This is a genomic window from Chloroflexota bacterium (genome assembly GCA_026389585.1).
In the GTDB taxonomy this organism is placed as follows: Bacteria; Chloroflexota; Dehalococcoidia; order UBA2247; family RBG-13-53-26; genus JAPLHP01.
The window spans coordinates 1-40,902 of the sequence record JAPLHP010000087.1 but is presented as its reverse complement, the minus strand read 5'-3'; the positions used below and the strand labels follow the sequence as shown (position 1 = coordinate 40,902).

Genomic DNA, 40,902 nt, shown 5'->3' with positions numbered 1-40,902 from the left:
AATCAAAGGTATGAAGGTTCGCGGGGCCCCCATGATCGGCGTCACCGCTGCCTACGGGATCGCCTTGGGAGCTCAGGCCATCGAGGCCAACAGCAAGAATAGATTTCTCGCCGAATTAAGGCACATCACTGAAGTATTAGCCTCCACCAGACCGACCGCAGTCAATCTTTTCCGCGCCATCGAGCGAATGACGGCGGCAGCTCAGGTACAGAAGGACATTACCAGCATGAAGGCAGCCCTCATTGCTGAGGCAAAAAAAATTCACACCGGTGAAAAACAAGCCACAAGGCAAATCTCTCGGTTCGGCGCCGAAATCATAGGCGATGGATTCACTATCCTAACGCACTGTAATGCAGGTGCACTGGCTACAGCAGGATATGGCACAGCACTCGGCGTAATCAAGGCGGCAAAAGCACAAGGGAAAAGAATCAATGTTATCGCTACTGAGACCCGCCCCCTTCTTCAGGGGGCACGCCTCACTGTCTGGGAGCTAATGCATGAGGATATCTCGGTTACCCTCATCACCGACTCTATGGCAGGCCATTTCATGAGCAGAGGAGACGTAAGCTGCGTCATAGTAGGCGCTGACAGGATTGCCGCTAATGGGGATGTAGCCAATAAAATAGGTACCTATACTCTGGCAGTTCTAGCCAAGGAGAATACCATCCCCTTCTATGTTGCTGCTCCCACCACAACCATCGACATACGGTTACGCTCTGGTGCAGAAATCCCTATCGAGAATCGAGGGCCAGAGGAGATTACCCATATCCAGGGCGTGTTGGTGGCCCCGGATGGAGTGCAGGTGGCCAATCCGGCCTTTGATGTAACACCACACCGCTATGTTTCGGCAATAATCACCGAAAAGGGCATTGTGAAGAAGCCTTACCAAGTCAGTCTATCGAAACTCTTCGGCAACTAGATATTTCCGGACCAACTTTGGACGTAGAAGGAGGAACCTGTGGCCAAAGCTAAGATTGGCGTCATCGGAGGCAGCGGGCTCTACCAGATGGAAGGGATGAGCAATATCGAAGAAACCAGAGTGAAAACCCCCTTTGGTGAACCAAGCGATATCATTACCATAGGTACTTTGCACGAAGTGAGGATCGCCTTTCTTCCCAGGCACGGCAAGGGACATCGCATCAGCCCAACTGATCTCCCGGTAAGAGCCAATATATATGCCCTGAAATCTCTGGGCGTCGAGCAGATAATCTCCATCAGCGCAGTAGGAAGCCTGAAAGAGAATATTCATCCGCTGGACCTGGTTATTCCCGACCAGCTCGTTGACCGCACCAAGAGCAGGGTGAATACCTTCTTTGGGCAGGGGTTGGTGGCTCACGTTGGCTTCGCCGATCCATTCTGCCCACACCTAAGCCATGTTCTCTACGAAACAGCTCAAAAAACAGGGGCCAAAGTTCACAAAGGAGGCACCTGCATCGTCATCGAAGGCCCTCTCTTCTCCACCAGGGCAGAATCATTCCTCTACCGTTCGTGGGGAGCTAGCATTGTCGGCATGACCACCCTTCCTGAGGCTAAACTGGCCCGAGAAGCTGAAATCTGTTACGCCACCCTTGCCTTCGTCACCGATTACGACAACTGGCATCAAAGCGAAGAGTCTGTAACCGTAGAGATGGTGGTAGCCAATTTACAACGAAGCGTAGAAATGGCCAAGAATATTCTGGAAATGGCTATCAGCCGCGTTCCTGACAAGCGAGAATGTCAATGCGCTAACGCCCTGAAGGATGCTATAATCACCGCACCCGAGCATATTCCGGTTCACATGAAGAAGGAACTGGCCCTGCTCATAGGGAAATATGTAAAGTAGCAGAGATCTGATGTCAGCAAAGCTTGAGTTCGGTTGTTTACCCACCGTTATCGGCAGTATGCCCCATACTGATCCGCAGAAGGCATGTCGCCTGATCCACCGGTACCTCACTGCTATTCCCGCTTGGCCACAACTGCCCAAGCGCTCCCCCAAAGAAAACATGTATGCCCAGTTCAGTGAAGGTTTTCCAGGAATAACCGTAGGCGATACACGTATCTATATCGACCAATCCCAGGATCTGGACCTGGGCTTGGGACAACTATACACAGCTTATCTCAACAATGACATAACACACTATGCCATCAGCTCTGATTACGCGGCAGGCCTTCACGCCTTCCTCGCTTCAGGCACAGGGACTCCCCTTGCCATTAAGGGCCAGGTGACCGGCCCTATAAGCCAGGGACTCTCCGTTACCGACGGGACACGCCCTGTCATCTATGACGAGACCCTGGCAGAGGCTATAGCCAGACACTTGCGGCTCAAAGCCTCCTGGCAGGAAAGAGCCCTGCGCCAGATTTCGCCCAACACCATTGTTTTTGTTGACGAACCCTATCTGACCTCTCTTGGCTCTGCCTTTGTTTCTCTGCCATCAGAGAAAGTGCTCAGCCTGCTGGAGGAAACACTGGCTGGTATCAGCGGCCTCAAGGGGATACACTGTTGCGGTAACACAGACTGGCCTCTGGTGCTTAGTCTTCCTATCAATGTCCTGAGCTTTGATGCTTACAACTACCCCAATGCCCTCAGCACATACCCCGCTGAAGTACACTCTTTCCTAAGACGGGGAGGCAGTATCTCCTGGGGCATTGTCCCCAACGATGAAGAAACCTTGGCTAAGGAGAGCATAGCCAGCATCAAGGACCGTCTGGAAGAGGCAATGTCACCCCTTGCCACAAAAGACATCCAGTTCAGACAACTGGTGGAACAGGGCCTGATCACCCCATCATGTGGTCTGGCATCCCTCCTACCGGAAGCAGCCGAGCAGGCCTTGGAATACCTGGTGCAGCTCTCCAACAAAGTGCGGCAACGCTATATAATATAGCGGGGCAATCGAAGAACCAGGTATCTCCCATAAACCTGATCCGGTTTTACGAAGGAAACTATCAATATGGATTGCAGCATTGACGTAAACAAAGCAGCATGTACCTGCACTTACTATCCTTGTACCAGAAAAGGCAAATGCTGTGAGTGTATATCCTACCACCGTGCTCTTGATGAATTGCCGGGATGTCTTTCCCCACCTGAACTCGAGAGAACCTATGACCGCTCTATCGCCCGATTCATAAGAGCCTTCACCAAGAAGTCGAAGAAAGAATCAACCTCGTGAGGCAGGCCCTCTTTCTCAGTGGCGCTCCTGGCACAGGCAAAACCACCATCATCAGGCAGGCAATCGCCATGGTGAAGGAAAGAGCCGGAGGTTTTTACACTCAGGAAATACGCCATCAGGGGATACGGCAGGGTTTTGAAATAGTCACCTTAGATGGATCAAGCGCAGTTCTCGCTCATGTTAACATTCGTAGCCCACAACGAGTGGGCAAGTACGGGGTTGACACCAGTAACCTCAATAAGGTTGGCGTTCGTGCTCTGCGACAGGCAATTGATAACTGCGAGATAATAGTCGTCGATGAGATCGGGAAGATGGAGCTATTCTCTCCTGCCTTCCGAGAGGCAATACTGGAAGCTCTGGATAGCGGGAAGAGACTGCTGGGCACCATTATGCTTCAATCTCACCCCTGGGCCGACCAGATCAAGCAGGATTCCAGGGTTAAGATACTTCAGGTATCAAGAGCAAACCGCCCGCAAATCACGGAAGAATTACTAGAGTGGCTACGGGAGGGCTTGATTGACTCATAGTCCGTACTTGCATATGACAAGATTTGAAGCATCGAAGCATTTATACCCCAATCTTGATATAATCCACCATGATTGTTGATACCAAAAAAAGACTCACCCCGAAGATTGCCCCCTCACAACTATAGAAAAGAGATAAATTCAAAATTGGTACAACAGAGAAAGGAGAATTACATGAACCGAAAAGCAGTCAGCCAGGGCGATGTAAGAGACCATTCCCTCGCCCCACAAGGCAAGCTGCGCATTGAATGGGCAGCACGAGAGATGCCAGTGCTGCAGTTGATAAGGGAGAGATTCGCCAGGGAGAAACCCCTTAAAGGAGCCAGAATCTCTGGCTGCTTGCACATCACCACCGAGACCGCCAACCTGGCTCTGACCCTTAAGGCTGGTGGCGCTGACCTGGCATTTTGTGCCTCCAATCCCCTGAGCACTCAAGATGATGTAGCTGCTGCTATGCTTGAGTATGGAATACCGGTCTACGCCATAAAAGGGGAGGACAGCAAAACTTACTACAGACACATTAACGCCGCTCTAGCCCAAAAACCTCACATCACCATCGACGATGGTGCTGATTTAGTGACTGCCTTACACAAAGGCAAAAGCACCATGGCTGTGAATATCATCGGAGGTATGGAGGAGACCACTACTGGCCTCGTTAGGCTGCGCAGCATGGCAGAACATGGAAAGCTAAAGTATCCGATTATTGCTGTAAATGATGCGGAGACCAAGCACTTCTTTGATAATCGCTACGGCACCGGCCAGAGCACCATTGACGGCATCACCAGAGCCACCAATATTCTTTGGGCCGGGAAGAATGTGGTGGTCTGTGGATATGGATGGTGCGGACGGGGAATAGCCATGCGCGCCCGGGGCTTGGGGGCACAGGTGATAGTGACTGAGGTCAACTCTATCCCTGCCCTTGAAGCCGTTATGGATGGATACCAGGTGATGCCGCTTCTCAAGGCAGCTAAAATCGGCGATATTTTCATCACCATTACCGGTGGGCTGAAAGCTATAGATAAACCTCACCTCCTGGCTATGAAAGACGGCGCCATCCTGGCAAATAGCGGCCATTTCAATGTGGAGATCAATATTCCTGCGCTAGAAAGCCTATCAACCAAGAAAAGAGTATTACGCCCCTTTGTTGAGGAGTACACCTTACAAGACGGAAGACACCTTTTTCTTTTGGCCGAAGGCAGGTTAATTAATCTCGCCGCGGCCGAGGGACATCCGGCCAGTGTAATGGACATGAGCTTCGCAAATCAGGCATTCTGCGCCGAGTATATGTTCAACCTCAAGAAGCAAAACTCCCCCGGGGTTTACCCCGTGCCCAAGGAGATAGACCAAGAGGTAGGTAGACTAAAACTCCGCTCAATGGGAACCGCAATTGACAAACTAACACTCGAACAGAGACAATACCTAGAGAGTTGGGAAATGGGAACTTGAATTCCATCCGCCTGTTCAATTAAAGGAGAAAAAGAATAATGACGTTGAACTTCACGAAGTCCCCTTCATACCTGCTCACATCCGAGTCGGTTACGGAAGGACACCCGGACAAGATTTGCGACCTGATATCTGATGCCGTTCTGGATGCTATTCTGGCTAAAGACCCTATGGCCCGAGTGGCCTGTGAGGTTATGACTACCACCGGACTGATTATTGTAACAGGGGAGATCACGACTAACTGCTATGTTGAGATACCCCGGATCGCCAGGGATACTGTTTTGGAAATAGGCTACACCCGCGCCAAATATGGGTTCGATGGCGAAACCTGTGGCGTCATCACCTCCGTCAAGGAGCAATCTTCAGACATCGCGATGGGAGTGAACCACTCGATAGAAGCACGAGAGAAGGCAAACAATATAAACGAGAAAGAAACACTGGGTGCGGGCGACCAAGGGATGATGATAGGCTTCGCCTGCAACGAAACCCCTGAGCTCATGCCACTGCCTATCTCGCTGGCTCATAAACTCTGCAAACGCTTGGCTGAAGTAAGAAAGGATGGGACACTCTCCTATCTACGCCCTGACGGAAAGTCCCAAGTAACCATCGAGTACAGCCACGGTGTTCCTAAACGAGTAGAAGCTGTGATTATCGCTGCTCAGCACAGCGAGACAGTTAGCAACGATGTCATCCATCGAGACATTCAAGAGGCGGTAATAAGAAAGGTAATACCTCACCACCTTCTGGATAAGAAGACCAAATACTACATCAATGCCACTGGGCGATTTGTGATTGGAGGCCCGATGGGAGACACCGGCCTCACGGGACGTAAGATATTGGTTGATACCTACGGAGGTATTGCCAGGCATGGTGGTGGCTCTTTCTCAGGGAAAGACCCCACTAAAGTAGACCGTTCGGCAGCTTATGCCGCCCGCTATGCAGCAAAGAACGTTGTTGCCGCCGGGCTTGCTGACCGCCTCGAACTTCAAATTTCCTATGCCATCGGAATAGCCCACCCAATATCCATATCCATCGAAACCTTCGGTACCGCCAAGATAGATGAGGAAATTATCATCAGCCTGATAAGGAAGCACTTTGATTTTCGCCCCGGCGGCATTATCGAATCACTAAGGCTACGCCGCCCAATATACAAGCAAACAGCCGCCTATGGGCACTTTGGTCGCGATGACCTCGATCTCCCCTGGGAGAAAACAGACAAGGTAGCACTGCTTCAGGCCGATGCTGAACTAGCCAACGCAACCAGCCCACTCCAGAAACAACCAAAGGAGCTAGCCTGACAAGCAAGCCCGATGGTGTTCGGTAAGCTCTGAATACTATATGAGACCTGTAATCAAGTTCGGCACCGATGGTTGGCGCGGTATCATCGCCGAAGACTTCACTTTTGATAACGTTAGACGCTGTGCCCAGAGTCTAGCTGAATACCTCCAGGATGAAGGGCTGGCCTCCAGAGGCTTGGTCATAGGCTATGATACCCGCTTTGCTTCTGAAAACTTCGCTGCAGCAGCCGCTGAGGTGGTGGCTGCTAACAATATCAAGGTATACCTTTGTCCCCAAGCTACTCCCACGCCGATAGTAAGCCACGGCATTCGAGACCATAAAGCCGCCGGCGCAATAATCATCACCGCCAGTCATAATCCAGCCCAGTGGAACGGTTTTAAAATAAAGTCCGAGGACGGAGCTAGCGCACCAACTGACGTCGAAGCTAACATAGAATCCCGTCTGCCACAAATCATCGCCCAAGACAAGGTCAAACGCTTAGCCTTAGACGATGGAATTGCAAAGGGGCTCATCGAGTATTCTGATCTAGCGCCAGCCTATTATGACCACGTGGCTCAGCTTATTGATCTGCAAAATCTACGCCAAGCTGGCCTGAAGATAGTGGTAGACTCCATGTTTGGAGCAGGAACCGGCTGCTTCAGAAAATTTCTTCAGGGTGACAAAACCGTACTAACCGAGATTAACGGGGAACGGAACCCTATCTTCCCCGGCATTCAACCCGAACCCATTGCCAGACATCTAACAAAACTCTCCACTCTAGTGAGGGAGAGTGCAGCAGATGTGGGATTGGCCACAGATGGTGATGCTGACCGCATCGGTGTTGTGGACGAGAAAGGAAACCCGCTCACCCCTTTACAAATATTTGCCCTTCTTGCTCTCTACCTATTGGAGGTACGTGGTGAGCGCGGCCCCATCATCAAGACACTGACCACTAGCAGCATGCTGTATAAATTGGGCAAGATTTATAACGTGCCAGTTTACGAAACGCGGGTAGGCTTCAAATATGTAGCCCCAAAGATGATCAGCGTCAATGCCCTTATTGGAGGTGAAGAAAGCAGCGGCTTTGGTTTCAGAGGCCACTTACCTGAGCGCGATGGCATCCTTGCTGGCCTCTACTTTCTCGACCTGATGAGTAAGCTTAAGAAGACGCCATCACAACTCATAGAGTATCTGTACAGCAAAGTCGGACCGCATCACTATCAGCGTACCGACCTGGAGTTTCCCCCTGCCGAGCGTGAGAGAATCATCGACAGCCTCAAAAGCAAGATACCATCACAGATTGCCCACAGCGAAGTAGTTAAAGTCAATACTATTGATGGGTTCCACTTCTCGCTGGCAGACGGCTCCTGGCTACTGATCCGCCTCTCTGGAACAGAGCCTATTCTCCGCATCTATGCCGAGGCCGGCAGCCTGGAAAGAGCAAAGCAATTGGTCACTGAAGGAAGGAATATGTTGGGGGTATAGGACATGAGTGAACTGGATAGCCCCCATATCTACAAACAACTCGACCCCTCAGGTATGCTTCAACACCTTCATGAATTTCCCGAACAATGTCAGCGAGCATGGTACAACTCACTAAAACTAAAACTACCTCAAGACTACAACAAGGTTGATAGAGTCATTATCTCAGGCATGGGTGGCTCGGCCATAGGCGGCGAGTTGATACGCCGTCTCGCTATCCTGGAAAATCATCTGCCAGTTTGGGTACACCGGGATTATGGTTTACCCCCATTTGTGAATAGGAACACTCTCCTCATTTTCTCAAGCTACTCGGGGAATACTGAGGAAACCCTTTCTTCCTTTGCCGAATCCCTGCAAACTCCGTCTAAGAAAGTTGTGATCACCACTGGTGGGAAGCTGGGAGTGTTAGCCGAAAGGAGTGGGATACCTATCTTATTTATCGACTACAAAGCCCCTCCCCGAGCCGCTTTTCCTAATAGTTTCGTTTCCCTGCTGGGCATCTTTCACACTCTCGGTTTAATCAAAGATAAGTCAAACGATTTTGAGGAAGCACTGCAGGTCTTGGAAGAGCTCTCTACAAGAATTGCCGAGAAGGTGCCCTCCGTCTCCAATGAGGCCAAACAACTGGCGAAAGACCTCTATGGTCGATTGGCAGTGATCTACGGGGCTGAGCTACTCGCAGAAGTCGCTCAGCGTTGGAAGAGTCAGCTTAACGAGAATAGCAAAACCTGGGCCTTTCACGAGATCTTCCCAGAGCTAAATCATAATGCTGTAGTAGGATATCAATTACCTCCCGAATTGAGAGATAGAATTCTGGTAGTACTACTACACTCATCATTGCTTCATCCGCGTGTCTCAATTCGTTACCAACTCACCACTGAAATCCTCAACAAGGCATCAGTCAGATACAAGGTGTTGGAAGCAACAGGGAAAAGCCGCCTGGCTCAAATGATGAGTCTGGTTCTTTATGGAGATTATGTTAGCTTCTACCTGGCCATGTTGAATGGTGTTGACCCTACACAGGTAGTCTCCATAGACTACCTGAAATCCCGCCTTGCCGACTTTTGAGAGGGTTACCCAACGCCTTCGCAGACTTAAATAGGGCCAGCCACACAGTTTCCCCACCCGCAAAACCCGCTACGCAAGATCAAGATAGCGGGAAAACATAATACCTCCCTATAGCTTATTCTTTGGCTATAGGGAGGTATTATCTACTGTACTAAAGAGAATCTTTAGATGGCCTATAAGCTACCCAAGAGAAACATCATTCAAGGGAGAGCCTATCTCTTGGTATACTGAGGAGCCTTACGGGCACGCTTCAGTCCGTACTTCTTGCGCTCCTTTATCCTTGCATCCCTAGTAAGCAATCCATGCTGGCGCAACACCGTCCTCAGTGCCTCATCAGATTTTAATAGAGCACGGGCAATACCATGGCGAATGGCTGCAGCCTGTCCTGAAATTCCCCCTCCCTCGACCTTTGCTATCACATTGAACTTACCCACAGTGCCTGTAGCCTTAAAGGGTTGTTGCATCACAGTCTGAAGAGCAGTATCTGGGAACAGTTCCTGCAAAGGCCTACTGTTGATGACGATATTGCCATTTCCAGCTACCAACTTTACCCGAGCGATAGCGGTCTTTCTTTTGCCTGTTCCGTAGAAATAAGCTGGGTCAGCCACTTTGCCCCTCCTCCCTCTGAGCTTTCACTTGAGCCTGGTGTGGGTGAGTATCTCCAGCATAGACTTTGAGCCTTCTTGCCATAGCACGACCATAGCTGTTATGGGGAAGCATCCCCCTTACTGCATGCTCAACAGGACGGGTAGGATGCGCATCTATCATCTTGGCAAACGTAGAGCTACGCAGTCCTCCAGGATAGTGAGTATGCCAATAATAGACCTTCTTCTCAGCCTTCTTGCCCGTTACACGAACTTTAGCTGCATTTATGACTACCACAAAATCCCCATTATCAAGGTAGCGGGAATACATGGGTTTTTCTTTTCCCTGAAGCAAACGAGCAACCTCGGTAGCCAGTCTGCCCAAGGTTCTTCCCGAGGCATCAACAACCCACCACCGACGCTTGACATCAGAACTCTTTACACTATAAGTCATCATCATAAGTCATCATCTCTCCTCAACAGGGGGGAAAGTTATCATACTTGACTTCCAGCAGACACAAACCCCGGGCTGGCGCGGTGGGGCCTATGACCCCTGCCTGCTTGGAGCAAGCCATCTCCCTAAATGAGTTAACTGTCATCCTCCCCAAACCCACATTGGCTAGCCCTCCCACTGTATTGCGCACCTGATGCGGCAAGAAGGAGTTTGCTTCGATGTCAAACATCACCAGGTCTTCCTTCTTACTCACCTCAGCCTTGGACACGCGGCGATGGGTTTGACGGCCATCCGTCACCTGAGCAAAGGGGGCAAAATCATGCTCTCCAATGAGTGCCTGACAGGCATCATTCATAGCCTCAATGTCCAGTGGTCGAGCAATAAGGTAACTGAAACCTCGCCAAAATGGAGATGGAGTAGATCTATTCAGAATAGAATAGCGATAATTGCGGCATATTGCATCGCGCCGAACATCAAAATCAACACCTGCCTCATAAGCAGCTCTAATAGAAATATCCTTAGGGAGATGAAAATTTAGCGCTTCGACCCAAGTCTTATGAGGGAAGTTCGACCTGGTCTTAAAGCTTGCCACCTGTCCTCTGGCATGAACGCCGGCATCGGTGCGACTGGCAAAAGAAATGCGAATTTCCTCACCAGTGATTCTACGCAACGCATCTTCCGCCTCTCCTTGAATAGTGAGGGCGTTAACCTGATACTGGGAACCATGGTATCTGGTGCCTTCGTATTCCATAATCAATACAATTCTTGTTGCAGTTTCTGGACCCTGAATATACGACTCCCCAATCGATCCTACTTCACTAGTTCAAGTATTGCCATGGGTGCGCAATCACCTGGGCGGGGTCCCAACTTGAGGACACGAGTGTACCCGCCACTACGACTAGCGTATCTCGAAGCAAGCTCATCAAAAACCTTATCCACCACTTTCCTATCGCTCACCACAGTCAACGCCTGTCGCCGAGCATGAAGGCTCCCTGCTTTACCCAGGCTAATAACCTTATCCGCCATACCTCGAACTTCTTTCGCCTTTGCCTCAGTAGTAACGATCCTCTCATGCCGCAATAGCTCAGAGATCAAGTTATGGAACAACGCCATTCTAGGGCCGCTGCGCCTGGAAAACCTTCGCCCAGCTACTCTATGCCTCATCTTCCTCTTCCAATCTCAGAGCCAAGCCCCTTCCCTCAAGATCCTGTTTCAATTCATCCAGAGACTTTCGCCCAAACTTCTTTAGTTGGAGAAGATCCCGCTCACTCTTCTCCAACAATTCTCCTAATTTGCTAATCTTGTTTCTTCTCAAACAATTGAAGACACGAGGTGACAGCCCAAGTCGCTCCAATGGTAGCTCATATTCCTCAGATGACACGCCAACCGCAGCCTGCTCCATCGCCCCAGTGGAAGCCAGGACGAGAGGAGTGAAGGGAGATAGTTGCTCCCTCAGTATCTGGGCACTCTGACTGAGAGCCTCTACCGCTGTAATAGTGCCATCAGTCCACACATCAATGATGAGTTTCTCGTATCCAGTATTTTCGCCGGTACGAACTGGCTCAACAAGATAATTGACTTTTTGGACTGGAGTAAAGATAGCATCCACAGGGATCGTACCTATAGGCAGACCAGTCCCATGAGTAGTCGCTGACACATAACCCTTTCCCTGCTTCACATTGAATTCAACAGAAAGACTAGCCTCAGCCGAATCTAAAGTGGCTAGGTAAAGCTCTGGGTTTGTAACCTCAAAATCCGCGGATGGTCTGATGTCTGCAGCATGAATAGTCCTTTCACCATTCACTTCAAGCAACAGCTTCCCATCTTGCTTGGTCATAGAACGCAGACGTAGAGTCTTGACGTTCAGCAGGAATTCGGTAACATCCTCTTTTACATGAGGAATAGTGGAGAATTCATGCTCTATTCCCTCTATTTTTACCCAAGTTACTGCTGCACCCAAGAGAGAACCGAGCAAAACCCGCCGCAAAGTATTGCCCAAAGTAGTGCCAAAGCCCCTTTCCAATGGCTCCGCGGCAAAACGCCCATAATTACCCTTACTTTCCACGCACTCTACTTTAGGAGTCACAAGGTGAGACAAAGCTACAGGCCTCCTTCCAAAGCTATCGAGAGTAATGCTCGACAATCATCTTCAGATCAAATTTGGCAGCAATTTCATCATTGGAGGGAAGACTCAATACTCGACAAGAAAGGTCTTTCTTATCTACACTTAGCCAACTCGGAATAACTTTGGAATCGATTCCCTGCATAGCCCTGTTGTAGGGATCTTTATTAATAGTCTTCTCTCTCCAAGTGATAACATCACCCGGTTTTACCACGAATGACGGGATATCCACTTTACGTCCATTAACCTTTATGTGACCATGCTGCACCAACTGCCGAGCCTGATTTCGAGATTCGCCCAGGCCCAAACGGTAGACCGTATTATCCAAGCGCCTTTCCAGCAATTGTACTAAGGTCTCACCAGTCATTCCTGGGGCTCTTTCGGCATCAGCAAACATCCGACGAAACTGCCGTTCGAGCACTCCATAAGTATATCTGGCTTTTTGTTTCTCCTTGAGTCTAACTCCATACTCCGACAGTTTGCGGGGGCGACCCCCGGTATGTTGTCCAGGGGTACCTGGATTTCTCTCTATAGAGCACTTAGGAGTACCACATCGCTCGCCTTTCAGCATCAGTTTCTCACCTACTCGACGACATAGCCGACAGGAAGACCCGGTATACCGCGCCATTATCCTCTAAACCCTCCTTCTTTTCGGGGGTCGACAACCATTATGTGGAATAGGGGTCACATCCCTAATCCCAGTGACATTAAGTCCAGCAATCTGAAGGGAACGAATAGCAGCCTCACGGCCACCACCTGGCCCTCTCACATAAACCTCGACCTGACGCAATCCATGCTCCTTAGCCCGCTTTGCCGCCCCTTCAGCCGCCAACTGTGCAGCAAAAGGAGTGCCTTTGCGGGACCCTTTAAAACCAGCAGTACCTGCGCTTCCCCACGAAATGACATTCCCTGCGGGGTCAGTAAGCGTGACAATAACATTATTGAACGTCGAATGAATATAAGCTCTCCCTTGAGGGATAGACTTCTTTTCCTTCTTCTTAGCCATAAACAACTCCTCTTCGTTCCACGATCTCGTGTTTCAAGTCCTATTTCTTCGCAGTGCCACGGCGTCTGCCTCTGCCAGCTACAGTCTGGCGAGGTCCACGCTTAGTTCGCGCATTGGTCTTGGTACGCTGTCCCCGAACAGGTAGCCTACGACGGTGTCTGAGACCCCGATAGCAACCAATCTCTGTGAGTCGGCCAATATTAAGACTTACCTCTTTCTTTAATTCCCCCTCCACCTTTTGTTTCTTCTCAATATTATCACGAAGGCGGGCAATTTCTTCTTCAGCCAAATCTTTTGCCTTCCTATCAGGACTAACACCAGTTTGAGCAAGAATCTTCTTGCTCAAAGCTTTGCCAATTCCGTAGATGTAGCACAGCCCAATCTCTATTCTCTTGTCATTGGGGATATCAACACCTGCTATACGTGCCACTCAAACCTCCGCTCTATCCTTGCCTCTGTTTATGCTTGGGGTTGGAGCAAATAATTCTTACCGCACCCTTACGTTTTACCACTTTACATTTACTGCAGCGACACTTAACTGAAGCACTGACTTTCATGTAACTATCTCCAAGACAACTTACTTAAAACGGTAGATAACCCTGCCCCGAGTCAAATCATAGGGTGAAAGCTCTACCCGCACAGTATCACCTGGCAGAATCTTGATAAAGTGTTTCCTCATCTTACCAGAGATGTGAGCCAGTACTCTGTGTCCCCCGGCTAGCTCAACACGAAACATAGCATTGGGCAAAACCTCCATAACCTTGCCTTCAACCTCTATCCTTTCCTTCTTAGGCATGATTCCTATCTAAACCGCGGTGAGAATCTCCGGAGCGCCGTTAGTAATAGCAATAGTATGCTCAAAGTGCGCTGAAAGCCTGCCATCAGCAGTAACAACTGTCCACTGGTCATCACTGACCCGAGTACCCCATCCACCAGCATTGACCATTGGTTCAATAGCTAATGTCATCCCTTCTCGAAGCAAGGGGCCTTGACCTGCCTCCCCAAAGTTGGGTATTTGAGGTTCCTCATGCATTGCTCGACCAATACCGTGTCCAGTATATTCTCTTACCACTGAAAATCCTCTAGTTTCTACATAATGCTGAATGGCTGTAGATACATCTCCCAAGCGTGCCTTGTTCCTGGCTGCAGCAATGCCAGCCAGGAGAGCACTCTGAGTGACATCCAAAAGCCTCCTAGCCTCTTCACTAATCTCGCCTACGCCAACGGTAATGGCAGCATCTCCCTGGAAACCCTTGAAGATCACGCCAGCATCCAGAGATATTATGTCTCCTTCACAGAGTATTCGATCTCCAGGGATGCCATGAACCACCTCATTATTGACTGACGTACATATATGAGCAGGGAAACCCCGATATCCCTTGAAAGAAGACCGGGCTTCGTACCTGGCTAACTCTTTAGCACAAGTATGATCCAACTCCCTGGTTCTCACTCCCGGTCTAACCTCACTAGCCAGTTTTTGTAGTACTTTAGCCACAATTTCCCCAGCTTCTCTCATAATGGAAATTTCATCAGAAGACTTAACGATTATGCCCATCCCCTCTCCAGCCGAGCTCGGTCAACAAATCCTTGCTCACTTCTTCTATGGGCCTCTCCCCCTCTACTTGCAGTAACTTCTTCTTGTTGCGGTAGTAACCAACAAGGGGTGCAGTCTGCTTAACGTACACCTCCAACCTTTTCTCCGCCGTTTCCCTGGTGTCATCAGGGCGCTGATAAAGCTCACCACCACAGACATCACACTTGCCGACCACCTTCGGTGGCGAAGATACCAGGTGGTATGGCTTCTGGCACTTGCGGCAAAGCCACCGTCCGCTGAGACGCCTGAGAAGCTCATCTCGGGAAACCTCAATGTAGATTGCCTTGTCTACGCCATCCTTTCCCAATGCCTTGTCTAACGCCTCTGCCTGCTCAATTGTTCTAGGGAAACCATCCAGGATGAAACCCTTCTTGTTTCCAGAGATGCGCTCCAATACCATCTTTATGACCACCTCATCAGGAACAAGCAAGCCTTTCTCCATATATGATTTGGCCAATTTCCCAAGTTCCGTACCTTCCTTTTCAGCCTGGCGGAAGAGATCACCTGAAGATACATGCGCTATCCCGGTAAATTGGCAAAGTTTCTCTGCCTGAGTCCCCTTGCCTGAACCTGGAGCGCCTAAGAGAATAAGTCGCATCTTTCCCCCTTGAATCACTTTAGAAAACCTTCGTAGCGGCGCATCAGGAGTTGCGCCTCTAGTTGCTTCATCGTGTCCAGAGCCACTCCAACCATAATCAGCAAGCCAGTGCTGGAAAGTGCCACCACCTGAATACCAGTCGCCTTTCCGGCAATAAATGGCAACACTGCCACCAGAGCCAGAAAGAGTGCCCCCGCCCATGTAAGGCGGTTCATCACCTGGCTCAAATAGGTTGAAGTAGCCTGGCCAGGTCGAATCCCGGGTACAAAACCACCCTGTTTCTGTAAGGTTTCGGCCAGGTTCATCTGTTCAAATACGACCATAGTATAGAAGAAGGAGAAGGCAATGACAAGCAAGCCATAAACTAACCAGTAACTCCAATGGCTAGCCCAGTTCTGAAGGAATGTGGCTGCACCACCGTGAAAATAGGAGGCTACGGTTGCAGGCAAAATCACCAAAGACATGGCAAAAATGAGAGGTATCATCCCTGCCGAGTTCACCCGCAAGGGGATGTGGGTAGAACCAGACTGTCGATACATCCTTCTACCCCGAAAGACACTCCGGGAGTAATGCACGGGTATACGGCGAGCTGCTTCGGTGAACATGACAATCATTACCACGGCAGCCAGCCACAGGACAAAAAAGGCGATGATTCCTGGTATATTATCACGCCACACCAACCCACCTTGAGCAAACATGTTTGGCAAACCAGCCACAATACCAGCAAAGATTATTATGGAAACGCCATTCCCTATGCCCCGTTCGGTAATGAGCTCACCTAACCATACCAAGAACATAGTGCCCGCCATCATAGACAGGATTATCGCAGCTATACTCAGGGTACTTGTCTGAGCAATACTGCCATTTCGGCTTAACAGCACAAACTGACTGTAGCCCTGCAGACCGGCCAGAGGCACTGCCAACCAATGGGTATACGTGTTTATCTTATTTCTTCCCGATTCCCCCTCCATGGCAAGATTCCGTAACTGCGGGATAACTGGCTGCAAAAGCTGCATAACAATAGTTGCGGTGATGTAGGGATAGACTCCCATGGCAACAATGCTGAAGTTGCGCATTGCCCCGCCGCTGAATAGGTCAAGCATCCCTAGAAGCTGGTTACTCTCGAAAGCCTTATCCAGAGCTGCCTGGTCAACCCCAGGAACCGGAATATGGGCCAAGAAACGGAAGACTATCAGAACACCCAAGGTAAAGAGAAGCCTACGCCTCAGGTCAGGCAAGCTGAAAGCGTCTATCATTGCCTGGATGAGACGCGGTCTAGCCTGCCTCTGTTGCACTTCCTGCCTCCACTCTCCCACCTGCTGCCTCAATCTTCTCTTTTGCAGCAGTCGAGACCCTATCAGCCCTTACCACAAGAGCACGATCCAGATCACCACCACCCAAGATCTTTAGTGGTCTGTTGGCCGATTTGATCAGTCTAGCTCTTACCAATTCAAGACGCCCTACCACACTCTCAGGCTCAAAAATGTTGAGCTTGCCTACATTAACAACAGAGTATTCAGTCTTAAATATATTGGTGAAACCACGCTTACCAGGTAAACGCTTCACTAAAGGGAGTTGCCCACCTTCAAAGTATGGGTGGATACCAGGCCCACTGCGCGCTTTCTGTCCCTTTGCGCCTTTCCCTGAATATCTACCGTGGCCACTGCCCAATCCGCGGCCAACACGCTTTCTCTTACGTCTTGAACCAGGTGAAGGTGCTAGCTCATTCTGCCTAACCACTACTCCTCCACCTCTTCCACTTTAACCAGATGTTTTACTTTGGTAACCATACCACGCATCGAGGGAGAATCATCGTGTTTTACACTCTGATGCAAACGATGGAACCCCAGGGCTTTGAGAGTCGCCCTTTGATCCCTGGGGTAGCCAATATCACTCTTGAACCAGGTAATATGTAGTTTACCCACCGTCATCTTTACCCTTTCGCACTCGATGCCTTCCGCTCTGCCAACACTTTCCCGGGCTCCCTCAATCGACTCAGGGCAATCATTGTTGCCTTCACTACATTGATTGAGTTGGAGCTACCTAAAGACTTTGCCAAGATGTCCTTCACTCCAGCCACCTCGATCACTGCACGCATGCTGCCGCCCGCAATAACACCTGCCCCTGGTCTCGCTGGTTTGAGTAGGACATCGGCAGCTCCATACTTAACCCTGATCTCATGCGGAATCGTTGTCCCTGCCAGTGGAATGGTAACCATATTCTTCCTAGCAACAGTGCCAGCCTTCTGAATCGCCTGGGCGACCTCATTCGCTTTGCCTAAGCCAATACCTACCCGCCCATTGCCATCACCAGCCGCTACCAGAGCCCTAAACCTCAGATGCTTCCCTCCCTTAACCACCTTGGCAACGCGGTTTACGGAGACCACCCTCTCGCTTAATTCTTCTCTGACTTCTACCTGTTCTTTTATCATATTTTCCTTAGATTCAGAATTTCAATCCCGACGATCTAGCTGCCTCAGCCAAGGCTTTGACACGGCCATGATACTTGTATCCACATCGATCAAATACGACCTGAGTCACACCCTTTTCTACAGCTCGTTTTCCCACAAGGGCCCCCACTAATGCAGCACTTTCCGTCTTCTTTTTACCCTCAGTCTTCAGCTCCGGCTCACAACTGGAAGCACTAGCTAATGTGCAAGATTGTTTATCATCTATAACTTGAGCATAAATATGATTTGAGCTCCGGAAAACGCACAATCTAGGTCTTGCTTGATGAATGTGCCTGCTATTCAGCCTTGTACTTCTTTTCTTCATCCTCTACTTCTTCGCTGCTGCTCTGCCGGCTTTCCCAGGCTTAAGGCGAGTCCTCTCTCCCACATACCTGATGCCCTTACCCTTATAGGAATCGCAAGGGCGAATAGCACGAATCCCAGCAGCCACTTCACCCACTGATTCTTTATCTACCCCAACCACCTTGATTCGATTTGTACCCTCCACCACCACAGATATACCTGGAGGAGGCAATATTTCCACTGGATGAGTAAATCCCACCTGGAGAACCAGCTTATCACCAGCCTTCTGAGCTCGATAGCCAACGCCAACAACCTCCAGAAGTCTCTCGAAGCCCTTGCTTACTCCCTCAACCATATTAGCCAGCAGGGCACGAGTTAACCCATGGAGCGCGCCATGAACCTCACTATCACCAGGCGGGGAAACAACCAAAATACCATCCTTCAGAACAATGGACATTGATGGGACAAATGATCGATGCAATTCCCCCTTTGGTCCCTTGATAGTCACATCACTCCCTTTGATATCCGCTGTTACACTAGGAGGTAGACGTATAGGAAGCTTACCTATTCTGGACATTCTTACACCAAGCCAATCTACTCATGATCACCATACATAGCACAGCAATTCACCACCAAGATGCTGTTTCCATGCCTGCCGTCCAGTCATTACACCTTTTGGCGTAGAAAGCATAGCAATACCCAGACCTCCGTAGACGCGAGGTATCCCTGAAGATCCTACATAGACTCTAAGTCCAGGCTTGCTCACCCTTTTCAGTCCCATAATCATTGGCTGATTCTTATCACCATACCTGAGGCGAATCTTTATTGTACGCGTCGGTCTGCCCTTGAGCACTTCGTAATCATGAACAAATCCCTCTTCTTTAAGGATCTTGGCAATCGCCACCTTCACCTTGGACCAGGGCATCAAGACAAACTCATGCCTCACCATATTGGCATTCCTTATCCGTGTCAGCATATCTGCGATTGGATCAGTAGTCATTCTATCTCACCAACTTGATTTCTTGACTCCCGCGAGCTCCCCTTTGAGAGCCAATTCACGGAAGCAAATACGACACATCCCAAACTTACGCATATAGGCACGTGGCCTGCCACACAACCTACATCGATTATGCCCCTGCACCTTGTACTTAGGATCACGCTGCGATTTTAGAATCTTAGATAATTTCGCCACTTACTAACCTCTCATGAATGGCATCCCCAGAAGCTCCAAGAGACGCCTACCTTCCTCATCAGAACGAGCAGTAGTCACAATAGTGATTTCGAACCCCCTAGCCTTATCGACTTTGTCATAGTCAATCTCAGGAAAAACCAACTGATCTTTCATCCCTAGACTGTAATTGCCCTTTCCATCAAAGGAATTCCTTGAAACCCCTCGAAAATCCCTAATGCGAGGAAGAACAGCATTGAGTAACCTGTCCAAGAATTCATACATCCGTCTTCCGCGTAGCGTCACTTTCATACCTATAGGCATGCCAGCTCGCAGCTTAAAACTAGCGATAGACTTCCTGGCTCGTGTAATAATCGGATGTTGCCCCGAAATAATGGCCAGATCTCTCTCTGCACCTTCCAGAGCCTTCGGGTTTTGAGTTGCCTCTCCCAGACCAATATTAATCACAACCTTCTCTATCCGTGGTACACGCATGACACTACTATAGTTGAAATCCTTCATAAGAACAGGTACAACTTCACGGCTATATTTTTCTTTTAGTCTCGGTTGAGCATTATTTTCCACAGCTAATCAATCACCTCATGGCAAGAAGAGCAAGCACGAACTCTCTTGCCCTCCAGAAAGCGAGAACCCACCCGCGTCGGGCGGTTACACTTGTTACAGACTAACATTACCTTGGACACATGAAGAGTAGCTTCTCTCTCAATGATACCAGCCTGCCTTGTAGCAGCCCGGGCTTTCGCATGTTTCTTAATCATGTTAATACCTTCCACTACCAAGCGATCCTCGCCCGGATAGGCAAACCGCACCTTACCCTTCTTCCCCTTATCCTTACCACTGATAACAATGACGCTATCGTTCTTGCGAATCTTCATTTATCCCTACAATACCTCAGGCGCCAAGGAGATAATCTTAGTAAAATTCTTCTCCCTTAGCTCTCTAGCTACAGGTCCAAAGACACGGCTGCCCTTCGGATTGTTTTGTTCAGCCAGAATAACAGCCGCATTGTCATCAAATCTAATATATGAGCCATCGCGGCGGCGATAAGGTCTTGTAGTTCGCACAATGACCGCCTTTACCACGTCACCCTGTTTCACCAACCCCCTAGGCATCGCCTGTTTTACGGCTGCAACAATGACATCACCAAGGGTAGCATACCTCCGTCTTGTGCCTCCAGACACATGAATGCACATAATAGTTTTTGCTCCAGTATTATCGGCCACTCTAAGTCTACTATATGGCTGAATCATCAGGCTTAACCTCAACCGCCTCATTCTTGGATACTATCTCTACTACACGCCAATGCTTGGTCTTGGAAAGAGGGCGGCTCTCCATAATCCTCACCACATCCCCGATCTGGCAAGCATTGCTCTCATCATGAGCTTTCATTCTAATCCTGCGTCTGACAATCTTCTTATATGAGGGATCGGCTCTCCTCAACTCCACAGCTACCACAACTGTCTTATCCATTCTATTGACCAACACATACCCCACAAGAGTTTTCCGTCTTTTCTCCATTAACTAGCCCCGCTCACTTATTTGACTACAAGCCGTATATTCACACGACACCAAGGCAACTCCCCATTAACGTCTAGGACTGAACCAACTCTCTTTCCCGCAATACAGTTTTGATTCTGGCAATATTCTTTTTGGCCTTACGAACCTCACGATGGTTCACAAGCTGTTTCGTAGCCAAGCGAAAGCGCAAATTAAAAAGCTCCCGTTGAGCCTCCTCTAACTGCCCTGAGAGATCACCATCACTCAGAGCGCGAATCTCCTCCACCTTCACTCCGCCCCCTTAGTCACAAACTTAGTCTCAATGGGGAGCTTATGAGAGGCAAGACGCATTGCTTCCTTTGCTGCCTCCTCCTTCACTCCACCGATTTCAAAGATGATCCTGCCCGGCTTGACCACTGCCACCCAGTGATCCAAGCTGCCTTTACCACTGCCCATACGCACCTCTGCTGGTTTCTTGGTCAACGGCTTGTCGGGGAAAACGCGAACCCATAAAATGACTCCACGGCGAAGATGGTGGACAATAGCCCGACGTGCCGCCTCGATCTGCCTGGCGGTAAGCCAAGTACCTTCCAAGGCCTGAAGTCCAAAATCCCCAAAAACCAGGCTATTCCCTGCATGGGCTATCCCCCTGATCCTACCCCTGTGCACCATCCGGTGCTTTACCCTACTCGGCTGTAACATCTTTTCCTACCTCAATTGGTTGATCCACAACCGGCTTTTCTCGTTGCTTCGCAGGGGCCAACGTACCAGAGGGCTGAGGAGGTGGCATCTCTGGTTCCTCCACCTTTGGAAGGACATCGCCCTTGTATATCCAAACCTTTACTCCAACACGTCCTAATAATGTACGCGCCTCGACCAAACCGTAATCGATGTCAGCACGCAATGTATGTAGAGGCACTCGCCCTTCACGAAATGTCATTCTACGAGCGATCTCCGCACCACCAAGTCTCCCAGAGCAAATTACCTTCACCCCTTTAGCACCGGCCTGCATCGTACGAGAAATCGCCCTTTTTATGGCCCTGCGGTACGATATCTGACGCTCCATTTGGGTCGCCACACTCTTGGCTACAAGGTAAGCATCCAGTTCCGGCTCTCTAACTTCATGTATGTTCAGACGAATCTTTCTACCACAAAGGGCTTCCAGCGAACCCCTTAACTCATTTACCCTTTGCCCTCCACGCCCAATAACAATGCCTGGTTTGGCAGCATGAACAGTCACCACTACTTCATTCGCCCAACGCTCAATTTCTACCCTAGAGACACCCGCCTCATCTGTCTTTGCCATAACTAGCTTACGGATACGAAAGTCTTCTCGCACAAATTCAGTATAGTGCTTCTCAGAATACCACCTTGAACGCCAATCAGTGGTAATACCAAGCCTGAACCCAGTAGGATGAACCTTATGTCCCAACTACTCCTCCGTATCTACAATAGCCGTAATATGACTCGAGTGTCTGAGTATAGGGCTTACCCGCCCTCGAGCCTGGGCACGAATTCTTTTTAGGGTTGCCCCTTGATCAACAAAGAGCCTCACGACCTTAAGCTCAGATGGTGTCATTTGAAAGTTATTCTCAGCATTAGCAGAAGCCGATTTGATTACCTTGGCTATCGCCCTAGCTGACGGAGTTGGAGACAACTTAAGTACAGCTAAGGCCTCATCCACCTTCTTTCCACGCACTGTTGCCGCCAACAAGGCTAGTTTCTGAGGCGATATGCCAACATGTTTAGCTACTGCCTTGACTTCCATCGTGACCTCTAAACCACTTTCTCCGACCTACCCACATGCCCCCTGAAGGTCCGAGTAGGGGCAAACTCGCCCAGCCTGTGCCCCACCATATTCTCGGTTATGAAGATAGGTACATGTCTTCTTCCATCGTGGACAGCAATAGTATGCCCCACCATTTCAGGCACAATAGTTGAGGCTCGCGCCCACGTCTTTATCACCACTTTCTCTTTCCCCAAATCAACAGCTTCTACCTTCTTCATCAGCTTGGCATCAACAAACGGACCCTTTTTTACCGATCTTCCCATTTCCCTATTTCTCTCTCCGTTTGACAATCATCCTATCGCTTACTTTGTTCCTGCGAGTCTTGTAGCCCAAGGCTGGTTTCCCCCAAGGAGTCTTCGGATTCATACCTCTAGGATTTCTACCCTCACCCCCACCATGTGGGTGATCACGCGGGCTCATTACTGCTCCTCGCACCTCAGGTCGCCTGCCCATCCATCTCTTGCGACCAGCCTTACCCAACTTCACATTCTGATGATCTACATTGCCCACTTGTCCAACCGTAGCTATACAAACACTCAGAATCTTACGCACTTCACCAGAAGGCAACTTCACCAAGCTATAGCCATCATCACGCCCAATAACCTGAGCAGAGGTCCCGGCACTGCGCACTATCTGCCCACCCTTGCCATGCTGTAATTCAATGTTGTGAATCATGACACCTACGGGAATCTGCCCCAATGGTAGAGCATTTCCTAGCTTCACCTCAGTATCAGGACCCGAGGTAACAATGTGTCCCACCATCAATCCGAGTGGGGCAAGGATATAACGCTTCTCTCCATCGGCATACTGAACCAATGCAATATAAGCTGAGCGGTTGGGGTCATATTCAATAGCTAATACCTCAGCAGATATCCCAATCTTGTCCCGCTTGAAATCGATAATCCGTAGCATCCGCTTGGCACCACCACCTCTATGTCTAACTGTTACCCTGCCTTGATTGTTACGGCCAGCCTTCCTTTTCAGCGGCAAGAGCAGGGATTTCTCTGGCTCCTTCTTGGTAATTTCCTCAAAGGTCGGCCCGATCTGACCTCGCCTGCCCGGGGATGTCGGTTTATATACCCTAAGCGCCATTTCTAAACACCCTCAAAAAACTCAATCTTCTGCCCTGCCTTGATGGTAACCAAAGCCTTTTTCCATGAAGAGGCCTTCACCTGACGTCTTCCCATCCTTCTTGTCTTACCAGGGACAGTGATTACATTTACATCCTCAACATTCACCTTAAAAGCCTTCTCCACTGCCTCTTTGATTTGATGCTTGTTGGATCCATCAGCCACCTCAAAGGCATACTTATTATGCTCCTGAAGAGCAGTAATCTTTTCGGTAATTAAAGGACGACGCAATACCTGATATAGATGCATTTTCCTATCCAACCTGGGTATCCGTTCTGCCACCTATTAACAGTTTCTCCAAATGGCGCAACCCCTCTACGGTAATTACTAAAAATTTATAGGAAAGGACATCTACCACATTAAGCAATCCGGCCGGTAGCGTCTTCGTTCCCGCCAAATTGCGTGCTGACAAGATTACATCCGACTCCGGCCCAAGAGTAGCAATGAGAACCGATGAATCAACGCCCAGTGCCTTTAATATTCGACCCATCTCCATCGCTTTGGGTTGACTCATCTGGAATCGGTCTATTATTACCATCTCACCTGAAGAAGCCTTTGCTGAAAGTACACATTTCAGCGCCAAACGGCGCATCTTCTTAGGCATCCTTTGCCTATAACTTCTAGGGTGAGGGCCAAAAACTATACCACCACCCCTGAGGAGAGGTGAGCGTATACTACCTCGGCGAGCACGACCCGTATGCTTCTGGCGATAGAGCTTTCTGGTGCTCCCAGACACCAAACCCCTCGTCTTGGTATCCGCTGTTCCTTGTCGAGCATTGGCCAATTGCCTCACCATAGCCTGATGCACCAAGCCTTCATTGAAAGGTTGCGCAAAAACGCTATCTTCAATCTGCACCTGTTCAACAACCCGACCTTCAACGTTATGGACTGGGAACTGCATCTCTACCTTCTCTTCTTGGCCAACTTCCTGCTCGTAATCAACAATAGCCCACCCACAGCACCAGGTACTGCACCATTTACCAAGATAAGATTGCGTCCTGCGTCAGCCTGCACCACCTCTAGATTGCGGATAATTACCCTATTGCTCCCCATATGCCCGGCCATACGCGTGCCCTTGTACACCCGGCCAGGAGAAGTGGTACCACCAACTGAACCAGGGGCACGGTGCCGGTCTGACTGACCATGTGTTTTGGGCCCCCCTCGAAAGTGATATCGTTTCACCCCGCCTGCAAAACCTTTGCCTTTTGATATCCCTCTTATATCAACTCTCTCGCCTTTTTCAAATATACCAGCGTTCAGACTCTGGCCTACCTCAAACGCAGCGCCTTCATCAACCGTAATCTCCCTAAGATATCTCAGTTGACGACCTGCTCCCTTAAGATGCCCCTTCATTGGAGAATTGAGGCGCTTGGCCTCACCAAAACCGAGTTGTACTGCACTATAGCCATCCTTAGCTTGGGTTTTCACTTGAGAAACAACACAAGGACCAGCTTCAATAGCAGTAACTGCCTCCAGGCTCCCGCCTTCATCAAACATTTGTGTCATGCCCAACTTGCGACCTAGAATGCCCTTAATCGCTGTCGCCATTATCTTCCCACCCAAAGAACTCCCTGATAAAGCCCCATACCGCTTTTCTTAATGGCTCCATTACCTTCCTTCATCGTCATCGACAACCCAGATCCCCTGTCCCTCTTTTGCCCAGCAGTATCCACCCTACAGCTTTATCTCCACATCTACCCCCGCGGGAAGGTTGAGCCGGGTTAGAGCCTCGATCGTTTTTGGGGTAGGGTCAATAATATCTATAAGACGCCTGTGAGTCCTGATCTCAAATTGCTCTCTAGAGTCTTTATCAATAAAGGGAGATCGGATAACACAGAATTTCTGAATGTGCGTTGGCAAAGGAACTGGCCCTGCCACTCGGGCTCCAGTCTGCTCCGCTGTCTCCGTGATCTGAACCGCGGACTGATCAAGCACCTTATGGTCAAAAGACTTCAACTTAATTCGGATCTTCTGCTTCGGCACGTTAAACTACCCTTCCCTTGGCTTTAGGAATAATCTGATCCACCAAACCCGAGGGTACCTCTTGATAACGATGAAATTCCATGGAGTGAGTTGATTTACCCTTGCTCAAGGACCGGATTACGGTGGCGTAGCCAAAAGTCTCCCCCAAGGATATGAAACAATGAATAACCCTCATATCTCCCAGGGCTTCGATGCCATCAATTCGCGCTCTTCTAGCATTAAGATCTCCCAGGATATCACCCAGGAACTGCTCCGGAGTAAACACTTCCAGTTTCATAATGGGCTCAAGAATCACAGGTTTAGCTCGGCGCACTCCCTCCTTAAAAGCCATTGATCCGGCCATCTTGAAAGCAATTTCGGAGGAATCCACATCATGAAAACTACCATCACGAAGTGTCACTTTGACATCAACTACAGGATAGTTAGCCAACACCCCTCTCTGCAAGGCTTCCTTCACGCCAGCTTCAACTGCCGGGATGAATTCCCTGGGTATAGCGCCAGCCTTGATCTTGTTGAAAAAGGCAAAACCGCTACCCCTCTCGCCGGGCTCCAGTCCGAGCACCACGCAACCGTACTGCCCATGCCCACCAAACTGTCTGATGAATCTTCCCTCTGCCTCCACCGACTCGGTGATAGTCTCCTTATATGCCACCTGCGGCTTGCCTGTCTTTGACTCCACTCTAAACTCGCGACGCATGCGCTCCAACAGAACTTCCAAATGAAGCTCACCCATTCCGGATATGATGGTCTGGCCAGTTTCTTCATCATAATGTGTTTCGAAAGTAGGATCTTCTTCCATCAACTTCTGGAGGGCCTCCCCTATCCTGTCCTGATCAGCTTTAGTCTTCGCCTCAATAGCAACCGATATCACCGGCATAGGAAAACGAATATTCTCAAGAATGACAGGGGCACCGGGATCGCACAGTGTGTCACCTGTGAGGGTATTCTTCAAACCTATCGCTGCAACAATCCCGCCAGCACAGGCCTCATTTACGTCTTCTCTATGATTCGCATGCATTAGGAGCAATCTACCAAGGCGCTCTTTCTGATCCCTGGTAGCATTGAACAATCTTGCTCCGGATTCCGCCTTGCCTGAATAAACCCTGAGATACACCAGCCTGCCAACAAAGGGATCAGTAACCACCTTAAAGGCAAGGGCTGAGAAAGGTGCCTCTATATCCGCTGGGCGTGTAGCCATCGCTCCAGTTTCAGGATCAGTGCCCTCAACCGCTGGCACATCTAAAGGTGAAGGAAGATAATCCACTACACTATCAAGAAGTGGCTGAATCCCCTTGTTCCACAAAGCACTGCCACAAAGAACAGGAACAACCCTATTAGCTAGAGTTGCCCTACGCAAGGCCTCCTTGATATCTAAAGCCGCGATGCTGCGCCCCTCCAAATAAGCCCCCATCAACTGATCATCCTCTTCAGCCAACCTCTCCACCAATAACTCTCGCTGCTCTTTGGCTCTCTCTAGATAGTCTTGAGGAATATCCATCTCCATGGGCAGAGAATTGATATCTTCCGGGAAGATACAGGCCCTGTTTTCTACCAGATCAATAATCCCCTCAAAGGACTTCTCCTCACCCAAAGGTAACTGAACAGTCACCACTTTGGAACCGAGGATCTTGCCTATCATGGCCACAGTCCGATGGAAATTAGCACCCACACGATCCATCTTATTGATAAAACAGATTCTGGGAACATGGTACCTATCCGCTTGGCGCCACACCGTCTCTGACTGAGGTTGCACACCTGCAACAGCATCAAAAACCACCACTCCACCATCAAGCACCCGCAGACTGCGTTCCACCTCGGCAGTGAAATCCACATGCCCAGGCGTATCGATGATATTAATGCAATGCTCCAGCCAGTGGCAGGTAGTAGCCGCAGCAGTAATAGTGATTCCCCGCTCACGTTCCTGATCCATCCAGTCCATTACTGCCGTTCCTTCATCCACCCCCCCGATCTTGTAGGTACGCCCCGTGCAATAGAGAAACCTTTCGGTGACGGTAGTCTTACCGGCATCTATGTGAGCAATTATCCCAATATTTCTCACATGGGATAGGGGAAACACCTGGGGCATCTCCCGCGCCTTTGCCTTAACTATACCTGATTCAGCCATATCAATCGTTCGAGAACGCTGTTTGGTAGTAACCAACTTCTCTACCACCTGAAGTGTGCAAATGCTCTGTTCGCATCTGCCATCTTATGAGTATCCTCACGCCTCTTGACCGCCACTCCCTGCCCATGACAAGCATCTACAATCTCAGCAGTAAGCTTCTCTGCCATTGACTTACCGCTTCGTGATCTGGACGCATCCAGCAGCCACCTTATCGCCATGGCCGTGCCACGGTCACCGCTCACCTCTACAGGCACCTGATAAGTTGCCCCAGCAACACGGCGGGCTTTCACTTGAAGGAGAGGGGTCGTATTCTTGATCGCCTGCTCCAAAACCTCGACAGGTGGTTTCTTTAGCTGTTCTGAAGCCATCTCAAGGGCGGTGTATATAATCCCCTCCGCTTTCCTCTTCTTGCCCCATTTCATCAACTTGTTTGTGAACCTAGATACCAACTGGCTACCATATTTGGTATCAGGCGGCGTCTTTCTCTTTGGTACTTTACCTTTTCTCGTCATCGTCTAGTCTCCAGACCACAAAAAAGACTCGGGCACTTTCTTCACCCACCCCTCAACAACCCAGGAAACCCTAGGCTCCAGAAGCTCCCGAGCCTTTTACCCGCTTTGCCCCATATCTACTGCGGCCCTGTCGGCGCTCAACCACGCCACCGGCATCCAGGGTGCCACGCACAATGTGGTAGCGTACTCCAGGCAAATCTTTTACACGACCGCCCCGAATCAGCACTACAGAGTGTTCCTGCAAATTATGCCCTTCACCAGGAATGTAGGCAGTGACCTCCATTCCATTGGTCAATCGCACCCTGGCAATCTTACGCAAGGCAGAATTTGGCTTCTTGGGGGTCATGGTCTTAACCTCGATACAAACGCCCCTCTTCTGCGGACAACCCTTGCTTCTTGTTACACGGCGCTTCAGCGAATTAAACCCAACGCGCAACGATGGACACTTCGTCCTCCGCAAGATCTTCTTCCGCCCATGTCTCACAAGTTGATTAACTGTAGGCATTTTATCTACGAAAAAACCCGAGGTTGTAATTTATCATCAACCACACTAAAAGTCAAGATAAACCGCGACTGATTTGGCAGCGAACAATAAACACTAACCATCCAAACACAACCCCAGTATTATATACTAGGCTTCAGAATAAGTCCACTTTTGGGAAGAGCAATCCATGAATATCCTTATTAGGCTGCTTTCTCAATCATGTCTATTCAAGGGAATTAAGAGGAATAAGGAACACAGCGTCCTGCAAACAAGAAGGCAGTGGAAACATTAAGACAATTAGAGGAGACAACTAAAGTGAAACCGAGAGAAAGCTATAAGATGCCTACGAACCTCGATTTTCATGGTAAGTGATAAGCTGGGCAATAGCCTGAGCGGCTCTGCCAATCGAGGGATAGGCCGGGAACCCTGCCTCAAGACACAGCCCTGTACTTCAGTAGCTATCTTCTCAGCCTCTAATATACCAGCTGTGAACAGGCCGGCGTTCGATGCCTATTCTCCTATGATCTGAACGACTACCTCCCTTGATCGGGGACGGTTATCAAAATCCACATAGACAATCTGCTGCCAAGTTCCCAAAGTCATCTTCTTGTTGATAAAGGGTACGGTGAGAGAGGCACTGAGAAGCGAGGCACGCATGTGCGAGTGGCCATTACCATCTCCCCAAGCACGGTTATGCTGGTAGTCCATACCAACAGGAGCCACCCTATCCCACATTTCCTTGAAGTCAGACAATAGCCCGGATTCAAACTCAATCGTGGCAATTCCTGCGGTTGATCCAACCGCAAAGACAGTTACGATTCCACTCCCGATAGGTGAACCATCAACTTCTTTTGCTACCTGTCCAGTTATGTCAATAATCTCACAATTACCATTGGGCTTGATCCTTATCCGCCTGCCCTCCACCACTTGGCATCACCTCCTCTACCAGATAATATCATTCAGATCGAACACGGGCCCATCCTGACATACCTGTCGCAGCCCATTCCCAGTCTTTATGGTACAGCCGTAACATGCTCCCACCCCACAACCCATCACCATCTCCAGAGAGACCTGGAGCGGCCTTGATATCAAGCACTCATTGGCTAACATAGACTGGTACATGGAGACTGGCCCGCACGCAAAGAGCTGGTCAGTCTGCTTGGCAAGATCACCAATAATGTCAGTCACCATGCCTCTTGCCCCTTCCGAGCCATCCTCAGTAGCTGTGATAAGGTTGATCGATGGTGACAGCAGATATCTGGGGTAAAGAGAGGAGGCATCCTGAGCTCCCACGAGAAGCGTGACCGAGCATCCCTGGCTAAGAGCTCTATCTGCCAGAAAGATCAAAGGCGCGATACCAATTCCACCACCTATCAGAAGAAGCCTGCGAGAAGCAGACTGAATAGAAAAGCCATTGCCCAGAGGTCCCACAAGGTCAAGGCAATCTCCCCTCTGGCATCGAGAAAGCCACGATGTGCCTCGGCCCACGACACTCAAAAGCAATGCAATTTTACCTGAGCCGTCAGTCTGATGAATGCTCAATGGCCGCCGCAATAAAGGATCGTGGCTGTCCCCACACCGTACCATAACGAATTGCCCGGGACGTGCAATCCTGGCAATTTCCGGCGCTTCCAACCAGACAAGATGGATCCGAGGCATTATCTCACTATTAGACACGACGATGGCGGTTACCTGTTTCATCTTCTCAAGTATTCTCTCAGCAGCTGCATAACAAGAGCCCGATTGGTGCTTGCCAGGATTCCCCCTCCCTATGAGAGTTCTCGCTGATACTCCTGAAGAGACTTGGGATGAATCTCTTGTTTCCTCACAGCCTCTATACCTTCAGCGCTGGCTTGAGCAGCTGCCATTGAAGTTATATACGGCACCTTATACTGGATTGCCGTTTTGCGAATATAGCTATCATCATACTTGCTGCTCCGACCGGCTGGTGTATTGATCACGAGATGAATATCCTTATTCTTGATTGAATCTGCAATGTTCGGCCTACCTTCTTGCAGTTTCTTCGCTTGAGTATTAGGTATGCCATGCTCTGTCAGAAGAGCACCTGTTCCTTCGGTAGCATAGATCCGAAATCCCAGTTCCTTGATTTTCCGGGCTATCGGAGGCAGCTCCGGCTTGTCCTTGTCCGCTATAGTCAACAGAACATTCCCTTCCACAGGGAGTCTGGCACCAGCAGCTTCAGCAGCCTTGTAGAAAGCAAGTCCAAAGGTATCAGCAATCCCCATTACCTCTCCCGTGGATTTCATCTCTGGACCCAGTACAGGGTCTACCTCTGGAAACATATTGAAGGGGAAAACCGCCTCTTTGACTCCTACGTAAGGAAGTGTGCGTTTCCTCAGCTCAGGAAAGTCCTTCAGTTTCTTGCCCATTACCAGGTAGGTGGCAATACGCGCAATAGGAATTCCGGTCACCTTCGATACGAACGGCACGGTACGAGAAGCTCTCGGATTAGCCTCCAGAATATGAACCACATCATCACATATAGCGTACTGTATATTGATGAGCCCCACTGCCCTCAAGTCCCTGACTATCTTCGCCGTGTATTCCTCAATGGTTCTCAAGTGTTCTTCTTTGATTGTCCTCGAAGGAATAACACAGGCAGCATCTCCTGAATGGACTCCGGCCAGCTCGATATGCTCCATGACAGCAACAACAAAGGTGTGCTCTCCATCACAGAGGGCATCCACTTCGGTCTCAATGGCATGTTCCAGGAACCTATCGATAAGCATGGGGTATTCAGGGCTGACCTGAATAGCTTCCTCAGCGTGTCTCTTGAGTTCATCCCCATCGTAGATGACTTTCATGCCCCGACCGCCAAGCACAAAGGACGGCCGCACCATGAGGGGGTAACCAATCATATTGGCGATGGCCACGGCTTCTTTCAAAGAACGCGCGGTACCACTCTCCGGCTGGGGTATATTGAGAGCGATAATCCTTTCCCTAAAGCGCTCTCTGTCTTCAGCCAGACCAATGCTCTCAGGAGTGGTCCCAAGAACATTCACACCACTGTCCTTCAGCTCCTGAGCGATATTCAGTGGAGTTTGCCCGCCGAATTGGACTATAACACCCACTGGTCTTTCCTTTTCATAGATGTTCAAAACATCCTCAGTAGTCAGCGGCTCGAAATAGAGCTTATCGGAAGTATCATAGTCAGTGGAAACTGTCTCGGGATTGCAGTTGACCATGATAGATTCATATCCTTCATCCCTCAAAGCAAAGGCAGCATGAACACAGGTGTAATCGAACTCAATCCCCTGGCCTATCCTGTTAGGGCCACCACCTAATATCATCACCTTCTTATTCGGCGACACCGGGCTCTCATCTTCAGCAATATACGTTGAGTAATAGTAGGCTGCGTTCTTAACGCCACTGACAGGAACAGCAGCAAACCGTGCGTGTTTTCCGATGGCAATTCTTCTCTGCCTGACTTCCTTCTCCTTCACGCCGAAAAGGCCCGCCAGGTACAGATCTGAGAAACCCCACTCCTTTGCCTGAGCCAGTTCTCCATCAGGCAAATCACGCCATTTATACTTGATCAACTCCTCTTCAAACTCGACCAGCTCTTTCATCTGGCCAATGAACCAGCGGCCAATATAGGTCAACTTGTATAGCTCTTCAACAGACATGCCTTTGCGGAGAGCTTCGTACATCAGAAAGATGCGCTCGCTCGAAGGCACTGCCAGCTTCATCCGTAATGTCTCCAGGGGAAGCTTCTTGAAATCCTTAGCACCGCCGAGGCCATACCTCTTGATTTCTAAAGAACGGATGGATTTATGGAAAGATTCCTTGAAGGTCTTTCCTATACTCATTACCTCACCCACCGCTTTCATCTGAGTGCCTATAACGTCCTTAGCTTGAGGAAACTTCTCAAAGGCCCAGCGAGCGAACTTAGAAACCACATAATCACCACTTGGTTTGTACTTTTCCAGCGTCCCCTCTTTCCAGTAAGGAATCTCATCCATAGTTATGCCGGTGGCCAGTTTCGTTGAGATGCGAGCAATCGGGAAACCAGTCGCCTTGGATGCCAGGGCAGACGAACGGGAGGTGCGGGGGTTGATCTCAATGACCACCAGCCTGTCATCTTCGAGATTGTGAGCAAACTGGATGTTAGTCCCCCCTATAACCCCAATGGCATCTACAATCCTGTAGGAAAGCTCCTGCATCCGCTCTTGCAGGGATTCCGGGATGGTGAGCATGGGGGCAACGCAGAAGCTGTCGCCAGTATGCACGCCCATGGCATCAACGTTTTCGATAAAGCACACGGTGATCTTCTGATTCTTCTGGTCCCTTACAACTTCAAGCTCAAGCTCCTGCCATCCGAAAACTGACTGCTCGACCAGAACCTGATTGATGAGGCTGGCAGCAAGACCTCTAGCAACAATAGTTCTCAGCTCTTCTACGTTGTAGGCAATTCCTCCTCCAGTTCCACCCAGTGTGTACGCCGGCCGTAGAACCACAGGATATCCCAGCCTTGCAGCTATCTGTTCAGCCTCCCCCACAGAATAACAGGGGTCAGACTTAGGAACAGAAATACCTAGTTTGCCCATCATCTCCTTGAAAATAATGCGGTCTTCACCCCGCTCAATAGCGTCAGCCTTGACACCGATAACCTCGACCCCGTACTTATCCAATACTCCAGCCTTGTCAAGACTGGCAGCGAGATTGAGTCCGGTTTGCCCCCCCAGATTGGGAAGCAGCGCATCCGGCCTTTCTCTCTCAATGATCTTGGCCACGCTCTCCATCGTCAGTGGTTCAATATAGGTTCTATCAGCCATGCCCGGGTCGGTCATAATGGTCGCCGGATTAGAGTTGACCAATACTATTTCATATCCTTCTTCCCTCAAGGCTTTGCAGGCCTGGGTGCCTGAATAGTCAAATTCACACCCCTGCCCGATGATGATAGGACCTGATCCTATTATGAGAACCTTTCTAATGTCATTCCGACGCGGCACAAATACCTCCCTTACTCACAATCTAAACACTGTCCCAATAATGACTATAGTACCAAGAGATATCTCCCGGCACTAGTATTGCCTTATTGTCCAACCTTCGCTTTTGCCCCTATCGACTCCATACCAATCCGAGCATTAACTCTTTAATGCCTCAATGCTGATACGCATATCCTTGTATACGATCTCCCCTCCAACCACTGTCACCATCACCTTGCCTTTGAGCAAAGATCCAGCCCAAGGGTTATTCTTCCCCTTGGAAACGAAGCGAGCAGGATCGACCACCCATTCGAAATCCGGATCGAAGATAGTCACATTTCCCGGTGCTCCCACTCGGAGCGTGCTCAGACCATCTGGAACCGGGTAACCATAGGGGGTTACAGATGAGCTACTCATCCCGCACAGGATTCCTGCTGGCCCGGCAGTGAGCCTAGCAATAAGAGTTGTTAAATCCAGCTTGCTCTGATGCACCAGAGTAAGCAGGACAGCCAAAGCTGTCTCCAGCCCGCTGATGCCGAAGGCTGCCGAGTTGAAATCACCAGACTTGTCATGAGCAGCATGGGGCGCATGATCAGTGGCAATAGCATCTATAACACCATCTCTCACCCCCTGGATCAGTGCCTCCACATCCTGGTTAGTCCGCAGTGGAGGATTAACCTTGGCGCTGGTGTCATAGCCGATGACTTTCTCTTCAGTGAGCGTCAAATGGTGAGGGGTGACTTCAGCAGTAACATCAATGTGATTCTCCCTGGCACGGCTAATAAGCCCGACAGAACCAGCGGTGCTCACATGAGCAACATGAACTCTGCCACCAGTGAGCCGTGCAAGTTCAATATCCCGGGCAATCATAGTCTCCTCTGCTGCCGTTGGCATTCCTTTCAATCCCAGCTTGGCAGATACCAGACCCTCATTCATCACGCCACCAGCAGTCAAGGAGGCATCTTCACAATGATCGATGATTGGCAAATCAAGAAGACGACTACGCTCTAAAGCAAGACGCATAAGCTGCGAACTTGAAACCGGTTTGCCATCGTCACTAAAGGCAACCACCCCTGCCTTGGCCAAATCCTTCATGTCAACAAGCTCTTCACCTCGCTGCCCCCTGGTGATACACCCAATCGGAAGAACCCGAACCACCCCCTCCGTATTCGCCTTACTTGCAACGTACTCCACTGTGGCTGGAGTGTCGATGGGCGGAGAGGTATTGGGCATACAACAAATGGTGGTAAAACCTCCCCGCGCAGCCGCCTTTGTCCCAGTAGCTATAGTCTCCTTTTCCTCAAACCCCGGCTCCCGAAGATGGCAGTGGAGATCAATAAAGCCAGGAGAGACGACCATCCCTCTGGCAGCTAAAACAATGCATTCTGGTTGATCAGGAGCTCGGCCGCTTTCGCCAATCCAGGCGATTCTGCCTCCCACCATGAGCAAATCGCCAACCTTATCTATGCTCCCGCCAGGGTCAATGATGCGACCACCGCTGATGAGCACAGCAATACCCCTCACCACTCACCCCAAATCCTGAATTTAACTGCCTGCATACCTACCTGGCTTGAACCCCCGGGCCTGGGCTTCATTCTCTGAATCGAAGATAATCAGGTTCTCTGGCTTTATCTTCCGAGCCAAGTGGCTATCAGCCCTATGATACCTCTTGCTCTCCACAGTCCTTTCATGCCACTCTGTGCTGGCCACATATCTCGGGAAGGTCTCATGTTCACAGTAGATACACGTCAGAGTCAATGGCTCGCGGCTTACAATCCTGAACTCAGGCTTGATGTACCTCTCCTCATTGACTGACACGCAGTTTCGGTTCTGGCATCGGACACCAAATCCACGATCATACACAGGATAGTCTAACTTTCGAACCAAAGCCGGCTCTTCTGCCCTGAGAATATCAACCTTCCTTGCTCCCAGCAGAAGGCTTATCAGAGCCATCCTGACGGGCACTCCTCGGGCAGCCTGTTTGAAGTACATGCTTCTTCTGTCAGTATCCAATTCATGGGCAAGCTCATCAATACGTGGCAGCGGGTGCATAACAAGTGTTTCCTTGAACACCTTTTCCTCAAGTAGCTTCTTGTCCACTATCGGATAGCCCTTCTTTACATCATCCCCGCCTGCCACAGAATCATGCCTTTCTCTTTGAAATCTGGTGACATAAATGGCATCAACCCCCTTTTCCAGCTCAACCTGGATGCTGATATCAGGCATCATAGCCAGTTGATGAGGGATAGTCGGCGTCACATATATGGCATCCAGAGAAAAGAGCCCCCCCTTTCCCACCTGATCGGCAGCCTCAGGTCTTCGCAACTCACCCCCATACTCGGTGGTCAACTTCCGGACGACATGGTCTGGCATCTCAAGGCCCGGAGCAGGACGGAAGAGAATAGTAGCACCAAACCTCGCCAAAGCACAGGCAAGGGAATGTACTGTCCTCCCGTATTTCAGATCGCCCCAGAGGGCAATCTTCAAGCCCTTGATAGCCTTTCTCTCCTTCTTGATGGTGTAGAGGTCTAACAAGGTCTGGGTGGGATGTTCATGCCCTCCATCGCCGGCATTGATCACAGGCACACCAGCATAGTCTGCCACTACTCTGGCCGAACCCTCCCAGGGGTGTCTGATGACGATGATATCGGCATAACTTCCCACCACCCTGGCCATATCGGCAATGCTTTCGCCCTTGGCAAGGGAGGTGGCGCCTATATCCACTGCAGTGATGACATGTCCTCCAAGTCTAAGCATGGCAGCCTCGAAAGACAGGCGTGTCCTGGTACTCGGTTCGAAGAAGAGACTAGCCATGATCTTCCCCTGGCATACACTGGACTGCTCATTCATTGAGCCAGCCATCTCGTCGGCCAAAGAAAAGACTGACTCAATCTCTTCGTTGGATAGATCATCCATGGCCACCAGGCTTCTATTTGCTAGACTCATGGCAATTCCTCCAATCCGGAAGACTTTCCAGAAATCCTCTTCCCAACAGGCTGTACACCAGCCCGATTCACAATCACAACCTCATCCCTGCCATCAACTTCTTGCAGCCTCACCTCTATCTCCTCCTTCATTGATGTAGGAACGTTTTTACCAACGTAATCGGGCCGAATGGGCAGCTCACGATGCCCACGGTCAACAAGAACCGCCAACTGAATACGTTGGGGACGTCCGAAGTCGATGATGGCGTCCATAGCAGCACGAATGCTCCTGCCGGTATAAATGACGTCATCTACCAACACAACACGCTTGCCAGCAACATCACCTGGAATGTCACTGGGCCGAATCATGGGAGGCGATTCGAGGAAGGAAAGGTCATCTCGGTACGGGCCAATATCTAACGCTCCCACGGATATGTTCACCTTCTCAATTTCCTTTACAGATGCAGCTATCCGCGTAGCCAAGGGCACCCCTCTGGTATATACGCCGATGAAAACGAGATCCTCACAGCCATGGTTTCTCTCAATAACCTCATGGGCAATGCGCGTCAGAGCTCGCCGCATCTCCTCAGCAGACATAATCACTTTCTCAGGCATATAAAAAACCTCTTGCCAGGCTGGCAAGAGGTTTTCAGTCTAGTTGCCCCGACATTGCCTAGAGTTTGAGGGCTACAACCCTATATCCCTTGCCAGCCTCGCTGGACTGGCTTAAAGGCCCAGTTTTTAAACTTTGACTAACCCACCTTGAGAGTCAGCACCCCTTCTGAGATGCCCCTACTTTCCAAGATTGTTGTAATGGTAGCATATCCTCAACCCCATGGCAACTGGCCTTTGAGACTAATGTCCAGGACTATTCACGATACTTCAACTTGGCGAACAGCATAGCACTTACAAGCACCAGTGATATGGCGTTCCACATGATGACTGGCACAAGATGTCGCTCAATCCCCCACAGGAGCCAGCAGATACCTCCCACCAGGAAAAGCATGCTGAAAGACAAGCTTATCTCACGGGCACTCTTGAGTTTGTAGAGACGCCACACTTGAGGAATGAAGGCCAAAGTTATAAAAGCACCCGCAATGAACCCCAAAATGTCCGTCCAATCCAATTTCAACCTCCGACCTCACGGCGCTATTTTCTATCGACAACGGATGTTACTCTTCGCCAGCACAACATGATAAGGAGGTTATTATACCATGCAACAGGCACAGATCCCTTCAGAATGGTACGCTATCATTTTGAGCTTCAATTTGGGGAATGTAAACCGATCCCAAACCTGAATCTGGCTTGACAGTCAAGTGGTACGTGGATATCATGGCTAACACAGGCAGAGGAAGGGGGCCAAGAATTAGCCCCCTCAAGAGTTTGAAGAACTAAATCCTGAAAAACAGAAGCCAGTTATCAACAAAAAAGGGGGGGCTATGAAGGCACTGGTTACTGGAAGTACCGGATGCGTGGGAAGTGGTCTGGTGGAACGTCTCATAGAAAAAGGCTATGAGGTCCGCGCCCTGTCCCGCAAGACATCCGATCTCACTCACCTCAAGGCCAGCGGCGTAGAGATCGTTTTCGGTGATGTCCAAGACTATGAGAGTCTGCTACCTGCTGTTAAAGGGATCGACATAGTATTCCACGCAGCAGCCAAGGTTACACCCGGCTGGGGAACCTGGCAGGAGTTCGAGGCCACAACTGTTAAGGGCACGGAGAATCTACTAAAGGCCAGTGCTCAAGAAAAAGTCCCCCGTTTTCTACAAGTAAGCTCCTACACTGTTTACGGTGATGCCTGTTTCAAGGGAGACATTCCGGCTGACGAGACCACACCCTGTGCCGCATGTTTTAGCCCCGATACCTATTACGACTACGCCAAATTGCTGGCTGAACAGGCTTGCTGGGAGCACCACAGACAAGGCAAGATTAAAGTCTCGATGATCAGAATAGGCGCAGCCTACGGCCCCAGAGATAGACTCCTTGCCGACCGGATTTACCGCTATGTGTCCTTCCCCATCGTATTGTGGCCAGGAAGGGTCAATCCCCGATACGCTGTCGTATATGTGTCTGACATAGCTGACCTAGCCATTCTCGCAGCCACCAGTGACAAGGCCATAGGCCAGGTTTACAATGTAGCTCCCCTTGAACCAGTCAGGCTTAAAGAGTTCACTAAGGCTATGATACGGGCCCAGGGCGGCAGAAGAATCCATGGAACCATGCCGTACTCTGTTGCCTATGTCTGGTGCTGCCTCATGGAGGGGATAGCAACGCTGCGGCGGGCAAAAGAGATGCCCTTCCTGAATCGCTATAGCATCGATATCATGCGCACCGAGTGTCTTCTAGACGGCTCCAAGGCCCAGAGAGAACTGGCATGGGAGCCCAAGGTCTCAATAGATGAGGGCACCAAGCACTATGTTGAGTGGCGCCGGGCTCACGACAAAAAGAAGTAATCTGCCTGATGAGCCCAAGGAAGTAAACTACAGAGGTAGCCATCACCAGACAACTATAAGAAGCCCTGTTTCAGGGTAATAAGAGCCTTGTTCACCCTTTCCGCAGCATCAGGAGCCTCGGACTCAATAGCACTGGCAGCTCGTTGTACCTCCTCTTGAACCTCCGGAGGCAAGCTCCCATAAATGCTAAAGAATGACCTCCGCCTCCGCTCCCGGCAGAACTGCAACCGCTCCACGGGCCGCATTGACAGGTATCTGGATATGGTATCCAGCATGGCCTGCTTGTCCTGAGGCAGCTGACCCTCCACCTCCCACAACAGGTTAGCCATCTGATCGCTGGCCAGATAGGAATGGCAATCAAGGTTCTCGATGAAAAGACCGATTTCGCTGACCACCTCATCCTCATTCAGCATTTGGAAGTCCCCGCAGATCATTTGTTCATACAGAGGAGATCCCTTCCTCGCCGCCAGACTCCTCAATCTGATAAAATGAGGGCCTATTTCATTCAGCACCCGCGCCGACTCCATGGCATGCCTTTCTGACCATTTCTTCCCTCCCAGGCCAGGCATAACATACTCCGAGAGTGATATGCCTGACTCCACCACAACACGCCCTCCTTTGATTTGCTCCGCAGCAGTGACACCCTTCCCCATATATCCCAACACCTCGTCAGCCCCAGATTCCAGACCAACATGCAGGCGGGAGAGCCCAACTTCGTGCAGTTCCTTCAATTCCTCTGGCGATCTCCTGGACAAGGTCTTTGCCCTCGCATATGAGGTGATCCGCTCAATGCTGGGAAAGCTCTCCCTGAGATACTTCAATACCTCAATCAGCTCACGGGGCCTCATGATAAGAGTATCGGCATCCTGAAGGAAAACAGTGCGTCCGCCGGAGGCCAGCCAGTTGGCCACGTTGACCAAGCTGTTTATCCGCAACTCTACCCCATCGGCATCAGATGAATCGCTACCATAGAACTCGGGGTTGCCGTTTATTAAAGCGCTCAGAACAACCCTGTCAATCTTCCCACCCATTCCCAGTTGCCACGAAGCCGTCTTCAGTTCTGCAGCCAAAGCCCGAGCTGCATCAACATCTTCTTTGATTTCAGCTACGCCGCGATACTGAAACTTCTGCCCTTTGTAGACATTGCAGAAATGGCATCTATTCCAGGGACAGTTGCGTGTCGCCCTGATAAGCAGCGAGTGGTCACGGCCCTCGCTGGGCGGCCTGATTGGACCGAGCTCAAACCACCACCGCTTTGCCTTGGAATTATCAATGCGGTAGCGGCCAGATACTGCACCACTGTCATAATCGACCACAATTACGCCTCTATTGCCCAACCGAATAGCCTGAGCATCACACTCCGATCCTCAGCAAAAACATACCACACCCAATTGCCACCCAAAATCAATAATAGCCATCATCACACCACCAATGTCAAGCAACAGAGACCCACCAAAAAGACGCTAACCAAGCTGGGTGCACTGGAACTACTAGGAGGGTGGGTCACCACTCGGACAACGCGGATAAGTTAGGCACAAAACAACCGTTCGCTTGCGCCCAGCCTAGCTTTGGGCAAATACTCGTGACCCACCCTCCTAGGAGCCTGTCCGAGTAATAGGTTGGCCATGCCTAGAAGAAGTCAAAAATCAAGGTCGCCCACGCTCAGCATAGGTATTACCCGAATTCTACAGTTTGGGAGGGGAAAGGGCGATTCTGAACGGGAACCATCGTATGGGTCAGTTCCTTGGCACCACATTGGTGATAGGTGTGACCGGGGGTGGGACTGCCACTCCCACTGCCTGTAGCACCTTGCCGG

Annotated in this window: 54 protein-coding genes and 1 pseudogene; 10 read left to right on the top strand and 45 right to left on the bottom strand. The window is 50.1% G+C overall.

Annotation, left to right across the window (positions count from 1 at the left end; genetic code table 11):
* From mtnA to NTZ04_08155, 9 genes are all read left to right on the top strand, one after another.
* A partial coding sequence (mtnA, locus tag NTZ04_08195; protein ID MCX5992284.1) for an S-methyl-5-thioribose-1-phosphate isomerase occupies positions 1-919 on the top strand: 919 nt, incomplete at its 5' end.
* A 39-nt stretch (positions 920-958) separates the two neighbouring features.
* On the top strand, positions 959-1,822 hold the full coding sequence (mtnP, locus tag NTZ04_08190) for an S-methyl-5'-thioadenosine phosphorylase (protein ID MCX5992283.1): 864 nt from the start codon (positions 959-961) through the stop codon (positions 1,820-1,822).
* 10 nt (positions 1,823-1,832) lie between these two features.
* A complete protein-coding gene (locus tag NTZ04_08185) occupies positions 1,833-2,861 on the top strand; it encodes a methionine synthase (GenBank protein MCX5992282.1) in 1,029 nt (342 codons plus the stop codon).
* A gap of 66 nt (positions 2,862-2,927) precedes the next feature.
* On the top strand, positions 2,928-3,146 hold the full coding sequence (locus NTZ04_08180; protein MCX5992281.1) for a DUF6485 family protein: 219 nt from the start codon (positions 2,928-2,930) through the stop codon (positions 3,144-3,146).
* On the top strand, positions 3,143-3,673 hold the full coding sequence (locus NTZ04_08175) for an NTPase (protein MCX5992280.1): 531 nt from the start codon (positions 3,143-3,145) through the stop codon (positions 3,671-3,673). The genes NTZ04_08180 and NTZ04_08175 overlap by 4 nt, the downstream gene beginning before the upstream one ends.
* A gap of 171 nt (positions 3,674-3,844) precedes the next feature.
* Positions 3,845-5,116: an adenosylhomocysteinase gene (gene ahcY / locus NTZ04_08170; GenBank protein MCX5992279.1), complete on the top strand. Its 1,272-nt coding sequence runs from the start codon at positions 3,845-3,847 to the stop codon at positions 5,114-5,116.
* Between the two features lie 38 nt (positions 5,117-5,154).
* A complete protein-coding gene (metK, locus tag NTZ04_08165; GenBank protein ID MCX5992278.1) occupies positions 5,155-6,411 on the top strand; it encodes a methionine adenosyltransferase in 1,257 nt (418 codons plus the stop codon).
* A gap of 40 nt (positions 6,412-6,451) precedes the next feature.
* Positions 6,452-7,876, top strand: a complete 1,425-nt coding sequence (locus NTZ04_08160; protein MCX5992277.1) for a phosphoglucomutase/phosphomannomutase family protein — start codon at positions 6,452-6,454, stop codon at positions 7,874-7,876.
* Between the two features lie 3 nt (positions 7,877-7,879).
* Positions 7,880-8,941, top strand: coding sequence for a bifunctional phosphoglucose/phosphomannose isomerase (locus NTZ04_08155; protein ID MCX5992276.1), 1,062 nt, complete (start codon positions 7,880-7,882; stop codon positions 8,939-8,941).
* A gap of 212 nt (positions 8,942-9,153) precedes the next feature.
* Here NTZ04_08155 and rpsI read toward each other — a convergent pair whose 3' ends face one another.
* The 44 genes and pseudogenes from rpsI to NTZ04_07935 all read right to left on the bottom strand — a co-directional run bounded on the left by rpsI (position 9,154) and on the right by NTZ04_07935 (position 37,759).
* Positions 9,154-9,549 (bottom strand): 30S ribosomal protein S9, encoded by a 396-nt coding sequence (gene rpsI / locus NTZ04_08150; GenBank protein MCX5992275.1) that lies wholly within the window; start codon positions 9,547-9,549, stop codon positions 9,154-9,156.
* A complete protein-coding gene (gene rplM, locus NTZ04_08145) occupies positions 9,542-9,982 on the bottom strand; it encodes a 50S ribosomal protein L13 (GenBank protein ID MCX5992274.1) in 441 nt (146 codons plus the stop codon). The genes rpsI and rplM overlap by 8 nt, the downstream gene beginning before the upstream one ends.
* 19 nt (positions 9,983-10,001) lie before the next feature.
* Positions 10,002-10,736 (bottom strand): tRNA pseudouridine(38-40) synthase TruA, encoded by a 735-nt coding sequence (gene truA, locus NTZ04_08140; GenBank protein MCX5992273.1) that lies wholly within the window; start codon positions 10,734-10,736, stop codon positions 10,002-10,004.
* Between the two features lie 53 nt (positions 10,737-10,789).
* On the bottom strand, positions 10,790-11,143 hold the full coding sequence (gene rplQ, locus NTZ04_08135; protein MCX5992272.1) for a 50S ribosomal protein L17: 354 nt from the start codon (positions 11,141-11,143) through the stop codon (positions 10,790-10,792).
* Entirely contained in the window at positions 11,133-12,077 is a 945-nt protein-coding gene (locus NTZ04_08130; protein ID MCX5992271.1) for a DNA-directed RNA polymerase subunit alpha, read from the bottom strand. The genes rplQ and NTZ04_08130 overlap by 11 nt, the downstream gene beginning before the upstream one ends.
* A 22-nt stretch (positions 12,078-12,099) precedes the next feature.
* Entirely contained in the window at positions 12,100-12,729 is a 630-nt protein-coding gene (gene rpsD / locus NTZ04_08125) for a 30S ribosomal protein S4 (protein ID MCX5992270.1), read from the bottom strand.
* Between the two features lie 6 nt (positions 12,730-12,735).
* Positions 12,736-13,107, bottom strand: coding sequence for a 30S ribosomal protein S11 (gene rpsK / locus NTZ04_08120; GenBank protein MCX5992269.1), 372 nt, complete (start codon positions 13,105-13,107; stop codon positions 12,736-12,738).
* A gap of 40 nt (positions 13,108-13,147) precedes the next feature.
* Positions 13,148-13,537 (bottom strand): 30S ribosomal protein S13, encoded by a 390-nt coding sequence (gene rpsM, locus NTZ04_08115; GenBank protein ID MCX5992268.1) that lies wholly within the window; start codon positions 13,535-13,537, stop codon positions 13,148-13,150.
* A gap of 13 nt (positions 13,538-13,550) precedes the next feature.
* Positions 13,551-13,664, bottom strand: coding sequence for a 50S ribosomal protein L36 (rpmJ, locus tag NTZ04_08110; protein MCX5992267.1), 114 nt, complete (start codon positions 13,662-13,664; stop codon positions 13,551-13,553).
* Between the two features lie 20 nt (positions 13,665-13,684).
* The gene (gene infA / locus NTZ04_08105) at positions 13,685-13,903 is read right to left on the bottom strand and encodes a translation initiation factor IF-1 (protein MCX5992266.1); all 219 of its coding nucleotides are present in this window, start codon (positions 13,901-13,903) and stop codon (positions 13,685-13,687) included.
* A gap of 9 nt (positions 13,904-13,912) precedes the next feature.
* Positions 13,913-14,662, bottom strand: coding sequence for a type I methionyl aminopeptidase (map, locus tag NTZ04_08100; GenBank protein ID MCX5992265.1), 750 nt, complete (start codon positions 14,660-14,662; stop codon positions 13,913-13,915).
* Positions 14,646-15,299, bottom strand: coding sequence for an adenylate kinase (locus NTZ04_08095; GenBank protein MCX5992264.1), 654 nt, complete (start codon positions 15,297-15,299; stop codon positions 14,646-14,648). Before NTZ04_08095 ends, map begins: the two co-directional genes overlap by 17 nt.
* A 14-nt stretch (positions 15,300-15,313) precedes the next feature.
* The gene (gene secY / locus NTZ04_08090; protein MCX5992263.1) at positions 15,314-16,555 is read right to left on the bottom strand and encodes a preprotein translocase subunit SecY; all 1,242 of its coding nucleotides are present in this window, start codon (positions 16,553-16,555) and stop codon (positions 15,314-15,316) included.
* Between the two features lie 19 nt (positions 16,556-16,574).
* A complete protein-coding gene (gene rplO / locus NTZ04_08085) occupies positions 16,575-17,039 on the bottom strand; it encodes a 50S ribosomal protein L15 (protein MCX5992262.1) in 465 nt (154 codons plus the stop codon).
* A complete protein-coding gene (gene rpmD, locus NTZ04_08080; protein MCX5992261.1) occupies positions 17,039-17,224 on the bottom strand; it encodes a 50S ribosomal protein L30 in 186 nt (61 codons plus the stop codon). The genes rplO and rpmD overlap by 1 nt, the downstream gene beginning before the upstream one ends.
* An 8-nt stretch (positions 17,225-17,232) precedes the next feature.
* Positions 17,233-17,730 carry a 30S ribosomal protein S5 gene (gene rpsE / locus NTZ04_08075; GenBank protein MCX5992260.1) on the bottom strand — a complete coding sequence of 166 codons (498 nt, stop codon included), beginning with the start codon at positions 17,728-17,730 and terminating at the stop codon, positions 17,233-17,235.
* Positions 17,731-17,743: 13 nt separating this feature from the next.
* Positions 17,744-18,073, bottom strand: coding sequence for a 50S ribosomal protein L18 (gene rplR / locus NTZ04_08070; protein ID MCX5992259.1), 330 nt, complete (start codon positions 18,071-18,073; stop codon positions 17,744-17,746).
* A gap of 3 nt (positions 18,074-18,076) precedes the next feature.
* Entirely contained in the window at positions 18,077-18,628 is a 552-nt protein-coding gene (gene rplF, locus NTZ04_08065; protein MCX5992258.1) for a 50S ribosomal protein L6, read from the bottom strand.
* Between the two features lie 27 nt (positions 18,629-18,655).
* On the bottom strand, positions 18,656-19,051 hold the full coding sequence (gene rpsH, locus NTZ04_08060; GenBank protein MCX5992257.1) for a 30S ribosomal protein S8: 396 nt from the start codon (positions 19,049-19,051) through the stop codon (positions 18,656-18,658).
* Between the two features lie 6 nt (positions 19,052-19,057).
* Positions 19,058-19,243, bottom strand: coding sequence for a type Z 30S ribosomal protein S14 (locus NTZ04_08055; protein ID MCX5992256.1), 186 nt, complete (start codon positions 19,241-19,243; stop codon positions 19,058-19,060).
* Between the two features lie 3 nt (positions 19,244-19,246).
* The gene (rplE, locus tag NTZ04_08050; protein ID MCX5992255.1) at positions 19,247-19,804 is read right to left on the bottom strand and encodes a 50S ribosomal protein L5; all 558 of its coding nucleotides are present in this window, start codon (positions 19,802-19,804) and stop codon (positions 19,247-19,249) included.
* 2 nt (positions 19,805-19,806) lie between these two features.
* Complete coding sequence (gene rplX / locus NTZ04_08045) at positions 19,807-20,115, bottom strand: 50S ribosomal protein L24 (protein ID MCX5992254.1); 309 nt, start codon at positions 20,113-20,115, stop codon at positions 19,807-19,809.
* A gap of 6 nt (positions 20,116-20,121) precedes the next feature.
* Complete coding sequence (gene rplN / locus NTZ04_08040; protein ID MCX5992253.1) at positions 20,122-20,490, bottom strand: 50S ribosomal protein L14; 369 nt, start codon at positions 20,488-20,490, stop codon at positions 20,122-20,124.
* On the bottom strand, positions 20,474-20,758 hold the full coding sequence (rpsQ, locus tag NTZ04_08035) for a 30S ribosomal protein S17 (GenBank protein ID MCX5992252.1): 285 nt from the start codon (positions 20,756-20,758) through the stop codon (positions 20,474-20,476). Before rpsQ ends, rplN begins: the two co-directional genes overlap by 17 nt.
* Before the next feature lie 73 nt (positions 20,759-20,831).
* Entirely contained in the window at positions 20,832-21,029 is a 198-nt protein-coding gene (rpmC, locus tag NTZ04_08030) for a 50S ribosomal protein L29 (GenBank protein MCX5992251.1), read from the bottom strand.
* Positions 21,026-21,439: a 50S ribosomal protein L16 gene (gene rplP, locus NTZ04_08025; protein MCX5992250.1), complete on the bottom strand. Its 414-nt coding sequence runs from the start codon at positions 21,437-21,439 to the stop codon at positions 21,026-21,028. The genes rpmC and rplP overlap by 4 nt, the downstream gene beginning before the upstream one ends.
* A gap of 94 nt (positions 21,440-21,533) precedes the next feature.
* Positions 21,534-22,169 (bottom strand): annotated as a pseudogene (gene rpsC, locus NTZ04_08020) (30S ribosomal protein S3).
* Positions 22,170-22,505, bottom strand: a complete 336-nt coding sequence (gene rplV, locus NTZ04_08015; GenBank protein ID MCX5992249.1) for a 50S ribosomal protein L22 — start codon at positions 22,503-22,505, stop codon at positions 22,170-22,172. It abuts the pseudogene before it with no gap.
* Positions 22,506-22,513: 8 nt separating this feature from the next.
* Complete coding sequence (rpsS, locus tag NTZ04_08010) at positions 22,514-22,789, bottom strand: 30S ribosomal protein S19 (GenBank protein MCX5992248.1); 276 nt, start codon at positions 22,787-22,789, stop codon at positions 22,514-22,516.
* A 4-nt stretch (positions 22,790-22,793) separates the two neighbouring features.
* Positions 22,794-23,618, bottom strand: coding sequence for a 50S ribosomal protein L2 (gene rplB, locus NTZ04_08005; GenBank protein ID MCX5992247.1), 825 nt, complete (start codon positions 23,616-23,618; stop codon positions 22,794-22,796).
* A 2-nt stretch (positions 23,619-23,620) separates the two neighbouring features.
* Entirely contained in the window at positions 23,621-23,905 is a 285-nt protein-coding gene (gene rplW / locus NTZ04_08000; protein MCX5992246.1) for a 50S ribosomal protein L23, read from the bottom strand.
* A gap of 4 nt (positions 23,906-23,909) precedes the next feature.
* Positions 23,910-24,557 carry a 50S ribosomal protein L4 gene (rplD, locus tag NTZ04_07995; GenBank protein MCX5992245.1) on the bottom strand — a complete coding sequence of 216 codons (648 nt, stop codon included), beginning with the start codon at positions 24,555-24,557 and terminating at the stop codon, positions 23,910-23,912.
* A 2-nt stretch (positions 24,558-24,559) separates the two neighbouring features.
* A complete protein-coding gene (rplC, locus tag NTZ04_07990) occupies positions 24,560-25,204 on the bottom strand; it encodes a 50S ribosomal protein L3 (protein ID MCX5992244.1) in 645 nt (214 codons plus the stop codon).
* 126 nt (positions 25,205-25,330) lie between these two features.
* Complete coding sequence (rpsJ, locus tag NTZ04_07985; protein MCX5992243.1) at positions 25,331-25,639, bottom strand: 30S ribosomal protein S10; 309 nt, start codon at positions 25,637-25,639, stop codon at positions 25,331-25,333.
* 1 nt (position 25,640) lies between these two features.
* On the bottom strand, positions 25,641-27,725 hold the full coding sequence (gene fusA, locus NTZ04_07980; protein MCX5992242.1) for an elongation factor G: 2,085 nt from the start codon (positions 27,723-27,725) through the stop codon (positions 25,641-25,643).
* An 80-nt stretch (positions 27,726-27,805) separates the two neighbouring features.
* A complete protein-coding gene (rpsG, locus tag NTZ04_07975; GenBank protein MCX5992241.1) occupies positions 27,806-28,276 on the bottom strand; it encodes a 30S ribosomal protein S7 in 471 nt (156 codons plus the stop codon).
* 70 nt (positions 28,277-28,346) lie between these two features.
* A complete protein-coding gene (gene rpsL / locus NTZ04_07970; GenBank protein ID MCX5992240.1) occupies positions 28,347-28,781 on the bottom strand; it encodes a 30S ribosomal protein S12 in 435 nt (144 codons plus the stop codon).
* Positions 28,782-29,270: 489 nt separating this feature from the next.
* The gene (locus tag NTZ04_07965; GenBank protein MCX5992239.1) at positions 29,271-29,687 is read right to left on the bottom strand and encodes a secondary thiamine-phosphate synthase enzyme YjbQ; all 417 of its coding nucleotides are present in this window, start codon (positions 29,685-29,687) and stop codon (positions 29,271-29,273) included.
* 15 nt (positions 29,688-29,702) lie between these two features.
* On the bottom strand, positions 29,703-30,461 hold the full coding sequence (locus NTZ04_07960) for a dihydroorotate dehydrogenase electron transfer subunit (GenBank protein ID MCX5992238.1): 759 nt from the start codon (positions 30,459-30,461) through the stop codon (positions 29,703-29,705).
* 68 nt (positions 30,462-30,529) lie between these two features.
* A complete protein-coding gene (carB, locus tag NTZ04_07955; protein ID MCX5992237.1) occupies positions 30,530-33,733 on the bottom strand; it encodes a carbamoyl-phosphate synthase large subunit in 3,204 nt (1,067 codons plus the stop codon).
* Positions 33,734-33,868: 135 nt separating this feature from the next.
* Positions 33,869-35,224, bottom strand: coding sequence for a dihydroorotase (locus tag NTZ04_07950; protein MCX5992236.1), 1,356 nt, complete (start codon positions 35,222-35,224; stop codon positions 33,869-33,871).
* Between the two features lie 30 nt (positions 35,225-35,254).
* Positions 35,255-36,655, bottom strand: a complete 1,401-nt coding sequence (gene pyrB, locus NTZ04_07945; GenBank protein MCX5992235.1) for an aspartate carbamoyltransferase — start codon at positions 36,653-36,655, stop codon at positions 35,255-35,257.
* Positions 36,652-37,248 carry a bifunctional pyr operon transcriptional regulator/uracil phosphoribosyltransferase PyrR gene (gene pyrR, locus NTZ04_07940; GenBank protein MCX5992234.1) on the bottom strand — a complete coding sequence of 199 codons (597 nt, stop codon included), beginning with the start codon at positions 37,246-37,248 and terminating at the stop codon, positions 36,652-36,654. Before pyrR ends, pyrB begins: the two co-directional genes overlap by 4 nt.
* A gap of 253 nt (positions 37,249-37,501) precedes the next feature.
* A complete protein-coding gene (locus NTZ04_07935) occupies positions 37,502-37,759 on the bottom strand; it encodes a PQ-loop domain-containing transporter (GenBank protein ID MCX5992233.1) in 258 nt (85 codons plus the stop codon).
* 313 nt (positions 37,760-38,072) lie between these two features.
* On the opposite strand from NTZ04_07935, the gene NTZ04_07930 reads away from it, so the two are divergent.
* A complete protein-coding gene (locus NTZ04_07930; protein MCX5992232.1) occupies positions 38,073-39,086 on the top strand; it encodes an NAD-dependent epimerase/dehydratase family protein in 1,014 nt (337 codons plus the stop codon).
* A 53-nt stretch (positions 39,087-39,139) separates the two neighbouring features.
* Here NTZ04_07930 and NTZ04_07925 read toward each other — a convergent pair whose 3' ends face one another.
* Entirely contained in the window at positions 39,140-40,423 is a 1,284-nt protein-coding gene (locus NTZ04_07925; GenBank protein ID MCX5992231.1) for a radical SAM protein, read from the bottom strand.
* Positions 40,424-40,902 lie beyond the last annotated feature (479 nt).

What these genes read in the sequence shown, in the direction of transcription:
- NTZ04_08185 (MCX5992282.1), top strand. Translation starts at nt 1,833, where the DNA reads ATGTCAGCAAAGCTTGAGTTCGGTTGTTTACCCACCGTTATCGGCAGT.
- NTZ04_08180 (MCX5992281.1), top strand. Translation starts at nt 2,928, where the DNA reads ATGGATTGCAGCATTGACGTAAACAAAGCAGCATGTACCTGCACTTAC.
- ahcY (MCX5992279.1), top strand. Translation starts at nt 3,845, where the DNA reads ATGAACCGAAAAGCAGTCAGCCAGGGCGATGTAAGAGACCATTCCCTC.
- metK (MCX5992278.1), top strand. Translation starts at nt 5,155, where the DNA reads ATGACGTTGAACTTCACGAAGTCCCCTTCATACCTGCTCACATCCGAG.
- NTZ04_08160 (MCX5992277.1), top strand. Translation starts at nt 6,452, where the DNA reads ATGAGACCTGTAATCAAGTTCGGCACCGATGGTTGGCGCGGTATCATC.
- NTZ04_08155 (MCX5992276.1), top strand. Translation starts at nt 7,880, where the DNA reads ATGAGTGAACTGGATAGCCCCCATATCTACAAACAACTCGACCCCTCA.
- rplM (MCX5992274.1), bottom strand. Translation starts at nt 9,982, where the DNA reads ATGATGACTTATAGTGTAAAGAGTTCTGATGTCAAGCGTCGGTGGTGG.
- rplQ (MCX5992272.1), bottom strand. Translation starts at nt 11,143, where the DNA reads ATGAGGCATAGAGTAGCTGGGCGAAGGTTTTCCAGGCGCAGCGGCCCT.
- rpsD (MCX5992270.1), bottom strand. Translation starts at nt 12,729, where the DNA reads ATGGCGCGGTATACCGGGTCTTCCTGTCGGCTATGTCGTCGAGTAGGT.
- rpsK (MCX5992269.1), bottom strand. Translation starts at nt 13,107, where the DNA reads ATGGCTAAGAAGAAGGAAAAGAAGTCTATCCCTCAAGGGAGAGCTTAT.
- rpmJ (MCX5992267.1), bottom strand. Translation starts at nt 13,664, where the DNA reads ATGAAAGTCAGTGCTTCAGTTAAGTGTCGCTGCAGTAAATGTAAAGTG.
- infA (MCX5992266.1), bottom strand. Translation starts at nt 13,903, where the DNA reads ATGCCTAAGAAGGAAAGGATAGAGGTTGAAGGCAAGGTTATGGAGGTT.
- map (MCX5992265.1), bottom strand. Translation starts at nt 14,662, where the DNA reads ATGGGCATAATCGTTAAGTCTTCTGATGAAATTTCCATTATGAGAGAA.
- NTZ04_08095 (MCX5992264.1), bottom strand. Translation starts at nt 15,299, where the DNA reads ATGCGACTTATTCTCTTAGGCGCTCCAGGTTCAGGCAAGGGGACTCAG.
- secY (MCX5992263.1), bottom strand. Translation starts at nt 16,555, where the DNA reads ATGATAGACGCTTTCAGCTTGCCTGACCTGAGGCGTAGGCTTCTCTTT.
- rpsE (MCX5992260.1), bottom strand. Translation starts at nt 17,730, where the DNA reads ATGATAAAAGAACAGGTAGAAGTCAGAGAAGAATTAAGCGAGAGGGTG.
- rplR (MCX5992259.1), bottom strand. Translation starts at nt 18,073, where the DNA reads ATGAAGAAAAGAAGTACAAGGCTGAATAGCAGGCACATTCATCAAGCA.
- rplF (MCX5992258.1), bottom strand. Translation starts at nt 18,628, where the DNA reads ATGTCCAGAATAGGTAAGCTTCCTATACGTCTACCTCCTAGTGTAACA.
- rpsH (MCX5992257.1), bottom strand. Translation starts at nt 19,051, where the DNA reads ATGACTACTGATCCAATCGCAGATATGCTGACACGGATAAGGAATGCC.
- rplX (MCX5992254.1), bottom strand. Translation starts at nt 20,115, where the DNA reads ATGAAGATTCGCAAGAACGATAGCGTCATTGTTATCAGTGGTAAGGAT.
- rplN (MCX5992253.1), bottom strand. Translation starts at nt 20,490, where the DNA reads ATGATTCAGCCATATAGTAGACTTAGAGTGGCCGATAATACTGGAGCA.
- rpsQ (MCX5992252.1), bottom strand. Translation starts at nt 20,758, where the DNA reads ATGGAGAAAAGACGGAAAACTCTTGTGGGGTATGTGTTGGTCAATAGA.
- rplP (MCX5992250.1), bottom strand. Translation starts at nt 21,439, where the DNA reads ATGTTACAGCCGAGTAGGGTAAAGCACCGGATGGTGCACAGGGGTAGG.
- rplV (MCX5992249.1), bottom strand. Translation starts at nt 22,505, where the DNA reads ATGGAAGTCAAGGCAGTAGCTAAACATGTTGGCATATCGCCTCAGAAA.
- rpsS (MCX5992248.1), bottom strand. Translation starts at nt 22,789, where the DNA reads ATGGGAAGATCGGTAAAAAAGGGTCCGTTTGTTGATGCCAAGCTGATG.
- rplB (MCX5992247.1), bottom strand. Translation starts at nt 23,618, where the DNA reads ATGGCGCTTAGGGTATATAAACCGACATCCCCGGGCAGGCGAGGTCAG.
- rplW (MCX5992246.1), bottom strand. Translation starts at nt 23,905, where the DNA reads ATGCATCTATATCAGGTATTGCGTCGTCCTTTAATTACCGAAAAGATT.
- rplD (MCX5992245.1), bottom strand. Translation starts at nt 24,557, where the DNA reads ATGCAGTTCCCAGTCCATAACGTTGAAGGTCGGGTTGTTGAACAGGTG.
- rplC (MCX5992244.1), bottom strand. Translation starts at nt 25,204, where the DNA reads ATGGCGACAGCGATTAAGGGCATTCTAGGTCGCAAGTTGGGCATGACA.
- fusA (MCX5992242.1), bottom strand. Translation starts at nt 27,725, where the DNA reads ATGCCCCAGGTGTTTCCCCTATCCCATGTGAGAAATATTGGGATAATT.
- rpsG (MCX5992241.1), bottom strand. Translation starts at nt 28,276, where the DNA reads ATGACGAGAAAAGGTAAAGTACCAAAGAGAAAGACGCCGCCTGATACC.
- rpsL (MCX5992240.1), bottom strand. Translation starts at nt 28,781, where the DNA reads ATGCCTACAGTTAATCAACTTGTGAGACATGGGCGGAAGAAGATCTTG.
- NTZ04_07960 (MCX5992238.1), bottom strand. Translation starts at nt 30,461, where the DNA reads ATGAAACAGGTAACCGCCATCGTCGTGTCTAATAGTGAGATAATGCCT.
- pyrB (MCX5992235.1), bottom strand. Translation starts at nt 36,655, where the DNA reads ATGAGTCTAGCAAATAGAAGCCTGGTGGCCATGGATGATCTATCCAAC.
- pyrR (MCX5992234.1), bottom strand. Translation starts at nt 37,248, where the DNA reads ATGCCTGAGAAAGTGATTATGTCTGCTGAGGAGATGCGGCGAGCTCTG.
- NTZ04_07930 (MCX5992232.1), top strand. Translation starts at nt 38,073, where the DNA reads ATGAAGGCACTGGTTACTGGAAGTACCGGATGCGTGGGAAGTGGTCTG.